Source organism: Stenotrophomonas sp. YJH_SMC_138 (assembly GCF_059369855.1).
Map to the genome: position 1 here is coordinate 218,294 of NZ_JCAFTB010000002.1, position 57,671 is coordinate 275,964.

A 57,671-nucleotide genomic window follows, 5' to 3' on the forward strand; every position below is an offset into this window, starting at 1 on the left:
CCTTCGACGGTTTCCACGCGCTGGCTGCTGAAGATCTGGCGCATGGGTTTACTCCTTGGCCGGCACGGCGGCCGCGGCAGCCTGGTCGGGAACCACGCGGATCAGGCCCTCCTGCGCGGTGCTGGCCACCAGCACACCATTGCGGGTGAAGAACTGGCCGCGGGCCAGGCCGCGCGAATCCTGCGCGCTGGGGCTGTCCAGCGAGTACAGCAGCCAGTCGTCGGCGCGGAACGGGCGGTGGAACCAGATCGCGTGGTCGAGCGAGGCCATCTGCACGTGCGGGTGGTAGTAGCTGATGCCGTGCGGGAACGTCGCCGTGCCCAGCAGGTGGAAGTCCGAGGCATAGGCCAGCAGGGCCTGGTGCAGTTCCGGAGCATCGCCGACCGGCTCGCTCAGGCGCAGCCACACCTGGTGGTAGGGCGGGCGCTTGGGCGGGTTCAGTTCGTCGCGCGGGTAGACGTGGCGGAATTCGAACGGGCCGCCGCGCGACAGCCAGCGCTGCACCTTGATCGGCAGCCGCTCCAGCACTTCGGCCGGCAGCGGCCGGTTCGGTTCGATGTCTTCCGGCTGCGGCACTTCGGGCATCTTGTGCTGGTGCTCGGCGCCGGTCTCGGCCTGCTGGAACGATGCCGCGCAGAAGAAGATCACCTTGCCGTGCTGGATCGCGGTGACCCGGCGCACCGAGAAGCTGCCGCCGTCGCGGGTACGGTCCACGTCGTAGACGATCGGGTGGTCGATGTTGCCGGCGCGCAGGAAATAGGCGTGCAGCGAGTGCACGTGGCGGCCGTTGTCGACCGTGGCCTGTGCCGCGGCCAGCGCCTGGCCCAGCACCTGCCCGCCGAACACGTACTTGGTGCCGATGTCGCGGCTCTGCCCGCGGAACAGGTTGTCCTCCAGCCGCTCCAGCGTGAGCAGGTCGATCAGCTCGGAGACGACGGGTTCGGGCGTGTCGTTCAAGGGGGCGGCCACAGCAGTGAAAGAGGGCCTGATTATACCGGTCAGGGGTCAGATCCCTTTCGCCCGGCGAAAGGGATCTGACCCCGGGCGGGGCAACCGCTATTTGCCCAGCCGGGCTACCAGGGCCTGCAGGGCGTTCTGTGCGTCCGGGGCGAACCAGGCCTCGACGAAACGGTCGAGCTGGATCAGGTCCGGCTGCAGCGCCACGTGCAGGTCGGCGCGGGCGATGGCGCGGGTCAGCAGCATCGGCTGGCGCGGCTGCCTGAGCAGGTCCTGCAGCCAGGCAATCGCGCGTGCCACCACCAGGTCCCCCTCTGCCAGCTCATCCACCAGGCCGATCTGCACCGCCTGTTCGGCCGGTACCAGCGAACCGGTGGTCAGCAGCACGCCGGCGCGGTGCACGCCCACCGCACGGCGCAGCAGGCGCTGGATGCCCTCCGGCGCGATCAGGCCCACCTGCACCTCGTTCAGGCCGATGGCATATGGCCGCGACGGATCGGCGCTGCGGGCCATCACCCGGTAGTCGCAGCACAGGGCCAGCACGCAGCCGCCCGCCGGGGCGTGGCCGGTGATCGCCGCGACCACCGGGATGCGGCTCTCGGCCAGCGTGCGTACGGCGCCAAAGAAGGCGTTCCAGGTGTCCAGCAGCTTGTGCTTGTCATCGCCATGCGAGAGCAGGTGCGGCACGTCCATGCCGCCGGTGAAGATGCGCTCGCTGCCCGACAGCACGATGCCGTGCGCGTCTTCGGCCATGGCCAGCTCGATGGCATGGATCAACTGCCGGCACAGGTCGGTGTCCAGTGCGTTGACCGGCGGCCGCGCCAGGCGCAGTTCGCGGATGGGGCCATGGTTGATCACCTCGATGAGCGTCGTCATGCTGCGGTCTCGTTGCGAAGAAGGAACCTGGGCGATGATAACCAAACCATTCGTTGGCGTACTGTGGCTTCTGTGTGCGGCCGCAGCATCGGCCTCGGCGGCGGAATCGGGCTGCGTCACGGTGGATCAGGGCTGGGCGCGGTTGCCACCGAATCCGGCAATGCCGATGACCGCTGGCTACGGCGTCATCCACAACGGCTGCGGCAAGGCGGTGGTGATCACCGGCGCGACCAGCAGCAGTTTCAATGATGTGTCGCTGCACGAAACCACGATCACGGATGGGGTCAGCCGGATGCGCGCGATCGAGCGCCTGCCGCTGGCGCCGGGTGCACGTGCCGAGCTCAAGCCCGGTGGCCTGCACCTGATGCTGATGCAGGGCAAGGGCGCGCTGAAGGAGGGGCAGGCGGTGCCGCTACGGCTGCAGCTGGAAGGCGGCGGCGAAGCGAGTGCGACGCTGGCCGTACGCAAGGCTGCGCCGTAGCGGGATGGTCGTGCCGGCCGCTGGCCGGCAGCACGGGCAATGCCGGCCAGCGGCCGGCACTACCACAGGGCCTTACGACCAGTCGTACGAGAACAGCACGGTGCGGCTTTCCGGCTCGTACAGCATCACGATCGCATCGGCGCCTGTGGCGCACCAGTTGTAGCCGGCTACGCCGGCCACGGCGAAGAACTTGTTGCCGTTGCGGGTGATGATCACCGTTTCGGCATCGTCCGCAGCGTTTGGGTCATCGGCAGCGTCGGTGAAGCCCAGTTCGAAGGCCGCGGGAATCTCCGCGGTCTCGGTCCAGTTGCCGAAGCCTATCGGTCCGCCCAGCGTATCCAGGTAGTCGCGTTCGCTGGCCTCACCCTTGCCGTAGCGCGAGTAGCAGGCGAGACGGCCGTGCGCGGCATGGTAATCGCGGGCCTTGGCGTAGCTGTCGCGCATCTGCGCGATGTGCTCCTGCGCATCCTTGTCCTGCACCGCCTCGCCGATGAAATAGCCCTCATTGCCGAGGAAGCGCATCTCGTTGCCGGCGGTCAGTTCGAAGGCGATCCAGTTGGTGCCGGTGAAATCGTTGTGGTGTTCTTCGGTGGTCTCGCCGATGCAGCCGTCGTACGGCTCGATCGGGCACAGCATCGTCGCCACCTGGCCGGCCAGTTCCGGCCGCAGCACGCCCAGGTCAATCTTCAGCAGCGGCAGCAGGTGCTGGCCGAGCCAGGCCTGGTCGGCGGGAAAGACGTCGGTGGGGAAGGGGACCATGCCGGGCAGCAGGTCGCGCAGTTCAGTCTGGTGGATCATGTCAGTCCATTGAATGGGATCGGTAGTGCCGGCCGCTGGCCGGCAACCTCATTGCAGCCAAAGCGTGCCGACCAAGGTCGGCACCTACCAGGGCGCGTCAAGTGGAGGCGCTGCGGATCGCCTCCGGCAGCGGCGCGCTCTTGCCGGTCTGCGTATCCATCCACACCACCACCACGTTGCCGTCGGAATACAGCTTCGACGCGTCGTGCTGGTCGACGATGCGGTGGCCGATGGTCACGCTGCTGTTGCCCAGGCGCTCGACGAACAGCTCGACCAGTATGTCGTTGGGCCACACGATCGGCAGCCGGTAATTGACGTTGGTCGCGGCCACCACCGGTGCGATGCGGTCGGTCATCGATACGCCGTCCACGCCCAGCATCCAGCGCACGCGCGCTTCTTCCAGGTAGGAAATGTACTTGGCGTTGTTGACGTGGCCCATGCTGTCCATGTCACGCCAGCGCACGCTGATCGGGATGCGGGCCAGGATCTTGTGTTCGCTGCTCATCAGGCGTCCTTCTTCTTCAATGTGCTCTTGCTGGCCTTGCCGGTGCTCTTGGCGGCCGCGGCCTTCTTGGCAACCTTGGCCGGCTTCTCAGGCTTCACCTTGCGTGGCGGGCGGGCGTCGGGCTTGTTGGCCACGGCAGCCGGCTGTTCCGGGCGCGCGCTGGTGGACGGCAGCATGCGCGCCAGGAACTGGCCGGTATACGACTGCGGACAGGCCGCCACGTCTTCCGGCGTGCCGGTGACCAGGATGGTGCCACCGCGGTGGCCGCCTTCCGGACCCAGGTCGACGATCCAGTCGGCGGTCTTGATCACGTCCAGGTTGTGCTCGATCACCACCACCGTGTTGCCTTCGTCGCGCAGCTTGTGCAGCACGCCCAGCAGCGCTTCGATGTCGTGGAAGTGCAGGCCGGTGGTCGGTTCGTCGAGGATGTACAGGGTGCGGCCGGTATCGCGGCGCGACAGTTCCTTGGACAGCTTCACGCGCTGCGCTTCACCACCGGACAGCGTGGTCGCGCTCTGGCCCAGCTTGATGTAGCTCAGGCCGACGTCGACCAGGGTTTCCAGCTTGCGTGCGATCGACGGCACCGGCTCGAACAGCTTCAGTGCATCCTCGACGGTCATTTCCAGCACGTCGTTGATGTTGAAGCCCTTGTAGAGGATCTCCAGCGTCTCGCGGTTGTAGCGCTTGCCATGGCAGACGTCGCAGGGCACGTACACGTCCGGCAGGAAGTGCATCTCCACCTTGATCAGGCCGTCGCCCTGGCAGGCTTCGCAGCGGCCACCGCGCACGTTGAAGCTGAAACGGCCCGGCGAATAGCCACGCGCACGCGCTTCGGGCACCTGTGCGAACAGTTCGCGCAGGGGGGTGAACAGGCCGGTGTAGGTGGCCGGGTTCGAACGCGGGGTGCGGCCGATCGGCGACTGATCGATGTCCACCACCTTGTCGAACAGGTCCAGGCCATCGATCTCCTTGTACGGGGCGATCGGGTGCGAGGAACCGTTGATCTCGTTGGCGGCCAGCGAGAACAGGGTGTCGTTGATCAGGGTGGACTTGCCGGAGCCGGACACACCGGTCACGCAGGTCAGCAGGCCCGACGGAATCGCCAGGTCCACGCCCTTGAGGTTGTTGCCGCTGGCCCCGCGCAGGTGCAGGGTCATCTTCGGGTTCGGCTTGTGCCGGCGCGCGGGGATCTCGATCGCGCGCTTGCCCGACAGGTACTGGCCGGTCAGCGAGCGCGGTGCCTCCAGGATGTCCTGCAGGGTGCCCTGGCCGACGATCTCGCCGCCATGCACGCCCGCGCCCGGGCCGATGTCCAGCACGTAGTCGGCCAGGCGGATCGCATCCTCGTCATGCTCGACCACGATCACCGTGTTGCCGAGGTCGCGCAGGCGGGTGAGGGTGCCGAGCAGGCGCTCGTTGTCGCGCTGGTGCAGGCCGATCGACGGCTCGTCGAGCACGTACATCACGCCGACCAGGCCGGCGCCGATCTGGCTGGCCAGGCGGATGCGCTGTGCCTCGCCACCGGACAGGGTGTCGGCCTTGCGTTCCAGGGTGAGGTAATCCAGGCCCACATCGACCAGGAAGCCGAGGCGCTCACCGATTTCCTTGACGATCTTCGCGGCGATCTCGCCACGCCAGCCCGGCAGGCTCAGTTCGCTGAAGAACTTCAGCGCCTCGTCGATCGGCAGCACCACCAGCTCCGGCAGCGGGCGGTCGGCCACGAACACGTTGCGTGCCGCCTTGTTCAGGCGCGCGCCATGGCATTCCGGGCACGGCTGTTCGCTGATGTACTTGGACAGCTCTTCGCGCACCGCCGGCGATTCTGTTTCCTTGTAGCGGCGCTCGAGGTTGGGAATGATGCCCTCGAAGCGGTGCTTGCGCTGGGTGCGGCCACCGGCTTCGGTGAAGTAGGTGAAGGTGATCGCCTCATCGCCGCTGCCGTACAGCACGGCCTGCTGCACGTTCTGCGGCAGCGAGTTCCATGCCGCGTCGACGTCGAACCGGTAGTGCTTGGCCAGCGAGGCGATCAGCTGGAAGTAATAGGCGTTGCGGCGGTCCCAGCCGCGCACCGCGCCGGCGGCCAGCGACAGCTCGGGATGCACCACCACGCGCGAAGGATCGAAGAATTCGGCCATGCCCAGGCCGTCGCAGCCGGGGCAGGCGCCCATCGGTGCGTTGAACGAGAACAGGCGCGGTTCCAGCTCCGGCAGCGAGTAATCGCAGACCGGGCAGGAGTACTTGGAGGAGAACAGCGTCGGCGAAGCGTCGGCACTGTCCAGGCTCTGCACCGAGGCCATGCCGTCGCCCAGCTTCAGCGCGGTTTCGAAGCTCTCGGCCAGGCGCTGCTTGATGTCCTCGCGCGGGCGGAAGCGGTCGATCACCGCCTCGATGGTGTGCTTCTGGCGCAGCGCCAGCGGCGGCACCGCATCGATTTCATGCAGCTCGCCGTCCACGCGCACGCGCACGAAACCCTGCGCGCGCAGCTGGTCGAACACCTGGGCATGCTCGCCCTTGCGGTCGCGGATGACCGGGGCCAGCAGCATGTAGCGCTGTTCCGGGTCCAGGGTCAGCACCTGGTCGACCATCTGGCTGACCGTCTGCGCCTCCAGCGGATAGCCGTGGTCCGGGCAGCGCGGGGTGCCGACGCGGGCGTACAGCAGGCGCAGGTAGTCGTAGATCTCGGTGATCGTGCCGACCGTCGAACGCGGGTTGTGCGAGGTCGACTTCTGCTCGATCGAGATCGCCGGGGACAGGCCCTCGATGTGGTCCAGGTCCGGCTTTTCCATCACGCTCAGGAACTGGCGCGCATAGGCCGACAGCGACTCGACATAGCGGCGCTGGCCTTCTGCATAGATGGTGTCGAACGCCAGCGAGGACTTGCCCGAGCCGGACAGGCCGGTGATCACGATCAGCTTGTCGCGGGGCAGGTCGAGGTCGAGGTTCTTCAGGTTGTGCGTCCGCGCGCCGCGGATGCGGATGAAATCCATCGCCATGGGGGATCCGGTTGTGGGGGCGTTGGCTGGGTGCCGGGCCAGCAGGGAACGGCAATCGGTCAGCCTACCGAGGTGACCAGATGGGGGCAATGGGCGACAATGCCAGTCCGATGTCTCATCTGGTGAGACAGGCCGTCAGGCAGGGGTCAGATCCCTTTTCACGGGGTGAAAAGGGATCTGACCCTGTTCCGGAGCCGTCCCCCCGCGGCGTTCGGGGGTTGACTTGACCCGCGCCCGCTGATCTGCGTACAATTCCGCTCCTGTCCGCCCTCGATGGCGGCAGCTCAGACCACAATAACTACAGAGGAAGGCCTGGTCATGTACGCAGTACTGGTCACCGGCGGTAAGCAATACCGCGTGGCGCAGGGCGAAAAGCTCCGCATTGAAAAGCTCGAAGTCGAAGTCGGCAGCGAGATCAAGTTTGACAACATCCTGATGCTGGGTGACAGCGACGGCGTGAAGCTGGGCGATGCGCTGAAGGGCGCTGCCGTCACCGCCAAGGTCCTGTCCCAGGGTCGTGCTGACAAGGTCCGGATCATCAAGTTCCGTCGCCGCAAGCACCACATGAAGCGTCAGGGTCACCGTCAGTACTACACCGAAATCGAGATCACCGGCATCGCCGGCTAAGCATCAGGAGAAGCAGTCATGGCACATAAAAAGGGCGTAGGCTCCTCGCGCAACGGTCGCGACTCCAACCCGAAGTACCTGGGCGTCAAGATCTTCGGCGGCCAGGCCATCGAAGCCGGCAACATCATCGTGCGTCAGCGCGGCACCCAGTTCCACCCGGGCACCGGCGTTGGCCTGGGCCGTGACCACACCCTGTTCGCCCTCGTGGACGGCAAGGTGGAGTTCTCGGTCAAGGGCGCCAAGAAGCGTCGCACCGTCAGCATCGTCTCGGCCGACGCCTGATCCAGGCATCGCCGGCACCCGTGCCGCGGCATGGCCGTGCTGGATGAAGAGCACGCTGCATGGAGAGCCCCGCTTCGGCGGGGCTTTTCGTTAGAGTTGAAGCAAGACCGGCTGGGCCGGGTTGCCGGCCCGCGGCCGGCATGACATTCAAGGTGGCGGCCAGCAGGTCGCGCCCATCGCAGGCATCGAAACAATGAAACTGGTAGACGAAGCAGAAATCGAAGTGTTCGCCGGCAACGGCGGCAACGGCTGCATTGGCTTCCGTCGCGAGAAGTTCATTCCGCTCGGCGGCCCGGACGGCGGCGACGGCGGTGCGGGCGGCAGCGTGTACATCCGCGCCGACGAAAACCTGAACACCCTGGTCGACTTCCGCCATGAGCGCATCTTCAAGGCGCAGCGCGGCGAGAACGGCATGGGCCGCCAGGCCTATGGCAAGGGCGGCGAAGACCTGACCATCACCGTGCCGGTCGGCACCGTGGTCATCAACGTTGCCACCGATGAAGTCATCGGCGACCTGACCCAGCACGGCGACCGCCTGCTGGTGGCCAAGGGCGGTCGCGGTGGCCTGGGCAACATGCACTTCAAGAGCTCGACCAACCGCTCGCCGCGCCAGGCGCTGCCGGGCGAGCCGGGCGAAGAGCGCACGCTGAAGCTGGAGCTGAAGCTGCTGGCCGATGTCGGCCTGCTGGGCTTCCCCAACGCCGGCAAGAGCACCCTGATCCGTGCCGTTTCGGCGGCAACGCCGAAGGTGGCCGATTACCCGTTCACCACGCTGTACCCGAACCTGGGCGTGGTGAAGGTGGAGAACCACCGCAGCTTCGTGATCGCCGACATTCCGGGCCTGATCGAAGGCGCTGCGGACGGCGCCGGCCTGGGTGCGCAGTTCCTGCGCCACCTGCAGCGCACCCGCCTGCTGCTGCACCTGGTGGACATCTCGCCGATGGAAGGCGGCGTGGAGGGCATTTCGCCGGTGGAGCAGGTGCGTGCGATCGAACGCGAGCTGGAGAAGCACGATCCGGAGCTGCTGAACAAGCCGCGCTGGCTGGTGCTGAACAAGGCTGACCTGATGTTCGAAGACGAGGCGCAGGCCGCGGCGGAGCAGATCGTCGCCGAGCTGGGCTGGAAGGAGCCGTGGTTCCTGGTTTCCGCGCTGGGCCGCGAAGGTACCTTCCCGATCATGAGCCGGATCATGGCCTTCTTCGATCGCCAGAAGGAAGACGAGCTGGAAGCCCGCAACGCGCAGTGATGCCGTTGTGGTTCCATGCGGAAAACCCGGCTTCGGCCGGGTTTTTCATTTGGTAGTGCCGGCCGCTGGCCGGCAATCCCGGTGAACCGCAGGCCAGCGGCCGGCACTACCGGTCGCGCGGGCCCCGTGGGATCGCCCGGATCGCAGGCAACAAAAAACCCGGCCGGGGCCGGGCTTTTGTCTGCTGCCCAACCCCGAGGGGCAGGGCGGCAACGCCGGATCAGGCGGCCTTGAGGGCCTTGATGCGGTCGTTCAGGCGGCTCTTGTGGCGAGCAGCCTTGTTCTTGTGGATCAGGCCACGCGCGCTGAAGCGATCCAGGATCGGCTGGGCAACGGCGAAGGCGGCTTCGGCGCCGGCGGCATCGTTGGCGTCCAGCGCCTTGATCACTTTCTTGACAGCGGTGCGCAGCATCGAGCGCTGAGCCACGTTGCGCGCGTTGCGCACGACGGTCTGCTTGGCGCGCTTCTTGGCGGACTTGATATTGGCCACGGTGGTGGTTTCCTGAAAAAATCGGTGTTATGGGAACAGCAAGCTAGCTAGTATGATGGCCCGAGAAATGCACGTCAAGTCGATTGTCAAGAGGGACGCTGAGTGAGTTCACCGAAGATGTTGCGGGGCCTGCTGTCGTTCAGCAGCATGACCATGGTCTCGCGGGTTCTCGGACTTGTCCGGGATCAGGTGATCACTACCACGTTCGGCACCAATGCGGTTACCGATGCGTTCTGGGTTGCCTTCAGGATACCCAATTTCCTGCGCCGGTTGTTCGCGGAGGGGTCCTTCTCCACCGCCTTCGTGCCGGTGTTCACCGAGGTGAAGGAGACCCGCAGCCACGCCGAACTGCGTGAGCTGATGTCCCGGACCGCCGGCACCCTGGGCGGGGTGCTGATGCTGGTCACCGCCCTGGCGCTGATCTTCGCGCCGCAGCTGGCGGTGGCATTCTCAAGTGGTGCTGACACCGACCCGGTCAAGCAGACCCTGCTGGTCGACCTGTTCCGCCTGACCTTCCCGTTCCTGCTGTTCGTGTCGCTGACCGCGCTGGCCGGCGGTGCGCTGAACAGCTTCCAGCGCTTCGCGATGCCGGCGCTGACCCCGGTCATCCTCAACCTGTGCATGATCGCCGGTGCGCTGTGGCTGGCGCCGCGGCTGGGCGGCACCCCGGAGAAGCAGATCCTGGCGCTGGGCTGGGCGGTGCTGGCGGCCGGTCTCCTGCAGCTGCTGTTCCAGCTGCCCTCGCTGAAGGGCATCAACCTGCTGACCCTGCCGCGCTGGGGCTGGAACCATCCGGGGGTGCGCAAGGTGCTGACGCTGATGGTGCCGACGCTGTTCGGTTCGTCGGTGGCGCAGATCAACCTGCTGCTGGATACCCTCATCGCGGCCAAGCTGACCGACGGCTCGCAGTCCTGGCTGTCGCTGGCCGATCGCTTCCTGGAGCTGCCGCTGGGTGTGTTCGGCGTGGCGCTGGGCACGGTGATCCTGCCGGCGCTGGCCCGCCACCACGTCAGCACCGACCGCGAAGGCTTCTCGCGCTCGCTGGACTGGGGCCTGCGCATGACCCTGCTGATTTCCGTGCCGGCGATGCTGGGCCTGGTGCTGCTGGCCGAGCCGCTGATCGCCACCCTGTTCCAGTACCGCCAGTTCACCGCGTTCGATACCCGCATGACCGCGCTGTCGGTGTACGGCCTGAGCTTCGGCCTGCCGGCGTTCGCCCTGCTCAAGGTGGTGTTGCCGGCCTTCTACGCCCGCCAGGACACCAAGACCCCGGTGCGCGCCGGCGTGGCCGCGCTGGTGGCCAACATGGTGTTCAACTTCGCCCTGCTGGCCGTGCTGTACCAGGTGATGGTGCCCGACGCGCTGAAGGCGCAGGGCGTGATGGCGGCGATCGGCAAGCAGCCGGGCCTGCACCTGGCACTGGGCATCGCCAGTGCGCTGTCCAGTTACCTGAACCTGGGCCTGCTCTGGTACTGGCTGGGCAAGACCGACGTCTACCAGCGGCGGCCGGGCTGGGGCGGCTATCTGGTGCGGCTGGGGGTGGCCTGCGTGGCCATGGTCGGCGTGCTGCTGGCCCTGCTGCACTGGGTCCCCGACTTCACCGGCATGGACAAATGGCACCGTATCGGTGGCCTGATGCTGCTGGTCGGCGGCGGCGGCGCGACCTACGTGGTGGCCATGCTGGCGATGGGCTTCCGCCCGCGCGACCTGCGCGGGCATTGATCGCGGTCCGTGGCGGCTATACTTCAGGGTTACACCATTGAAGCGGCGGCCCCGGTCGGGCCGGAACGAGAGTTGATGAGCAGGCTGTTCAGAAGCGTCGAGGGCGGGGAGCTGTTCCCCAACGGAAGCGTGGTCTGTATCGGTGCATTCGACGGCCTCCACCTGGGCCATCGTGCGCTGGTCCGCCACGCGGTTGCCCGCGCGCGCGCCTTGGGCGTGGCCGCAGTGGCCGTGGCATTCGAGCCGCTGCCGCGTGAATTCTTCGCCCAGGGCACGCCGCCGCCGCGGCTGACCCTGGCGCGCAGCAAGGTCGAGATCCTGCGCGAGCTCGGCGTCGATGCGATCGGCCTGCTGCGTTTCGACGCGGCGATGGCGGCGATGCCGGCCGAGACCTTCGTGCGCCGGTTGCTGGTGCACCGGCTGGGCGCCCGCGAAGTGTGGATCGGGCCCGAGTTCTGCTTCGGCAACCGCCGCCGCGGTGATCTGGCACTGCTGCAGGAGATGGGCGCCGAACTCGGCTTCACCGCGGGCGAGATCGAAGCGGTGGACCTGCATGGCGAGCGCATCTCCAGCACCCGCATCCGCCAGCTGCTGCAGGAGGGCGATTTCGCCCGCGCCAACGACCTGCTCGGCCGCCCCTACGCGATCAGCGGGCGGGTGGTGCGCGGGCGCCAGCTCGGCCGTACGCTGGGCTTCCCCACCGCCAACCTGCGCTTCCCGAAGACCCCGGCACTGTCGGGCATCTACGCGACCTGGGTGCACGGCGTGTTCGACCAGCCCTGGCCTTCGGTGTCCAGCTTCGGTACGCGGCCGACGGTGGAGGGCGTGGAGCCGCTGCTGGAAGCCCACCTGTTCGATTTCCAGGGCGACCTGTACGGCCGCCACATCGACGTGGAGTTCGTCGCCAAGCTGCGCGACGAAGAGAAATTCAATGATCTGGCGGCGCTGACCGACCAGATGCACCGCGACGCCGAACAGGCGCGCGCCATCCTTTCCGAACATAGATTGCGAGCCACTGCGTGAGCCAGGACTACAAGACCACCCTGAACCTGCCAGCCACCGAATTCCCGATGCGCGGCGACCTGCCCAAGCGCGAGCCGGGCATTCTGGCGCGGTGGGAAGAGCAGGGGCTCTACCAGCAGCTGCGCGACAACGCCGCCGGCCGCCCGCTGTTCGTGCTGCATGACGGCCCGCCATACGCCAACGGCCGCATCCACCTGGGCCACGCGGTCAACAAGATCCTGAAGGACATCATCGTCAAGTCGCGCTACCTGGCCGGCTTCGATGCGCCCTACGTGCCGGGCTGGGACTGCCATGGCCTGCCGATCGAGATCGCGGTCGAGAAGAAGTGGGGCAAGGTCGGCACCAAGCTTGACGCCGTCGAATTCCGCCAGAAGTGCCGCGAGTTCGCCGAAGAGCAGATCAACATCCAGCGCGTGGACTTCAAGCGCCTGGGCGTGACCGGTGACTGGGACAACCCGTACAAGACCCTGAGCTTCGATTTCGAAGCCAACGAGATCCGCGCGCTGGCCAAGGTCGTGGCCAACGGCCACCTGGTCCGCGGCGCCAAGCCGGTGTACTGGTGCTTCGACTGTGGCTCGGCGCTGGCCGAGGCCGAGATCGAGTACCAGGAAAAGGAATCGCCGGCGATCGACGTCGCCTACGCCGCACGCGATGCGCAGGCCATCGGCCAGGCGTTCGGCGTGAGCGTGCCGGTCGACGTCGAAGTGGCCGTACCGATCTGGACCACCACGCCGTGGACGCTGCCGGCCTCGCTGGCGGTGTCGCTGGGCGCGGAGATCAACTATGTGCTGGCCGAAGGCCCGGCCCACAACGGCAAGCGCCGCTGGCTGGTGCTGGCCGCGGCCCTGGCCGAGCGCGCGCTGCAGCGCTATGGCGTGGACGAAGTGGTGCTGCACGGTGAAACCACCGGCGCTGCGCTGGAAAACCAGCTGCTGGCGCATCCGTTCTACCCGGAGCGCGAGATCCTGGTGCTCAATGGCGACCACGTCTCCGACGAGGACGGTACCGGTGCGGTGCACACCGCCCCCGGCCACGGCCAGGAAGACTTCGTGGTCAGCCAGAAGTACGGCCTGCTGGACAAGTACAACGCTGGCCAGGTCACTCCGATCGACGGCCGCGGCGTGTACCTGGAATCGACCCCGCCGGCCGGTGACGTGGTGCTGGCGGGCCAGCACCTGTGGAAGGCGCAGGAGGCCATCGTCGGCGTGCTGCGCGACAACGGTTCGCTGCTGGCGTTCCATCCGATCCGCCACAGCTACCCGCACTGCTGGCGCCACAAGACGCCGGTGGTGTTCCGCGCCACCCCGCAGTGGTTCATCTCGATGGACAAGGCCAACCTGCGCAACGATGCGCTGGCCGCCATCGACACCGTCGGCTGGTTCCCGACCTGGGGCAAGGCGCGCATCCAGAGCATGGTCGACGGTCGCCCGGACTGGACCATCTCGCGCCAGCGCACGTGGGGCGTGCCGATCGCACTGTTCACCCACCGCCAGACCGGCGAGATCCATCCGCGTTCGGTGGAACTGATGCAGCAGGTCGCCGACCGCGTCGAAGCCGAGGGCATCGACGTGTGGTACTCGCTGGACGCCGCCGAACTGCTCGGTGCCGACGCGGCCGACTACGAGAAGGTCACCGACATCCTCGACGTCTGGTTCGATTCGGGCGTGACCCATGAAGGCGTGCTCGCCGCGCGTGGCTTCGGCAAGCCGGCCGACCTGTACCTGGAAGGGTCCGACCAGCACCGCGGCTGGTTCCAGTCCTCGCTGCTGACCGGCGTGGCGATCGACAAGCGTGCCCCGTACAAGCAGTGCCTGACCCACGGCTTCACCGTGGACGAGCACGGCCGCAAGATGTCCAAGTCGCTGGGCAACGGTATCGAGCCGCAGGACATCATGAACAAGCTGGGCGCGGACATCCTGCGCCTGTGGATCGCCTCGGCCGACTACAGCAACGAGATGTCGCTGTCGCAGGAGATCCTCAAGCGCAACGCCGACGCCTACCGCCGCCTGCGCAACACCGCGCGCTTCCTGCTCGGCAACCTGGACGGTTTCGACCCGGCGCTGCACCTGCAGCCGCTCGAGCAGATGGTCGCGCTGGACCGCTGGATCGTGCATCGCGCGTGGGAGCTGCAGGAGAAGATCAAGGCGGCCTACGACGGCTACAACATGGCCGAGATCGTGCAGCTGCTGCTGAACTTCTGCAGCGTGGACCTGGGCTCGCTGTACCTGGACGTGACCAAGGACCGGCTGTACACCATGCCGACCGATTCGCACGGTCGCCGTTCGGCCCAGAGCGCGATGTACCACATCGCCGAAGCATTCACCCGCTGGGTGGCGCCGATCCTGACCTTCACCGCCGACGAGCTGTGGGGCTACCTGCCGGGCGAACGCGCCGGCCACGTGCTGTTCACCACCTGGTATGACGGCCTGGCGCCGTTGCCGGCCGATGCCCAGCTCAATGCCGCCGACTTCGACCAGCTGCTGGCCGTGCGCGAGCAGGTGGCCAAGGTGCTCGAGCCGATGCGCGCCAACGGTGCGATCGGTGCGGCGCTGGAAGCGGAGATCACCATCGCCGCCAGCGAAGAACAGGCCGCGCGCTGGCAGCCGCTGGCCGATGAACTGCGTTTCCTGTTCATCAGTGGCGACGTGCAGGTGCGCCCGGCGACCACCGACGAGGTGTTCGTCAGCGCCCAGCCGACCACCAAGGCCAAGTGCGTGCGCTGCTGGCACCACCGCGCCGACGTCGGCAGCAACGCCGACCATCCCGAGCTGTGCGGCCGTTGCGTGAGCAACGTGACCGGCGCCGGCGAAGTGCGGAGCTGGTTCTGATGGCCGCGCCCCGTCCGCATCCGAACGCCCTGGTCTGGCTGCTGCTGTCGGTGGCCATCATCGGCCTGGACCAGTGGTCCAAGGCCTGGGTGCTGTCCAGCCTGCCGGAGTTCCAGCCGGTGGTGGTCATCGACGGCTTCTGGAACTGGTACCGCACCTACAACACCGGCGCGGCATTCAGTTTCCTGAGCGACGCCGGTGGCTGGCAGAAGTACTTCTTCACCGCGCTGGCGATCGCCATCAGCGGGCTGATGGCGTGGTGGCTGCGCGGCACCGCCCGCGGCAACTGGAAGGCCGCGGTGCCGTATGCGCTGATCATCGGCGGCGCCATCGGCAACGTGATCGACCGCCAGGTGCACGGCCACGTGGTCGACTTCATCCAGTGGTACGTGGGCAGCTACACCTGGCCCTCGTTCAACATCGCCGACTCGGCCATCGTGGTGGGTGCCATCGGCATCGCCCTGTTTGGCCTGTTCGACGGCAAGTCCGCCAAAAAGGCGGATAATGCCAACCCGAAACCGTAAGCCGGCTGCCGCCGGGAGACTGAACTGATGGATGTGCTGCTCGCCAACCCGCGTGGTTTCTGTGCCGGTGTCGATCGTGCGATCGAGATCGTCAAGCGCGCGATCGAAACGCTGGGCGCGCCCATCTATGTCCGCCATGAAGTGGTGCACAACCGCTTCGTGGTCGACGACCTGAAGCAGCGCGGCGCGATCTTCGTCGAAGAGCTCGACGAGGTTCCGGACAACAACACCGTGATCTTCAGCGCGCATGGCGTGTCCCAAGCCGTGCGCCAGGAAGCCGAGCGCCGTGGCCTGAAGGTGTTCGACGCCACCTGCCCGCTGGTGACCAAGGTCCACTTCGAGGTCGCCCGCCACTGCCGTGCCGGCCGTGACGTGGTGCTGATCGGCCACGCCGGTCACCCGGAGGTGGAAGGCACCATGGGCCAGTGGAACCGCGAAGCCGGGACCGGGCAGATCTACCTGGTCGAGGATGTCGAGCAGGTCGCGACGCTGCAGATCAACCAGCCGGAAAACTTCGCCTACACCACCCAGACCACGCTGTCGGTGGATGACACGCGCGGCATCATCGATGCGCTGCGCGAGCGGTTCCCTGCGATGCAGGGCCCGAAGAACGACGACATCTGCTACGCCACGCAGAACCGCCAGGATGCTGTGCGCGACCTGGCCAAGCGCTGCGACCTGGTGCTGGTGGTCGGTTCGCCGAACAGCTCCAACTCCAACCGTCTGAGCGAGCTGGCCCGCCGCGAAGGCGTGGAGTCGTATCTGATCGATGGTGCGCACGAGATCGACCCGGCATGGGTGGCAGGCAAGCAGCACATCGGCGTGACCGCCGGCGCCTCGGCGCCGCAGGTGCTGGTCGATGGCGTGCTGGCGCGCCTGGCCGAGCTGGGCGCCACCGGCGTGGGCGAGCTGGACGGCGAACCGGAATCGATGGTGTTCGCGCTGCCGAAGGAACTGCGCCTGCGCCTGGTCGACTGACCGGGCTGCCAGTTTGCTGGGTATTCGAGCGCAAAATCCGCTCTTGTAGTATTCAACCGCCGCTGGCCGGGATTCTGTTTGCTGGGCTCCAGGCTCAGTTGGACTGAGCCTGGACTTCAGTGCTCAGGAGACAAGATTCCAGAGTGCGTCACCACTGCTGCTCTGCATCTCCATTACATTGGCCATTCTTCGCGCATGCTTTCTTTTAGGAAGGTAGAGAGTTCCGTGGTCGCCCTTGGCCCTAAAAATTATTCCGTTGCTTTCCATGTAGCGGAGTGTTTGCTCTGCTGCGACTCTGTCCCAATAACGTTCCGTGCCTCTGAGAAGCGCCTCCTCTCGACGCCCAGCACCTGGTTGGAAAAATAGCTTCTTGATCAGGGCAAGTAGAGTCTTTTGAGGGTTGCTATGCTTAAGTTCACTTATGCGGGCACTGTTAATCGTTGCGTCGACTTTCGCGATCACGCACCCTGGGAATATGTCAGGAAGCTTGTCGATAGAACTGACTCCCTTTAGGACGTCAATGGTGCAATCTTGAATCTTTGTGCTGGAAGAGGTGAAGCTTTCTATCACCAAGTCGCCGATTTCGACTCCAATAACGGTTAAATTTTTGACTTCGGTATCTGCGAAAGAGAGGATGGAAATTTTTCCATCATTTACTTCGAATCCTTGGAAGTCACATGTATCTCCAGCTGATAATAGCTTTGACGCGATGTAATCGCATGAGACCTGGCTGTTTCCGTGGTTGGCGCAGAAGCGGGCATGCTTCTCGAAAGATTGGCTTTCCCCTGAAATCATCGAAAGCATTCGCAAGCCAAGCTCATGTAGAGGTTGTTGCCATTTTTGATGAGCGATACTCTTGTCCGATGTTTGGATCGATTTTGACAAGGCGATTCCACGCAGTCCGTCCTTGGCGTAGCTGTCGATAAACATTCTGTCAGAACCACCTGTTCCAGTTCTACCTAGATAGGGGAGTCTCTGGAGCAGGATCGACGACTCATCGATTGGCGCATATCCGGTGACACTGAAGAATGCCTGGTTTATTTCATCTGTAGATATTATTTCGTCGCTTTCAGGTAGTCTTCGGGTGTGTTGCGCGAGTTCTAGGAGAATATTCTTCAGTGTGTCCTTGACAATGGCTGGATTTATCTTCGTCTCGCGAGTGCAGATTGCATCAAATACTGCCTGGAAGAATTCAAGTTCGCCATTCGCAGCTTGCTCAAGGCGAGCAACTTCGTTTGGTGGTAGCCTTGCTAGTAATTGGCAGATTAAAGGTTTTCTTGGCATCCATTCGGGTACGGATCCCAAGGAGGTGTTGCTTTTAATGTAGTTTTGGAGTTGATGCTCTGAAAACTCCTCTGGACACTTGAGCACCAGAGCGTTGCCAAGGTCAATTCCCAGGCATTCCGCCATTTCGTCAAGCGAAGAGAAGTAATGCTCTCTTCCTGTAATCAAAATTCCTGAAGTCGGGGCGCCTAGGATCAGGTCCCTAACTCCCTCCAAGCTTCTCTTTCTTATCTCTGTCAGTCGTTTGGCATCACCAGACCAGGACTGCGACCCTATTTCATCGAAGCCATCAAGAAGGATTGAGTGGTTTCCCCGCCTAAGGCTGCGTACGAGAGTCTGGTTGAAATCTCCTAGTCCAAGGGATTCAAGGTGGTTCCCGACGATGTGATGGAACTTCTTGTAGCCCCAATTGTCCCGAAGGTTTATCGCCACGGGGGGGAATGTTGGATTGTCTTGCGAGAGGTTTCTGAACACCTCCATCAGGCACCTGGACTTCCCAGTGCCAAATTCTCCCATCAGGATAACCTTCCTGCCCTGGCTAATCGCCATTGCGACTTCACTGACAGAGTAGTTCTTCCCTGCGGTGCTGACGTAGTCAATGCTTGAATACGCATTGCCGTCAATGTCACCTGTATCCGGGTGTACTGCGCTTCCGAACGGAGATCGAGCACGCTCTTGAAGATATCTTTCCGAGCCAATGAACTTGGATGCGAAGCTATGTAGGCTGTGGACTTCAACGTTGCATGATTTTCCTGTTTCGACTAAAGATGGGTGGCTTCCACTTGTAATGAAGTAGCACTCTGAGAATGTGCCGTTGGACATAAGTGATTGGCGCATAACTGCCAACTTTGAGATGTCATCTCTCAATTTTGCCAGGTCATCCTGTTTCGATACCTCAATCAGGATCCAGAAATTGTTCTTGAATTTTACAACTGCATCGCAGTTGACGCCGGCAATTCTCTCGGGGTTGGCTGGCTGCCCCCACACCGACTCAGCGATTTTCCGGCATTCAACTTCTACTTCTTGCCATTTCATTGTTTAACTTCCCCCTGTTTCCTTGCGTCAATAACGTTCCTGCGGGTGTCAAGTCCGACTATTGTTGGCGGGGTTGACCTTGCGTTTATATTGTCGTTTGGTGCTGCGGCGCAAGCTTCATTTCTTCGATACCGCCAAATCCTGCAGCCTCCATGACCTTCGGCCATGGGGCCGCACGCCCTAGGGGCCTAGCATCCGTACCTCTACTGTTGCTGGAACCTGCCCAATGAAGACCCGAGCCCTGGCGATGTCGTTGCTGTTCGCGCTGGCGGCCACGCCTGCACTGGCGCAGACCCCGGCACAGGCGAACGCCGCAGCTCCCGGCCTGCTGCGCATCGATGTGGACGCGCGCGATCTGGCCCGGCGCATCTTCAAGGTGACCGCCACCGTGCCGGCCAAGCCCGGCCCGATGACCCTGCTGTACCCGCAGTGGATTCCCGGCAACCATTCGCCCACCGGCCCGATCGACAAGCTGGCCGGCCTGCGCGTGACCGCCAACGGCAAGCCGCTGGCCTGGCAGCGCGATCAGTACAACGTCTATGCGTTCAAGGTGAACGTGCCCGAGGGCGCCAGCGAGATCGTCGCCCACTTCGATTTCCTGTCCTCGCAGGGCGGCAGCCAGGGCCGGGTGGTGATGACCCCGGAAATGCTCAACCTGCAGTGGAACGCCAACTCGCTGTATCCGGCCGGCATCGACGCGCGCCAGCTGCAGGCGCAGGCCAGCGTTACCCTGCCCAAGGGCTGGTCGTTCGCCACTGCATTGGAGACCGCGCGCCGCGACGGTGACACCGTGGTGTTCAAGCCGATCTCCTATGACCATCTGGTCGATTCGCCCTTGTTTGCCGGCGAGCACTACCAGCGCATCGATCTCGATCCGGGCGCGAAGGTGCCGTTGCACCTCAACGTGTTTGCCGACGACGCCAAATCGCTGAAGCCGAGCGAGGCGCAGATCACGATGCACCGCGCGCTGGTGCAGCAGGCCGACAAGCTCTACGGCGCGCGGCACTACAACCACTATGAGTTCCTGCTGGCATTGACGGACCGCCTCGGCGGCATCGGCCTGGAGCATCACCGTTCCAGTGAGAACAGCGCCGACCCGGGCTACTTCACCGAGTGGGACAACAACGCGTGGATGCGCGATCTGCTGCCGCACGAGTACACCCATTCCTGGAACGGCAAGTACCGTCGCGGCGCCGATCTGGCCACCGCCAACTTCAACACGCCGATGGGCGACAGCCTGCTGTGGGTCTACGAAGGCCAGACCCAGTTCTGGGGCCAGGTGCTGGCGGCGCGTTCAGGGCTGTGGTCGACCGCGCAGGCGCGCGACATGCTGGCCAACGTGGCCGCGACCTATGACCGTGGTCGCCCGGGCCTGGCCTGGCGGCCGCTGCAGGACACCACCAATGACCCGACCATCGCGCAGCGCCGCACGCTGCCTTACCGCAACTATCAGATGAGCGAGGACTACTACTCCGGCGGCCAGATGCTGTGGCTGGAAGTGGAGGGCAAGCTGCGCGAACTGAGCGGCAACCGGCGTAGCCTGGATGACTTCGCACGTGCGTTCTTCGGCGTCGGCAACGGCGACTGGGACGTCAACCCGTACACCTTCGACGACGTGGTCGCGACCTTGAACGGCATCGCGCCGTATGACTGGGAGACGTTCCTGCGCGGGCGCCTGGACGGCCACGGCGCGTTGACCGGTGGCCTGGAGCTGGCGGGCTGGAAGCTGGCCTACCGCGATACGCCGAACGATGCCTACAAGGCGCAGGAGAAGCGCGCCAAGGCCGCATTGCTGGCGTATTCGCTGGGTGCGACGGTGCTCGACAACGGTACGGTCGGCGACGTGATCTGGGACAGCCCGGCCTTCAACGCCGGCCTGGCGCCGGGCATGAAGGTGATTGCCGTTGGCGGACGCGAGTACAGCAGCCAGCGCTTGAAGGATGCGGTAGCTGCGGCGGCTAAGGATAAGGCGCCGATCGTGCTGTTGGTGAAGCAGTTCGACCGCATCGACGCGATGAACATCGACTACCACGGTGGCCTGCAGTACCCGGTGCTGGAGCGTATCGCCGGCAGGCCTGACCGCCTTGCGGAGCTGTGGAAGGCGCGATGAAACCGCGCGCCCGCGATGGCGTGATCCTGCTGATGGCGATCCTCGCCATCCTCGGCGCGTTCCTGGACGGTGACGGGCGCTGGCTGCACTGGCTGGCCAAGCCGACCACCACGCTGCTGATCGCGGCCATCGCCTGGCGGGTGTGTGATCCCGCGCAGCCGTTCTACCGGCGCGCGGTCCTGGCTGGCATGCTGCTGTCGTGCGTGGGTGACATCGCATTGATGTTGCCGGTGGATGCGTTCGTGCCAGGGCTGGTGGCGTTCCTGCTGGCGCACCTCTGCTACATCGTCGCCTTCCGCGATGGCCTGCGTGCCGGACGTGGCCTGCTTGCCGCCAGCGTCCTGCTCGGCGCGTTCGCTGTACTGAATGTACTTGGTCTGTGGCCGCACCTGCCCGCACCGATGCGCATTCCGGTGCTGGCATACGTGCTGGTGCTGGCCTCGATGGCGGTCCTGGCGCTCGCACGCCAGTGGCGGCGACCGCACACCGATGCAATGGATGCCAGCAGCTCCCGCTGGGCGGCCGCCGGTGCGCTGCTGTTCGTCGCCAGCGACTCGCTGCTGGCCTGGGACCGCTTCGCCGGCGGCCTGCCACTGGCCAGCCTGCTGGTGCTGTCCACCTACTACGGCGCGCAGTACGCCATCGCCCGCTCCGTGAAACAGCAAAAAGGGGACGGAGGGGATTAAGTCGCAGACGGCACCAAGGCACAAACGACTTAATCCCCTCCGTCCCCTTTTCGCGTTGACTATCGGAGGGTCGCGTTGCCGGAACGGCCTTGTGCGTCGAAAGAGAGTCGTGCGGACTGGCGATCACCGGCGACCTCGTCCGGCAGCCAGACCAGAGTGCCACCCTTGCGCACGATCACATAGACGTGGCCGACTTCACCGGGAGTGCCCATCAATGCGTTGCGCTGTGCCTGCAGTGCCTGGGCCACGCGCGGCACCGCCTCGAAATCGATGTTGGCCAGCGCCGTGCTGCTGCGGCGCAGGGTGATGGTGGGCGCGAAGCGCTGCGGATTGACCGGGTCGCCCTTGCGCCACTGGCCGCGTTCGAAGTGGTAGCTGTCCACGCGTGACGGCTGCTGCGGATCCACCAGGTCCAGATTGATCCGGCCATCGTCGTAGAAGTGGATGCTGTGGAATACCGTCAGCCGGTGCCCGGCCAGCGCAGGCATCTGTTCCAGTGCCTGGCGGGCGGCCAGCAGGTAGTCCGCATCGAACAACCGGTTGTTGCGTTCGGGCACCGGCGGCAACCGCGGCTCGGTCATCGGCGCGAGCGAAGCGGGCCTCTCGCGCGCTGGCGGCATGGCGATCGGCGCGCTTGCGCTGTTGGCCTGCACCGAATGGCCCAGTGTTTCGCCCAGCGTCTGCAGGGCTCCGCCTGCCACGGCGACGCCGGCCAGCACCAGCAACACCACGGAGAACACCAGCCGGGTCGAGGGCGGTTGCTTCATACACCCTCCAGGCGAACGTTGCGGCGATCTTCCGGGTCGTACAACAGCGTGACCCGCTCGCGCGGAAGATTGGCCAGCTCGATCAACGGGATGAAGCGGCGCACGCTCACCTGCTGCACGCCACCTTCGCGGTCGATGTATTCCAGCTGGAACTCCACCTGCGGCTGCTCGTTGAGATAGGTGCCGGTCTGGCGCAGCTTCAGCACCTTCGCATCCACGCCGATGCCGCGATACTTCAGCGCGTCACCGCGGGCGTCGGCCTGCAGCAGCCGGCCGAGCAGGCGCAGGCCCAGCGCGTAGCCGCACAACACCAGCGGGCACACCAGCAGCGGATGACCGAGCGACAGGAAGGTCCAGCCCAGTCCCTCACTCTGCAGCCGATAGGCGGCCACATAGGCACTGGCCACCGCCACGATGCCGATCGCTGCGCCGACACCACGACGCCAGAGGCTGGCGACATCCAATTCAGGCTGGGCACCCTCCAGCACCACGTTGGGGAACGCGCCCGGCATCCGGCTCAGGCGTACCTCGATACGCTTGCCGGCCACGAAACGCTGCAGCTGCGGCTTGCTGTCCACCACCAGCATCTGTTCGTTGATGGGCGTGCCGGACAGGTTCTGGAAGCCCAGTTGCAGCTTCCACTGCGCGAAGCCGCGCACGTGCACGCCGGTCGGCTCGGCCTGTTCGATCAACGCGTCGCGCGGCTCACCGCCGGCCAGGATGGTGCGCACCCGATGCAGTGCGCGCGGCGGGCCCAGCAGCAGGTAGTGCAGGAAGGCGAGCAGCAGGGCCAGCCACAGGATCACCGACAGCGCGAGCAGCAGCAGGGCCAGCCATGGCGCGCTGCGGTCGGCCAGTTGCACCGGCCACGACGTGCCGACATAGAGGATGCAGGGGAAGGGCAACGCGAAGAACAGCAGGAACGCGCCCCAGAACCAGAGATAGGCCTTCATGGGGTGGTGGGGAACCGATGGAACAGGGCGCGTAGGGTACTACGCTCAGCGGATCTGCAGGGTCAGCAGGAAGTAGCGGCCGAGCGGATCGTCCAGCCCCGGCATCTGGCCACCGTTGCCGACCAGATAGTTCACCGGTTGCGTGTCGAGCACGTTGTGCACGTCCAGCGCGGCGACCACGCGCGGCCCCAGGCGTCGTGCGAGATGCAGGTTCCAGCGCAGCTGCCGGGGGTTCATGCAGTGGTTCTGCTCGCGCTGTTTCTCCGGGCATTCCGCACCGGGCAGCCAGGCGCGCGTGCGCCCCACCTGGTTGCCGCGCAGGGCGATGTCCCAGTTGCTGTTCTGCCACTGCACGTTCAGCACGGCGGCCATCGTCGGCGTGACATGGCCGCGCAGGTCCACCGTTGCATCATGGCCACGTTCGCGGCGCAGTTCCTGCTGCTTCAGCGCATCGAGCGAGAACAGCCACTGGCCGGTGTTGCCGGTATCGATGTGGTACTCCCCGCGCAGTACAAAGTTGCGCGAGGTGGTGCGGCCGATGTTGTCGAAGGACAGGCGCAGGTTGCTCAGGTGGCCGTCCTCGTCCAGCTCCCAGGTGCCGGGGTTCCACACCGCGTCGGCCGGTTGCAGGGCCAGGATCTCGTTGCGCAGTTCGACGATGTTGTGGGTGAGTGACAGCGAGAACGTATCGGTCGGCGTCCAGGTCGCGGCCAGGGAATGGCTGCGCGACCGCTCGGCCTTCAACGCATCGTTCTCCACCACGTCCACGGTGACGCTGCAGCGCCCGTTGCCGCTGCTCTGCGCGCAGTCGGGCAGGGCGCTGGAGGCCGGCAGCTCGATCGCACCGAAGTAGCCCGGGGGACGCCGCTGTTCGAACAGGCTGGGCGCACGATAGCCGCGCCCGCTGGCAAGCAGGAAGGACCACTGGGGCGTGGGGCTCCAGCGCACGCCCACGCGGGGCGAAAAGGCCTGGTAGTCGCCGTCGCGGTCCCAGCGTGCGGCCAGGTCCATGCGCAGCGTGTACGCCAGGGGCAGGCCGAGTTCGGCGTAGGCGCCGCCACTGCGGCGCGCCAGGTGGCGCTGCTCCTGCGGCAGGCCCAGCGCCAGGTCACCCTGGCTCAGCAGGGCGTCGGGATGCGAGGTCCAGCGCTCCTGGCGCAGGTCGATGCCGGTGGCCAGCTGTGCAGCACCGCCGGCCAATGGCATCAGCTCCCGCTGCATGCCCCACCAGCCCTGCCACTGCTCGGTGCGCCCGCGATTGCGGATCGACGGGAACAACTGCTCGGCCGCGCCCGCCGGCAACGAGGTGAAGCCGGGCAGGAAATCCAGTGTCTCGGCGACCCGCAGCAGGGGCTCGGCGCGCACGGTGCCCGACGTGGACAGGCTGACATCGCTGCGCTGTGCGCTGATGCCGGCATCCCAGCTGCGCCGGCCCTGGTCGCGGCCAATGCCGAAGGTGACGTCGGCGTCGGTGGCACGTACATGCGGACGCACGTTGCCAGCTTCGCGCAGCACGCTGTTGAAGGTGAACCCGTACAGGCCGATGGCAACGGCGGTTGGACCAAGGTCGAAGCGTTGCCGGTTGTGGCTGGCCCGCGCCTCGGCGTAGGCATAGCGACCTTCGCCACGTTCATGCCGGTAGCGCAGGTAGGCCGAGGCGGTATCCGAGGCCGGTTGCAGCGAGCGCGGTCGGGCGCTGTCGAACCAGCAGGCACCATCGCGCCGCGTCAATGGGCCTTCGCAGCGTTCTGCCGGCCAGTAGCGTCCATCGCGGAACGCGCCGATCAGGTACTGCGAGGTTTCCGCATGCCATTGGCGGCGATCACCGGCCACGTGGTCGATGCGGTGCAGGTCGATGCCGGCGAACCAGCGGTCCCCTCCGTCGCGCACGCCGCCGGTGGCCGCCTGCACGCGATACTGGCCAGCGTCGCCGCGCCCGCTCAGGCCGGTCTGCAGCATGGCTTCCGGGCCGTCAGCCTGGTCGCGCAGGATGATGTTGACCACGCCGGACATCGCGTCGGCGCCATAGATGGCCGAGGCGCCGCCACGTACCAGCTCGATGCGTTCGACGAAGCTGAGCGGAATTCCCCCAAGATCGGTGAGCCCACCCTGTTCCAGCGACACCATGGGATAGCGTGGCAGGCGCCGGCCATTGACCAGGAACAGGGTCGCACGCGGGCCCATGCCGTCCAGGCTGGTGGTGGTGGCCGCACCCACCGGCAGGTACTGCGAATCGCCACTGCGCGAGGTGCTCATCGCCGGGTGGCCGTTCATGCCCGGCAAGTGCCGCAGCAGGTCGAACAGGCTGCCGTAGCCGCTGCGCAGGATGTCATCGCGGTCGATGATGGTGACCGGCAGCGTGGTCTGCACGGAGGTGCGCGGCAGCCGGCTGCCGGTGACATGGATCGGCGCCAGTTCCACCTGCGGCGGCGCGTCGGCGGATTTGTGTGGCGAACGTGCTGCGGGCGTGGCGCGTGCCGCGACCGACGGTGGCGATGGTGGCGCGGGGCGGGTGCGGCGGACGACGAATCCGCCAGCAGGCGTACGCAGGATGTTCACCGGCATGCCCGCGACCAGTTCCTTCAGGGCCGCAGCCGCATCGCGGTGGCCATGGGTGCCGGCCGTGCGCAGGCCATCCAGCTCACGCGCATCGAACAGCAGGGCAATGCCGCTCTGTCGCGCCCATTGCTGCAGGGCCGGCGCCAGCGGGCCTGAGCCAACATCGACCTCCAGGGTGCCCGCTTGCTCGGCCGCAGCGGCAGACGGCAGCGCGGGGATGCCCAACGCGAGGCAGAACAGGGTGCGGAGCAGCAGCCCCCCCTGCAGCGCGCCCGGTACTGCCATCACCGCAGGCCTCCTCAGTACGTGCGGCGCAGTTCCAGCGCGCCATCCGGTCGCGTCTGGCCAGCCACCGACCAGCCCAGTTCCAGTGCCGACAGCAGTTCCTGCGCGTCGCCGGCACGGAAGGTGCCGCTTACCGCCAGGCTGGCGATCTCCGGATCGGCGATCACCAGCGGCGTGTGGCCGTAGCGGTTCATGCGTTCGACCACGATCGATAGCGGTGTGGCATCGAACACCAGCTGTCCCTGCAGCCAGCCTTCAGCGGCGGCATTGGACGACAGTGCCGGACCGGGCTGGATGCGGCCCGACGGCAGTACCTGCAGTTGCTGGCCGGGCGCCAGGGTGTGCTGGGTGCCCCCGCTGCTGACTTCCACCGCACCTTCCAGCAGTGCGACTTCGACCAGGCCATCATGCAGGCGTTCCACCTGGAAGGTGGTGCCGATGTCGCGGATGGTGCTGTCGCCGGCGCGCAGCTGCAGGGCCTTGCCCGACGGTGCGACCTGCAGCTGCAGGCGGCCACGTTCCAGCACCAGGTTGCGATGGCGCCAACCGAAACGGGCGTGCAGGGTGGTGCCCGCATCCAGCGTGGCCACGCTGCCATCGGCCAGCGTCTGCAGCCGGGGCTGGTGGGAATCGTTGGCATAGCGCAGCGGCGTGGGGTTGCCGTCGACGGCAATCATCCAGCCGATCCCGATGGCCAGGCAGACGCCTGCGGCAGCGGCCACTGCCGGCAGCCAGCGACGCGGCGCCGGCCGTGCCGCACGTGCCGCGGCGGTGCGCAGCCACGGGTCGGCGGCCAGTTCCTCGCCCTCCTGGAACAGGGTCTCGGCCTGGACCCAGGCAGTAACATGGGCCGGGTCCTCGGCCAACCAGTCCTCGAACGTCTCGCGCTCGCCCGGCGTACAGTCCGGAGCCTCCAGCCGCGCCACCCAGGCGCTGGCGCGTTCGAACAGCTGCGTATCTTCCCTGGGCCTGGCGTGACTCATCCGTTGTCCCTGTCGTTGTGCAGCGGATCCGTTCCGAGTTCCTGGCGCAGGCCCTGCAGGGCGCGGGCGATGTGTTTTTCCACGGTCTTGGCAGTAATTCCACAGTGCCGCGCGATCTGCGTGTAGCTCATGCCGGTGATCCGGTTGAGCAGGTACACCTCGCGCGCGCGCTCGGGCAGCTTGAACAGGGCCTGCCGCAGCAGGGACAGCATCTGCCCGGACTCGGCCTGGCGCAATGGATCGGGCGACGTGCTGGAAGGCTCGTTGCCGCCATCATGTTCGGCGAGGGACAGATGCGGCCGCGACTGCGACGAACGGCCGCGGTCTGCCAGGCGGTTGCGGGCGATACGATACAGCAGCAGCCGCAGCTCGTCGGCACTGTGCGCGCGATAGCGGATCAGCCGCTCCATGCAGTCCTGCGCGATGTCCTCGGCATCCTCCGGCCCGACACCGCGCGTGCGCAGGAACGCACACAACGGCGCGCGTTCCTCCCGCACGAACGCAATGAACGCGTCCGCCGGCGCGGACAGGTCCGGCGCGCGATGGATCAGAGGAGAGGGGGCGGACAGGGCTGGCCTCGGACGTCGGTGGCGGGTACGTCTTCGAGTTTTACGCGACGATGACCGGATGGGGAAGAGTGTGCGTGGCCCACGAATCCATTGTGAATGCGTTCATGTTTCGAGGGGCGCTGCACTGGGGGAGGGCGCACCGTCCGGACGTTGAACTTTCGACCCGTGCGTTGCGGGTGGAGAGAGAGAACACATGAAGCATTCGAAGTTGAGCCTGGCCCTGGCAGCGTTGCTGGGCATCACCGCCATGGCGGCGGTTGATGACGTCATGGCAATGAATTATCACGTGCAGGACGATCGCGTCTTCCTCAGCGGCGGCGTAACCGTTGCCGATGTGGTGGCGCTGCCCGCGCTGCTGGCCAAGGCGCAGGCCGAAGGACGCCCGATCCGCGAAGTCGTGCTGCGCACGTCCAACGGTGGCGCGCTGATCGCCGGCGAGTGGCTGCAGGCGGTGATCCGCACCCAGGGCCTGGACACGATTGTGTCCGGCCACTGCATTTCGTCCTGCTCGATCATGCAGTCCGGCGGCGTCAACCGTTATCTCGGCGGCGACCTGCCGCTGGTCGATTCGGTGCAGATCCATGCCGCCAGCAGTGGTGGCAGGATCACCTACGCACCGTCGCCGCGCATGACCCAGATCTACACCGGCAACTATGGCGGCGGCATGGATGCCGGCCTGCTGCACAAGGCCATGTATGAGGTGGTGCGGCCCAATGGCCTGCTGGTGTTCCGCGACCCGGCGCGCACCACGGGTACATCGGTCACCTTCGATCCGGATGGCAGCGGCAGCAAGCTGGAGTCGTTCCCGGGCCAGGACATCCGCGGCAACAACATCATCAACACGGCAGGCTATCGCGATCCGGGCGACACCCTGCATGTGACCAGCAACGTCAGCGGCGACATCAATCCGGGCTACCTGCGCACCGCGCGCCAGTTGCAGGCCTTCGTCGACGACGATTTCGCGCGCTGGAACACCGACTGGGCCAGCACCTACATCAACTACGCGGTGAGCCTGTACAACGTCTCCACGCGGGGGCCGAACGGCATCGGCACGCAGTCGCTGCAGCAGCTGCTTGCCGACCCCGACCTCCAGGATGAGCTGCGCGGCCAGTTGCGGCTGGCCGATCTGGATGCGTCCACCCTGGCAGGTTCGGCGGGCGTGATCCGTGTCAGCAATGGCGCCACCTGGCGCACCGCCGAAACCACCGGCGCCGATTTCATGCTGGTCGACAACGGCACCATCGCGCTGGAGGGCGGCGCGCTGCGTACCCCCGAGCTGCGGGTGATGCCGGGCAGCGTGGTGGTTGGCCATGGCGATATCGCATCGGTCGGCACCGACAGTGATGCGTTGCTGGATGGCACCGGCCCGTCCTGGCGCGAAGACGGCTTCAACCGACTGCGCGTGTTCGGCACGCTGATGCCGCGTGGCGGTGATCTGGTGACCCACGGCTACGTCAACATCATGCCCGGCGGGCAGGTGCTGTTCGATGTTACCGAGGCCGGGGGCACCGGCAGTGGCCGCCTGCGCGTCGGCAGCTTCTACGATGGCGGGGCCGAAGAGGGGGCGCTGGTGATCGCGCAGGGCGCACACCTGGCGTTGAACGTCGCCCAGGGCTTCTATGCCGGCGGCTACCGCCGCGATCTGGTGGAAGGGCCGATCTACCAGGGCGGTTTCCAGGATGCCGTGCGACTGGGCGACACCGGCTACAGCGCCAGCATCACCGCGGGCGAAGTATTCCGCCCGCGCCACAATTCGCTGCTCAGCTTCAACGTCAACCAGACGGCCGACGGGCTGTGGCTGACCGCCAACCCGGGCTTCGATCAGCTGGGCCTGTTTGCCAACGGCACCTCCGGCGATGGACTGGGGCGCGCGCTGGCAGCCGCATCGGATCGCCAGGACAGCGGCCTGAAGTCGCTGCTCGGCGCACTGCAGTTCGCCGACCGCGATGTGATCGCACAGCAGGCCGGCGCCCTGCGCGGTGATGCACACGCCAGCCTGCGCCTGGCCGACAATGCACTGCTGGGCAGCATCGGCAACGTGGTGCAGCAGCACCAGGCGGCGATGCGCAGTGGCGGCGATGCCGATGGCCTGGCCTCGCAGGCGGCGCAGTCGGTGTCGGCGCAGCCGGGCATGCGCCATGGCAGCCTGTTCAACCAGCTGGCCATGCATCTGGTCGAGCCGGCCGGCGAGGCTGCTGGCGACAGCCGCGCGGCGGGTGGCAGCCGTGGCCTGTGGGCGCGCGGTTTCGCCAGCCATGGCCGCATCGACGCCGACGGTGGCGTGGCCGGCCTGAGCCATAACATCGGCGGCATCGTGGTCGGTGCCGACACGCACGTGGCCGATGACCGCGTCACCCTCGGCGTCAGCGTGGCCGCCGCGGACATGTCGACCAAGGCCAGCGATGGCTCCGGTTTCAGTGGCGACGTGCGCGCGCTGGATGTGGGAGGCTACCTGGATGCGACCTATTCGCGTGGCTACCTGTCGGCGGCCGTGCGCTACACCGACCTGCGCCACGATACCCGCCGCAGCCTTTCGGCCATCGATGGCCTGCAACAGCCGCTGCGCGCCCGATACAGCAACGACGCGATCTCGGCGCGGGTCGAACACGCGTTCTCCTTCACCACCGGCAAGGGACTGGTGATCCAGCCGCTGCTGCCGGTGGTGGATTACGCGCGGACCTCGGCCACCCGCTTCAACGAAGAGCAGGGCGCTGGCGCGCTGGTGGGGCGCAGCGGCAGCCTGGAGAGCATCCGCGTGGGTGCCGGCCTGCAGCTGTTCAAGACCTTCGAGGGCAACAACGGCGAGCGCATCACCCCGCGTGCCCGCGTGGCCTGGCAGAAGGAGCTGGGCGATTCACAGGCGCGCTACAGCACCGGTTTTGCTGCGGCCCCGGACCTGGTGTTTGGTGCCAGCAGCCAGGCCGTGGGCGAGCAGGTGCTGGCCTGGAACGTGGGCGTGACCAGTCGCGCCAGCGAGCGCCTGTCGATCATGGCCGACTACGTGGGTGAGCGCCGCGACGGGCAGATCCGGAACGGCGTGATGCTGGGCTTGGGCTACCGGTTCTAAGCGGTACCCGGCCCCGGCGATATGCGTATCGCCGGGGCCATCCCATCAGGGCAGGTGCTGCGGTATGGTCGGCAGGGAACTCCCGCCAGGCCCCGTCATGCAGATCGCCGTCTTCAGTGCCCGCCCCTACGATCGTCGTTTCCTCGACGAGGCCAACCAGCGCGATGCGGCCGGGCAGGGCTTTGCATTCGTGTATTTCGATGCCGCGCTGGACGTGCATACCGCTGCGTTGGCACAGGACTGCGCCGCCGTCTGCGTGTTCGTCAATGACCGCCTCGACGCGCCGGTACTGCACGCGCTGCATGCGCTGGGCGTACGCGCCGTACTGCTGCGCTGTGCCGGCTTCAACAATGTGGACCTGGCCGCCGCGAAAGCGCTGGACCTGTTCGTCGCACGGGTGCCGGCCTATTCCCCCGAAGCCGTGGCCGAGCACGCGCTGGCGCTGGTGATGACGCTCAACCGGCAGACCCATCGCGCCTACAACCGCGTGCGCGAGGGCAACTTCATGCTCGATGGCCTGCTCGGGCGCACCCTGCATGGGCGCACGGTCGGCATCGTCGGCACCGGCAAGATCGGCCTGGCCACCGCGCGCATCTTCAAGGGCATGGGCTGCACCGTGCTGGGGCATGATCCGTATCCGTCGCCGGCCTTCGCCGGCGTGGGCGACAGGGTTGGTCTGGATGAACTGCTGGCGCGGGCCGACATCGTATCGCTGCATTGCCCGCTGACGCCCGATACCCAGCACCTGATCAACGACGCCTCGCTGGCGCGGATGAAGACCGGCGCGATGCTGGTCAACACCTCGCGCGGCGCGCTGGTGGATACCCATGCGGTGATCCGCGCGCTGAAATCGCGGCGGCTGGGTCATCTGGCCATCGACGTCTACGAGCAGGAAAGCGCGCTGTTCTTCCAGGACCTTTCCGGCGAGATCATCGACGACGAGGCCTTCCAACGCCTGATGACCTTCCCCAACGTGCTGGTGACCGGCCACCAGGGCTTCTTCACCGTGGAGGCGCTGCAGGAGATCTCGGCGATCACGTTGGGGAACCTGCGCGATTTTGCGGAGGGGCGGGTGTGTGCGAACCGGGTGGGAGCGTAGACACGCTGCGGAAGTGGGCCTCACCCAGTCCCCACCTGGGGTATTTACTTTGGGTGAATATCATATGAAGCTGTCGTGAAGGGGGGGCTTGTCCTCCCTTGAAGTACAGGGGGCGCAAGGGACGGCGCAGCTGCTTTCTGGCCGGAACATGACGCCAGCACACGTCGGTGGATTACCGATCGTCTGGTGATTGCCGACGCAATTGGACAAAGGGATGTTCCATGCGTATCTGGCAGTGGCAGGCGTTGTTGGGCGCGGCATTGGTCGTGTCATCCGGGTGGACCTGGGCGAGTAGCCCGGTCACCCCGCATACCGAGTACTACAAAAAGATCAAGAACAGCGAGGGGCTGGCACCGCTGACCTCGAGCCTGTTCGGGGATAGCATCAGCCCCAGCTCGGGGTCGACCGAATTTGTCGTTACCGACATCGACTTGCCAGGCAACAACGCGCTGCCGGTGCGATTGCAGCGTCGTCTCGCTGTGCAGTCCTTCAAGGACCGGCAGCCGTTGGGGGGATTCGGCAGCTGGGACATCGAAGTCCCCTACATGCACGCCACCTTCGACTCCATCTGGAAGTGGAACGAGTCGGGTAATGGCGCCACCCAGCGTTGCTCGCAGACCTTCTACCCCAAGACGCGTACCGGCGTGGGCACCTTCGAGATATGGACCGGCGTGCAGGTGCGTGTCCCCGACCAGGGCGAGCAGGAGATGCTGCTGATCGCCAACGCCTCCAACCCTAAACCCACCAACGGTGAAACCTATCGCTGGGGTACTCGGGGCAACATGCGCCTCAGTTGCCTGGGCTCGACGGCCAATGGCTATCCCGGTGAGGGATTCCTGGGCGTGGATGCATCGGGGAATCGCTACTTCTTCAATGTGGGTATTGAACGAACAGCCGGTTTCATGGATCTCGGCCAGGGCGTAGGTTCAAAACTGGTGCGTGTTCTGCTGATGGCCAGTCGGGTCGAAGATCGCCACGGCAACTGGGTAGCCTATGACTATTCGGGCGACAAGCTGGTTGGCATTCGCGGCAGTGATGGTCGCGCCATCTCCATTGCCTATGCCGGGGACCGTATTGCAAGTGCAACAGCCAATGGCCGTACCTGGAGCTATGAGTACAACGAGGGCTCCGGTGCAATGGGATTCGCACGCTGGCCTGCGCTGCGTGCCGTGCAGCAGCCGGATGGTGCTCGCTTCGGCTATGAGTACAGCTGGCAGGACGGCGGATTCGGGGGCCTGAACCCGGAGTATCAGAGCTGGGATGGTGAACCGAAGCTCTGCATCAAGCCCACGTTCGAGCAGTCTGGATTCACCCTGATCGCGACCCATCCATCAGGAACGCGTGGACAGTTTGAGTTCAAGTACCTGCGCCGCACCCGGCTGGGTGTAAAAAGTACCGCTTGCGCAGACATGGGCGGTGGGCGCTACGCGCAACGCGCCTCCAATGCGTTCGACCTCTTCGCGATCACCAGCAAGACGCTGACGGGGCCCGGGTTGGGCAGTTTGACCTGGACGTACGAGTCGGGCGGATATGACTCGGGCCTGGCCAACTCCGCAGTGTCGACGATTGTGGAGCCAGATGGTACGCGCCGTCACAGTGTGTTCGGACGAAAACTCGACGAGAACGAGGGGCAGTTGCTGCAGGAGGCGGTGCGTGCGCCGGACGGTCAGATCGTCCAGGTCATCACCAATACCTATATGAGTTCGGACGAGGTCCAGGCCGGACCGTTCCCGGACAGCTACGGTTCGATGACCGCGGCCGATGATCCCTTCGCCGTCAAGATTCGTCCCCTGAAGCAATCTGTGCTCAGCCAGGATGGCGTCAACTTCGTCAATACGACCGATCAGTTCGATGCGCATGTGCGGCCGGTGGTGCAGACCGAGAGTAACTCGTTGGGGCGCGCGCGAACGCTGAGAACCACCTACTTCGACGACACGGGTCGTTGGATACTCAGCCAAGTTGCGCGCAGCACACAGAGCGTTGGCGGCGTTGAGATTGAGACCGAACGCACCGAGTTCGACTCGATGGCGCGCCCGCAACGTACCTACGCCTTCGGCGCGTTGCAGCAGACGCTGGGCTATCACGCCGATGGCACGCTCGCCTCCGTGGCCGATGGCAAGGGCAATGCCATTGCGCTTGGCAGCTGGAAGCGTGGCCTGCCGCAGAGTGTCGCGTACCCGGACGGCAGCAGTGCCTCGCTGCAGGTCGATGACAATGGCTGGGTGCGCGCAGCGGTGGAGCCCAATGGTGCCAGCCGAAGCTTCGACTACGACGGGATGGGCCGAATCGTACTGGCGACCCAGGCCGCCAATGACAGCGTGGCCTGGAATCCTTCTACAACGCGATTCTTCCAGGTGGCGGGAGCGGAGATCGGGCTGGAAGCGGGACATTGGAAGCGCGAGTCCAGTACCGGCAACGCACGCGCGGTGACGTACTACGATGGGTTGTGGCGCCCAGTATTGGAAGAGTCGTTCGACGCTGCGGACCGTGGCGGTACATTGCGCCAGACGGTGACCCGTTATGACAGCAATGGGCGCCTGGTTTTTACCTCCTATCCGACGCGCGCGGCGTCCGACTTCCGCTCGGCGCTGCCCGGCACCCATACCGGCTATGACGCGCTCGGGCGCCCCAATCGCAGCGAGCAGGACAGCGAACTGGGCCGGCTTGTCACGACCACCGAGCAGATCGGCGGAGGCAGCGTAAGGGTGACCAATCCGCGCGGCATTGCCACCACCACCGACTACTTGATGTACGGCAAGCCCAGCCAGGACACGCCCATCCGGATTCTCCACGCGGAAGGGGTAGTGACGGAGATTCAGCGCGACACGCTGGGCAAACCGCTGTCGATCCTGAGGCGCAACTACGATGGCAGCGTCAGTGTACGGCGCCAGTACGTCTATGACGGCGCCCAGCGGCTGTGCAAGAGCATGGAGCCTGAGACCGGTGCGACCGGCATGGGCTATGACGCTGCAGGCAATCTGCTCTGGTCTGCCTCGGGCCTGACGTTGCTGGGCCCTCAGTGTGACAGCGACGCTGCCTATGCGTCGCCTTCGCGGGCTGACCGCAGCTACGACAGCATGAATCGCTTGCTGACCCTGCGTTTCTCTGATGGCCAGGGTGATCAGGACTGGAGTTATTGGCCGGGCGGGAAAGTCAAGCGTGTGCAGACGCGCAACAACGGCGCCGTCACCACTAACGACTACACCTACAATCTGCGTGGACTGCCCACGTCCGAGAGCGTGGCCTACGACGGTGGCGAGGCCTGGGCGCTGGGCTATGGCTACGATGCAAACGGCGCCTTGGCAACCCATGTGCAGCCGTCCGGCCTGACGATCGACTACGGCCCGAATGCGCTGGGGCAGCCGACGCGAGCCGGAGCCTTCGCCACCAACGTGCGCTATTACGCGAACGGCGGCATGAGCGGCTTCACCTATGGCAACGGCGTCGTGCATCAGATGACGCAGAACGCGCGCGGCCTGCCCGATCGCAGCACCGACAGTGGTGCAGGTGGCAAGGTCATCGATGACGGCTACGACTACGATGCCAATGGCAATGTGGCGGCCATCAGTGACGGCCTGCCGGCAGCCCCTGGAAACCGCGACATGCGTTACGACGGCCTGGATCGTCTGACCACGGTGACGGCGGCCAGCTTCGGAAACGCAAGCTATGCGTACAACGTTCTGGACAATATCGTCACCGCCAGCGTTGGTGCACGGCGGCAGTCCTTTGAGTACGACTTCAACAATCGGTTGACGAACGTGCGGGATGTCGGCAGTGGTGCGACCGTGACCGGGCTTGGCTATGACAGCCAGGGTAACCTGAAGATCCGCAATGGCGTGGCGTTCCGGTTCGACTACGGCAATCGCCTGCGCGAGGTCGATGGCAAGGAGGCCTATCAGTACGACGCGCATGGACGCCGCACCCTGGCCAGTGCGCCCAATGGCAACATTCGTTCCCTCTATGGGCAGGATGGCGTGCTGCGCTATCAGCACGATCAGCGCCAGGCGAAGGGCTTTGACTATATCCAGCTCAACGGCAGCCTTGTTGCCAAGCGTGCCGTGGATATCGCGCCTGCAGCACTGGTCGTAACGGTTCCGGGTTACAGCGCGGACGGTGCGTTTGCGGTGCAGTGGACAGCCGTTGCCGGTGCGCAGCGTTACGAGGTGCAGGAGTCGGGTGGCGGTGACTGGCAGGCTGTCTATCAAGGGCCTGCGCTGAACGTTTCGCTGGCCGGGCGAAGCTCCGGCGTCTATCGCTATCGTGGCCGTGCCTGCAATGGCACTGTCTGCGGTGCTTGGGGTGTGGAAGCCTCCATCCAGGTGGAGCTTGCTCCCACCGCTGCGCCGGTGATCACTGCACCGGCGCAAGGTATCAACGGAACCTATTTCCTGAGCTGGTCAGCGGTACAGGGTGCCGCCCGCTTTGTGCTTGAAGAGGCCGTGGGTGGCGGATGGAGCGTGGTCTTTGATGGTGCTGGCCGCACCTATCAAGTGACCAGCAAACCGGCAGGCACCTATCGCTATCGGGTCAAAGCATGCAATCCACAGGGCTGCGGCGTCTACTCGGCCGAAGCGGCGATTACCGCGCTGTATGCCCCATCCGTACCCGCACTGTCGGTACCTGCTGCGAGCTACAACGGCAGCTACGCCGTCTCTGTTTCGAGCGTGGCACAGGCCAGCAGCTATCGCATTGAAGAACAATTCAACGGAGCAGCATGGACTGAGATCAACCGGATCAGTGGGAATCAACTGGCCATCAGCGGACGAATCGCCGGCAGTTACGCCTATCGTGCCTTTGCATGCAATGACGCCGGGTGCAGTGCGTCAAGCGCCGTAGGCAGTATCGTCGTGACATTGCCACCGGTCCAAGCCACGGCGATCAATCTCGGTGGCGTGAGCTACAGTTCAACCGTGAGCATGTGGTGGGGCGCAATCCCCGCAGCGACGAGCTATCAGCTGATGGAGCAGCTCAATGGGGGTGGCTTCGGACTCGCCCAGGAAGACGGTGCGACCGCCGTGGCCCGAGGCGGCCGCTGGCCGGGACAGTGGGACTACCAGGTGCGTGGCTGCAATGTCGCCGGTTGCGGACCGTGGTCCGCGGTAGCGGGCGTGCGCGTGATTGGTCCTCCGGCGACCCCGGTTCTGCGCGTGCCGGATGGGGTGGGAATCGGCGCGGCTTACTCGATCTCCCTGCTGGAAGTGGCGGACGCGACGCGCTATGAAATCGACGAAAGTACTGACGGCGCCAACTGGTCGCTGATTGCGGGGGATCGAGCCGTTTCCCTCAGCAAGGGCGGCGGAGGCAACTTCTACTACCGTGGTCGTGCTTGCAATCCCGCAGGCTGCAGCCCCAGTTCTGCTGCTGGCCTGGTTGCGATTTCCAGTGCGCCGGCCGTACCTACGGGTGTGAGGATCGTAAAGAGCGGCCCCAACATCTGCTCGGTCATCTGGAATGCGTCGCCGGGTGCCACCTACTACAACATGCGTTCAAGCAGCGGCGGCGCGACCTATAGGGCAGAAGGCATCGGCTACGACCTCGATACGCGCTGCCAGGGTGGTTACAAGGTGCGTGCCTGCAACGCGCAGGCGTGCTCGGCCTGGTCGAACTGAGGTGGGCGCGATGAACGCAGGAATGAAGATGCTGGTGAGTCGAACCGTAGGTGGGGCCGCGCTGATTCTGGGTGGACTGTTCAATCAGGCTGCTGCGGAGACGATTACCTATATCCATACCGATGCGTTAGGGTCACCGGTCGCTGAGACTGACGCGGCTGGCAGCGTTATCCGGCGTACCACCTATGAGCCCTATGGCGCCGTGGTTGGTGGGTCCGTTGCTGATGGGCCTGGCTATGCAGGGCACGTGAGTGATGCTTCGACGGGCTTGAGTTACATGCAGCAGCGGTATATGGATCCAATCCTTGGTGTGTTCCTTAGTGTGGATCCGGTGTCGCCCCAAAGCGATTCGGTGGGAGCATTCGGACGCTACAGGTATGCCAATTCGAACCCATATCGCTACTTTGATCCCGATGGCCGGCGAGCATGTGGCAAAGACACTGACTGCCAGTTGGAGCAGGGGGCATACGGTGGTTCTTCTGCAGGTCGAGGAACGATGGGCACGGGGGCAGTGGGAAGCAGGCAGTCAACTTCGGCGTCACCAAGTTACGGTCGCTCTCCGCAATCGACTGATCCTGCTTGGACGAGAGATCCTGGGCTGAAGCGGCAGATGGAGCGAGCTTGGCAGGACTCCAACCCCGATGCGCCAACTGTATTGTGGGGGCAACCTGGATCGCTGAAGCGGGAACAAGGAGGGTGGATCGTGGCTCCGAACCTGGTTGGCGCCCCTCAATTGATTCGTGCTCAACCTGGTACTCGTGCTCAAATGGGGCAGGATGTGCTTTTCAAGCCTTCAGAGTTTCAGTGTGGTTGCCGAGTTATAGGATTCTTCCATACTCACCCGAATACTCGGGAAGAGGGTTATCGCCCTGCAGCTAACGGGTATGACTATCAGTTCCTTGAAGAAATGGGAGTGCCTGGGATGATTAGAAGTCATGAGGGTTATGAGTTCGTACCTATCATGGAGGGACGCAGATGAAACGCTCAGTCATCTTGAAAGTGGGGCTGCTGTTTTCATTGCTGATGGCAGGCGGCTGTGCAGCGAAGGAGCCCCGAGGTGAGAAGGGGTTGGAAGGGCTAGAAAGATGCGTGACGACAATCGAGACTTACGTCCAAGAGACGAGGGGATGGAAACGGGAGATGTATCGCATTGCGGAGGAGTCTTCCGGCACCGCAGATATTGGCTTCTCAGTCCAGCACGTCCATGACAGGGTTCTGCTGCCAGAAGGTGGACTGAAGTCATTTCATGTTGATCTCGACCAGCGATGTTCCAAGGTCATCCGTGAAAGCCACTATCAGTAGCTGGTAGCGGCTTGTTGGCCCATGAAGAGGGTAGATGCGCAGCCATTGACCGCATGTTGCTTGTAGTCCTACAATGTCCAGCTAGGCCGGAATAGCTCAGTTGGTAGAGCGGCGCATTCGTAATGCGTAGGTCGCAGGTTCGACTCCTGTTTCCGGCACCAGTTGTAGTGAAAAGCCCCGGCCTTTGGTCGGGGCTTTTTGTTTGCGCCCGCCGGTTATCATAGGATGGTGACCTCACTGAAGGCTGCAAGCCTTCAGCAACGTCTCGTCATCCCCGCATCCCGTGCCAGCCACCACGCGAGCTGCCGGAGATAACCACCCGCTGCTCCCGCCGATGCACCGGTCAGCAGGTGTGCGAGCACCCTGATCCCACGCGCGGCCCGCTCCCGCACCCAAGGCAGGACCGCCACCACCTGCGCACCCAGCAACAGCATCAGTACGTCCAGGCCCAGCGCATCCACCACCGGCAACAACGGCAGCAGATCCGGATTGCAGGCCAGCACGATCACCAGCGCGGCACCCAGCACGGCCATCAGGCGGCGCCCGGCGGGCAGGGTGGTCCAGTGCAGCAGTCGGTTGATCAGGTGCATGGCATTCCTTGTGTCATGTGCCGGAATCCTCATCAGGCTTGATCGGCCGCACCGGCTGCCGCAGCACGGTTTTCAACCGCGCCGCGTCGGTCCTGCGCGGGTCGCTCAGGTAGATCTCATGATGGGGGCCGGCGAAGGTGTAACCCAGTGCGGGCATCACTTCCTCATGCAGATGCGCCAGGACGGGGCCTTCGTCGTCGTAGGCGCCCACGTGCAAGGTCTGCAGGCTAGGGCCCTCGGCAAGGATTTCATGGCGGAGGCTGGGTGGCGCATCCCCCAGCTTCGCGCGCGCCTTGCTGATCACCGCTTGCCACTGCGCAGGCCGGATATCCTCAGGCGTGCGGATCATTACGGTCCAGGCCCACTCATCCTTGCGTCGCGCGATGAAGCTGGCCGGATCCTCGGCGCTCCACAGCGCCTCCAGCGGTGGCACCACGTAGTCGCGCCCTTCGGCCTTCAGCGCGAACTTCAATGCATAGCTCACCGAATACAGCCACTGCACGGCCTGCAGGTAGGCGGGGGCCGTGTTCGGGTCGCCGCGACCATCGACCATCACGTAGGGCAGGGGCGGCACATCGACCGGTACGAACCTGCCGGCGGGCGGTTGATAGAGCGCCCGGTCGCGCTTCTTGAAGTCGATCTTGTCCATCGGGGGCTTCCTCCTGTGCAGAGCATCCCACGCCAGGCACCCGCCAGTACGCTGAACCGGTTCAGGTGACTTTGCCGAACGAGGGCGAATGGCCCCACGAGCGCGCGGGGCCGGCACGCAGTCCTGGGTCATGGGCCCGTCACACCTGCGCGGTGCGACAACGTGTCGCAGCCAGAATCGGGCCTTTCCTGCGCTCGATCAATGTCAATGCCTTTCTTAAATGGTGGGTGACGGCCTAAAATTGAAAGGCTGACTCGACCCCACCTCCCTGCCTGTCTTCCGGACCGGTGGGACCGGCTTTTGGCCGGAACAGGCAGGGACGGGGAACGGCATTCCCTCGCAATTGGATCGACCGATGATTCCGTTGAAAACCCTTGGGCGCTGGTTGCGCCCGGGCCTGCTGCTGTCGTTGCTGGTGATGCTCACCGGTTGCGATGCGGTGGCCATCCTCAGTCCGAAGGGCCAGATCGGCCAGGATGAGAAGACCCTGCTGATCACGGCCACCGTGCTCATGCTGCTGGTCGTCATCCCGGTCATCATCATGACCCTGACGTTCGCGTGGAAGTATCGCGCCTCCAACACCAAGGCCCGTTACGAGCCGAAGTGGTCCCACTCGACGGCGATCGAGGTGGTGGTGTGGTCCATTCCCTGCATGATCGTGCTGGTGCTGGCGGTCCTGACCTGGCGTTCGTCGCACGCACTGGACCCGTATCGTCCGCTGGATTCGGACGTCAAGCCGGTCACCATCGAGGCGATCTCGCTGGACTGGAAGTGGCTGTTCATCTATCCGGAAGAGAAGGTGGCGGTCGTCAACGAAATCAAGTTCCCGGTCAACACGCCGCTGAACTTCAAGATCACGTCCGATTCGGTGATGAATGCGTTCTTCATCCCGCACCTGGGCAGCATGATCTACTCGATGGCTGCGATGGAGACCAAGCTCCACCTGATCGCCAACGAGACCGGCGAATTCCCGGGCATGTCCTCGCACTACAGCGGCGCGGGCTTCGCCAAGATGCACTTCACCGCCTACTCGGTCACCGATGCCGAATACCGCCAGTGGCTGGACCAGGTCCGCGCCGGTGAGCAGACCCTGGACAAGGCCTCGTTCAAGGCGCTGGGTGAAGCACGCAACGCCGAGTGGTATCCGGTCACCTACTTCGGCAAGACCGAAGAAGGCCTGTTCGACTGGGTCATCGCCAAGCACATGGGCGACAACAAGCATTACGGCATGAAGCACTCGCATGCCGGTGCCGCCGCTGCCGATGCCGCCACCCATGAAGCGCACGAGGGCCATGCCCCCAGTGATGCGCATGATTCCAAGGAATCGGGTGAAAACCTGGATGCCAACGAACACGAACACGCAGGCCATGCCGGCCACGCGGGTTCGGGAGAATGAACATGTTGGGAAAACTCTCTCTTGAGTCGATCCCCCACGATCCGATCGTCCTGACGACGTTGATCGGCGCGGTTCTTGGTGGCCTGGGCGTCGTCGCCCTGATCACCAAGTTCAAGCTGTGGGGCTATCTGTGGAAGGAGTGGTTCACCTCGGTGGATCACAAGAAGATCGGCGTGATGTACCTCATCGTCGCCTTCGTCATGCTGCTGCGCGGTTTCTCCGACGCCATCATGATGCGTACCCAGCAGGCCATCGCCGTCGGTGGCTCCGAGGGCTACCTGCCGCCGCACCACTACGACCAGATCTTCACCGCCCACGGCGTGATCATGATCTTCTTCGTGGCGATGCCGCTGATCACCGGCCTGATGAACCTGGCCGTGCCGCTGCAGATCGGTGCGCGCGACGTCGCGTTCCCGTTCGTCAACTCGCTCAGCTTCTGGCTGTTCGTGTCCGGTGCGGTGCTGATCATGCTGTCGCTGTGGATCGGTGAGTTCGCTGCCACCGGCTGGCTGGCATTCCCGCCACTGTCGGGCATCGAATACAGTCCAAGCGTCGGCATGGACTACTACATCTGGGGTCTACAGGTCGCAGGCCTGGGTACCACGCTGAGCGGTATCAACTTCTTCATCACCATCCTGAAGATGCGTACCCCCAGCATGAAGCTGATGCAGATGCCGGTGTTCACCTGGACCGCCCTGGTGACCAACGTGCTGATCGTCGCTGCCTTCCCGGTGCTGACCATCACCCTGGTGCTGCTGACCCTGGACCGTTACCTGGGTACGCACTTCTTCACCAATGACGGTGGCGGCAACGCCATGCTGTACATCAACCTGATCTGGATCTGGGGTCACCCGGAGGTGTACATCCTGGTCCTGCCGGCGTTCGGTGTGTTCTCCGAAGTCATCGCGACCTTCTCGCGCAAGGCGCTGTTCGGCTACAAGGGCATGGTCTACGCCACCGCCTGCATCGGCGTGCTGTCGTTCATCGTGTGGCTGCACCACTTCTTCACCATGGGCTCCGGTGCCAACGTCAATGCCTTCTTCGGCATCACGACGATGATCATCTCGATCCCGACCGGCGTGAAGATCTTCAACTGGCTGTTCACCATGTTCCGCGGCCGCGTGCACTTCACCACCCCGGTGCTGTGGACCATCGGCTTCATGGTCACCTTCGTCATCGGCGGCATGACCGGCGTGATGCTGGCGATCCCGGCCATCGACTTCGTGCTGCACAACAGCCTGTTCCTGATCGCCCACTTCCACAACGTCATCATCGGCGGCGTGGTGTTCGGCATGTTCGCCGGCATCACCTACTGGTGGCCGAAGATGTTCGGCTTCCGCCTCAATGAGTTCTGGGGCAAGTGCGCGTTCTGGTGCTGGTTCATCGGCTTCTACGTGACCTTCATGCCGATGTACGTGCTGGGCTTCATGGGCATGACCCGTCGCCTGCAGAGCACGGTCAACCCGGCCTATGAGCCGCTGCTGCTGATCGCCGCCGCAGGTGCCTTCATCGTTGGCGCCGGCATCCTGTGTCAGATCATCCAGGTGGCCGTCTCGATCCGCGACCGCAAGAAGACCGTCGACCTGACCGGCGACCCGTGGGATGCCCGTACGCTGGAGTGGGAAACCTCTTCGCCGCCGGCCTTCTACAACTTCGGCACGCTGCCGGAAGTCACCGAGCTGGACGATTTCTGGGAGCGCAAGCAGCGCGGTGAAGCCTGGCCGAAGCCGGCCAAGTACACCGACATCCACATGCCGCGCAACACCGGCACGGGCGTTGTCATCGGTGCCTTCAGCCTGGTGTTCGGCTTCGCGATGATCTGGCACATCTGGTGGCTGGCCATCGTCGGCTTCGTCGGCATGATCGCCACGTTCATCTACCGCACCTTCGACCAGGACGTGGACTACTGGGTCCCGGCCGCCGAGGTGGAACGCATCGAGAACGAACACCGCAAGCACCTGGAAGCCCAGGGCCTGGTGAAGTCGGAGCTGAAGGCATGAGCACCAATACCTCGACCCTGAGCCACGGGCACGCCGCGCACGCGGCGGCCCATGGCCATGACGACCACGAGCACCACGACACCGGCGGCAACACCGTCTTCGGTTTCTGGGTGTACCTGATGAGCGACTGCCTCATCTTCGCCTCGCTGTTCGCCACCTACGTGGTGCTGGCAGGCGGTACCGATGGTGGCCCGACCGCGAAGGACCTGTTCGAACTGCCGTTCGTGGCGTGGGAAACCGCGCTGCTGCTGACCTCGTCGCTGACCTTCGGCCTGGGCATGATCGCCATGCACCGCAAGCAGGTTGGCCAGATGTTCCTGTGGCTGGCGGTTACCTGGCTGCTGGGCTTCGGCTTCATGTGCATGGAAGTCTATGAGTTCCAGCACCTGATCCATCAGGGCTACGGTCCGGACCGCAGTGCCTTCCTGTCGGCGTTCTTCGCCCTGGTCGGCACCCACGGCCTGCACGTCAGCGCCGGCCTGCTGTGGCTGCTGGTGATGTTCGTGCAGCTGAAGAAGTACGGCCTGACCCCGACCAACAAGACCCGCATGGCGTGCCTGAGCCTGTTCTGGCACTTCCTGGACCTGATCTGGATCGGCGTGTTCTCCGTCGTCTACCTCAATGGAGCGCTGTAATGGCACATGACAACCACGCACACGACCACGGCACCGGCGGCGAAAGCCACGGCAGCGTGAAGTCGTACCTGATCGGCTTCGTGCTGGCGGTGGTGCTGACCGTCATCCCGTTCTGGATGGTGATGTCGGGTGATTTCTCGCGCACCGTCAACGGTGTGGTGATAGCGGTCACCGCGGTGCTGCAGATGCTGGTCCACCTGGTGTTCTTCCTGCATCTGGACCGCTCTTCGGAAAGCCGCTGGAACGTCAACGCTGCGGCCTTCACCGTTGTGGTGATCGGCATCATCGTGATCGGCACCCTGTGGGTCATGCACAACATGAACGTGCACATGATGCACTGACGTCCTCGCGACGTTGCCACGCAGAAAGGCCGCCCTCGGGCGGCCTTTCTGTTTGCTGTGGTTGCGCGTTTCGTGCACCCACCAGGCTGGTAGTGCCGGCCGCTGGCCGGCAATTACGCGAAGCCGGCCAGCGGCCGGCTCCACCAGGAGATCCACGCCATGCGTGGATGGGGTCAGAGCCCTTGCCTGTGCAAGAGATCCCACCCGGCATGGCCGGCACAGGGTGGTAGTGCCGGCCGCTGGCCGGCAATTACGCGAAGCCGGCCAGCGGCCGGCTCTACCAGGAGATCCACGCCATGCATGGATGGGGTCAGAGCCCTTGCCTGCGGCAAGGGATCCGACCCCGGACCTGGCGCTTCACCCCACCCGGCGCAGGAATTCCTCGGCGTCCATCGGTCGGCCCAGGTGGTAACCCTGCAACTGGTCACACCCCAGTTCGCTCAGGTACTCGCGCTGCGCCTGCGTCTCCACGCCCTCGGCCACCACCTGCAGCTGCAGGGTGCGGCCCAGCGCGATGATCGACGAGACGATGGCGGCGTCCTCGTCATTGCGCTCCAGGTCGTGCACGAACGCACGGTCGATCTTCAGTTCGGTGGCCGGCATGCGCTTGAGGTACAGCAGGCTGGAATAGCCGGTGCCGAAATCATCGATGGCGATGTGCACGCCCATCGCGGTCAGGTCGTTGAGAATCGCGAGGCTGGCATCGACGTCCTTCATCGCCGTGGTCTCGGTGATCTCCAGGGTCAGCCGCGCCGGTTCGATCCGGTGCCGGTGCAGCACCTCGCGCACGCTGTCCAGCAGTGCCGGCGAGGCGAACTGCAGCGGCGAGAGGTTCACCGCCATTGTCCATTCCGTATGCCCGGCCTGGTGCCATGCCCGCAGCTGCGCACAGGCGCGGTCCAATACCCAGTCACCGATCGGCAGGATCAGGCCGCTGCGCTCGGCAATGGGGATGAACACGTCCGGCGCCAGCAGTCCCAGCTCCGGGTGCTGCCAGCGCAGCAGCGCTTCGGCCCCGGTGGCCGGTGCGCCGGCGGCAGGGAACTTGGGCTGGTAATGCAGGATCAGTTCGTCGCGGGCGATGGCCTTGCGCAGGTCCTGCAGCAGGCGCAGCTGGCGGTTGGCACTGAGCTGCATCGACGGGGTGAAGAAGGTGTAGCCGTTCCGCCCGGTTTCCTTGGTGTGGTACATCGCCGCATCGGCGTGGGCCATCAGCTCGCGCTCGTTGCCGGCGTCATCCGGGTACAGGGCAATGCCCAGGCTGGCGCTGACCTGCAGTTCGGCCGCATCCAGCAGGAACGGTTCGCCGGCCGCGGCGATGATGCGCTCGGCCACCACCACCGCATCGTCGGGAATGTCGATGGCCAGCACGATCACGAACTCATCGCCGCCGAGGCGGGCCAACGTATCCTGCGGTCGCAGCTGGCCGCCGATGCGCTGTGCCACCGCCACCAGCAGGCGGTCGCCGAGCTGGTGGCCGTACGCATCATTGACCGCCTTGAAGCCGTCCAGGTCGCAGAACATCACCGCCACTGCATGGTTGCGGCGCCGCGCCTTCTCGATGGCCTGCTCGATGCGGTCCTGCAGCAGCATGCGGTTGGGCAGCTGGGTCAACGGGTCGTGCAGCGCGGCCTGGATCAGCTTGTCGTTGGCGTGCGCCAGCGAATCGGCCAGCAGCCCGGTGCGCACGCGCATCTGCCGGTCGAACAGCGAGGCGACCAGGGCGATGCCCAGCGTGGCCACGGTGGTGACGATCACCAGCACCGCCAGCCAGCGCGTGTCGATGCCGCCACTGCCGACGGCGCCACAGATGCTGCCTTCGGGGAAGCGCGCCGCCGCCATACCGGTGTAATGCATGCCGACGATGGCCAGGCCCATCACCAGCGAAGCAAGCGCGCGCAGCAGCAGGGTGTTGCGCCGCTCGGCGCGCAGGCGGAAGGCGATCCACAGTGCGGCGCCGGCGGCACCGATGGCCACCGCGATGGACGCGGCAAACCAGCCCGGGTGGTAGTCAATGCCGGGCTGCATGCGCATCGCCGCCATGCCCAGGTAATGCATGGTGGCGATGCCCAGGCCCATCAGCACGGCCCCGGCCAGCAGCCGGCGCCACGGCAGGCTGGGCCGCGACACCAGCCACAGCGCATAGGCTGAGGCGCCGATCGAGACCGCCAGCGAGTACAGGGTGATGCCAAGGTCGTAACCCACCGGAATCGGCAGGTCGAAGGCGAGCATGCCGATGAAGTGCATCGACCAGATGCCCAGGCCCATGGCCGCCGCGCCGCCGGCCAGCCACCAGCGGGCCACGCGACCCTCGGCCGTGGCCAGGCGCCCGGCCATGTCCAGCGCCGTGTACGAAGCAAGAATGGCCACCAGCAGGGAGATGATGACCAGGCTCTGACTGTAGCTGCCAGTCATGATGAATCCAGTGGGGGAGGGAGGGGCGCCCGCAAGGCGCACGCCCGCGACCCCTATCGGCGCAGGTGGGCAGGACTTGAGTGGTCGCAGCACCTGCGACCCGGCTCGGCTATCCTGCCACGCCTGTTCCCGTTGCTGGAAATCATCCGATGGCAAAAGCCCGCACCGCCTACGTCTGCAATGAATGCGGCGCCGAATTCAGCAAGTGGCAGGGCCAGTGCACCGAGTGCAACGCCTGGAACTCGCTGTCGGAAATCGTGCTGGAAAGCGCGGCGGCGGCCAAGGCGCCGGCTTCGCGCCGGGCCGGCTGGGCCGGCAAGATCGACCCGCCGAAGATCACCGCCCTGAAGGACGTGGAGCAGACCGAGCATCGCCGGGTCTCCACCGGCATCGGCGAGTTCGACCGGGTGCTGGGCGGTGGCCTGGTCGAGGGCGCGGTGGTGCTGGTCGGTGGCGATCCGGGCATCGGCAAGTCGACCCTGCTGCTGCAGGCGGTGGCGAAGATGGCGGCCGAACTGCCGGTGCTGTACGTCACCGGCGAGGAATCGCTGGCGCAGGTCGCCGGCCGCGCGCACCGCCTGGAGCTGCCGCTGGACGGGGTCAACGCACTGGCCGAGACCGGGGTCGAATCGATCCTGCAGCATGCGTCCAAGGCCGGCCCGCGGCTGATCGTGGCCGACTCCGTGCAGACCCTGTGGACCGAGAGCCTGACCGCCGCGCCCGGTTCGGTCAGCCAGGTGCGCGAGAGCGCGGCGCGGCTGGTCCGGTTTGCCAAGGAGACCGGCACGGCCGTGTTCCTGGTCGGCCATGTGACCAAGGAGGGCGGCATCGCCGGCCCGCGCGTGCTCGAGCACATGGTCGATGCAGTGCTGTATTTCGAGGGCGAGAGCGGCAGCCGCTTCCGCCTGCTGCGCGCGTTCAAGAACCGCTTCGGTGCGGTCAACGAACTGGGCGTGTTCGCGATGGGCGACAAGGGCCTGAAGGAGGTCTCCAATCCATCGGCGATCTTCCTGTCCGGCGGCAGCACCCATCAGCCGGGCAGCTGCGTGATGGTCACCCGCGAGGGCACCCGGCCGCTGCTGGTGGAGGTGCAGGCGCTGGTCGATGCGTCGCCGCTGTCGAATCCGCGCCGTGTCGCGGTCGGCCTGGAGCAGAACCGCCTGGCCATGCTGCTGGCGGTGCTGCATCGCCATGGCGGCGTACTGGTCGGCGACCAGGACGTGTTCGTCAACGTGGTCGGTGGCATCCGCGTGCAGGAGACCGCGGCCGATCTGCCGGTGCTGCTGGCGGTGTTGTCGTCGCTGCAGGACCGGCCGCTGGCGGAAAAGACGATTGCGTTCGGCGAGGTGGGCCTGTCCGGCGAGATCCGGCCGGTGCCCAATGGCGAAGACCGCCTGCGCGAGGCCGCCACCCATGGCTTCAAGCGCGCCATCGTGCCCAAGGCCAATGCGCCCAAGGGCGGATCGGTGAAAGGCATGGAAGTGATCGCGGTGGAGCGCCTGTCCGAGGCCATCGACGCGGCGTGAGGCACTGGGGGGACTGCTGCGGGGCCTGCCTCCACATACGTCATATACGGCAACGGTCAGGCTGGCTGTGCTAGTTTTTCCCGCTCGACGAAGGCGCCCTCTGGCGCCTTTCCGTGCCCAGGAGTAAACGATTACATGCAGGACACCGCGCTCACCGCCCCCAACGCCGAGATCCGTCGTGCCGGGGTCGATCTCAATGGACTGATGACGGTGCTGGGCAAGCACCTGTATTCCACCCCGGTGGTGGCGCTGCGCGAACTGGTGCAGAACGCGCACGACTCGATCATCCGCCGCCGCATCGAGCAGCCCGGCGTCCAGGTGCCTTCGCGCATTTCGGTGCAGGTCGATGCCGGTGCCGGCGTGCTGCGCATCACCGATACCGGTGCCGGCCTGACCCGCCAGGAGATCCACGACTACCTGGCCACCGTCGGCGTCGGCTATACCCGTGGCCTGCGCCAGGGCGGCGAGGATGATGAAGGCCTGATCGGCATGTTCGGCCTCGGCTTCCTGTCGGCCTTCGTGCTGGCGCGCCGGGTCAGCGTGCGTACCACCTCGTACCAGACGCCGGAGCTGGGCCATCTGTACGTGTCCAGCAATGCCGAGCAGTACACCGTCAGCGAAGTGCCGGCACGCGCGGTCGGCACCGAGGTGGAACTGGAACTGCATCCGGATTTCCTGCCACTGGCCAACGAGGCGCGCCTGCATGAGGTGCTGGGCCGCTACTGCGCGCTGCTGTCCGAACCGATCTTCATCGGTGCTGCGACCGAAGCGCTCAACCCCGAGCCGCCGCCGTGGCGGGGGCAGGGTGACGTGGCCGTGCACCCGGTGCAGGCACGCCGCCAGGCACTGCAGTTCGCCGCGCGCTTCGAACACGATTTCGAGCCGATCGTCACCGTGCCGCTGCGTGCCGACGGCAACAGCGATGCCACCGGCCTGCTGTGGGTGCAGGATGGTGCCACCTATGGCACCAGCGACAACCGCAACCTGTCGGTGTTCGTGCGCGGCATGCTGCTGGATGACGATGCCCGTGACCTGCTGCCGCCGTGGGCCGGCTTCATCGGCGGGGTGATCGAATCCTCGCGGCTGACTCCCACCGCCAGCCGCGAAGACCTGCAGCGCGATGACCAGTACCGCGCTGTGCAACATGCCTTGCTGGAGGCGCTGATCGATGGTCTGGCCGACGTTGCGCGGCAGCAGCCGGAGGCGTGGCGACGCGTATTGAGCCGCCACAACGAGGCGCTGCTGGGCGCGGCGCTGTGCGATGACCGCCTGTTCGACCTGCTGATGGAGCATGTGCGCGTGCCGACCTCGCAGGGCGACCTGCCGGCCAGTGCCCTGCCGGCGCGCGGTGCCGTGCATGTCATCCTCGACAATGGCGGTGGCTTCGAAGAGATGCTGTTCCGCGCGATGGGGGTGCCGGTCGCGCATGGCCATCGCTACGCGGTGGTGCCGTTCCTGCGGCGCTGGGCCCAGGCCAAGGGCCTGCGCCTGGTTGAACTCGGCACCGAGCAGGGCAATCGCGCACTGTTCCGCAGCGATGACAGCCTCGACGACGCGCAGCTCGCATGGCTGCGCGAACAGCTGGGTGATGGCGAGCAGCTGCTGCCGGCGCGTTTCAGCCCGGAAGCACTGCCGGTGGTGGTGGTGCCCGACCGCGAGGCCGAACTGAAGCAGCGCCTGGAAGACGACGAGAACGACAAGCGCGTTTCGATGGCGGCGCTGCGCCTGGCGCGCCAGTTCACCGCACGCATCGAATCGCGCGCACCCTCGCGGCTGTACCTCAACCTCGACAACCCGGCGGTGCAGGCGCTGCTGCGCGCCCAGCGCGAGGGCCACCCGCAGACCGAAGCGGCGGCACGCCTGCTGCGCTCGCTGAAGATCATCGTCGCTGCGCAGGGCCGTCCCTTGGCCCGGGCAACGACCGCCACGCAGGGCCCGGATCTCAACGGCGCCTTTACCGATATCGCCGGTGCTCTGCAGCAGATGCTGCGCTGAGCACCGCGCCCTCTCATCCAGCCTTCGCTAGACAGGAGTACTTACCCCATGGACATCTGGAACTGGGTCGAAAAACTGCAGGGCGACCTGCGCCAGGCCGGCCAGGCGCAGAACGCGCACCTGCTGAACCGCCTCGCCGACGAGGTCAGTGAACTGCAGATCGACCGCGTCGATGCACTGCTGCCCGAAGCACGCGCACTGGGCAAGGCGCTCGACAACCCCTGGGTCGACGTCTACGTCGGCCACTGGGCGCTGCGCAACCGCGTCGGCAACCGTGTTGAAGGCGAGAGCGCACTTGGCGAAGCCGTTTCGCTGTTCGAGCGGGCACACCGCGAAGACACCCTGGAATGCCCGCAGTCGATCTGCGTGACCCAGGACCTGGCCGCCTGCTACGGCAACATCGATGGCCCGGGCTGGGTGCCCGAGCGCATCGAGGTGTGCGACGAGACCCTCGGCCGCATCGATCCCAGCTGGGCCTGCTTCCAGTGCCTGAGCTGCGAGAAAGCCGATGCGCTGCTCGACGATGGCCGTGGCCAGGAGGCGCTGGATTACCTGCAGGCGCAGGCCGACGCCGTGGAGGCCTGTGGCAAGGAAGTGTTCGACAGCTTCCCGGAGATGCAGATCAAGATCCTGCTCGCTGTCGGCCGCGCCGACGAGGCACTGGCGCTGATCGAGAAGCGCGAAGCCGAAGTGGCCGCCTCCGGGGAGTACGAGCCGGCCAACTGCACGGTGCCGCGCCGCTTGTCCAAGGCATGGGCGTTGGCCCAGCTGGGCCGCGACGAAGAAGCGCTGCAGCAGCTGGTGCCGTGGAGCGAGCTGACCCCGAATTACTGGCGGCTGTGGGCGAACACCGCCGCAGCGCTGTGCCAGCGTGACCCTGCGCGCAATACGTGGGACCTGGGCACGCGCTTCAACACGATCATCGAGCACTTCGCCCGGGTCGGATCGCATCGCCTGCTGATCGAAGTGGCAGCGCTGAGCCTGGAGCTTGCCCTGCAGCGTGGTGCGCGCTGGGTGGCGCTGCGCCAGCTGGAACTGGCCCGCACCCATCTGGCGCAGCTGCGCCAGGACCGGGGGGCGGCAGCGCTGGTGGCCGGCCTGGCGGCACGCATCGATGCATTGCCGGATGTCGCACCGCTGCCGGTGCCGGCCGGCGAGCTGCTGGCATGGCTGGACGCGCAGGGTGAACAGAACCAGGCGCGCGACCCCGAGCGCGAGGCGCAGTGGTTGCTGCAGGCGCAGGCGCAGCTGCCCGATGACGAGGCCTTGGCCGAGATGGCCGCCTCGGCGCTGAGCGCCTGCGGCGCGCAGGCCGAGGCGCGAGCGCTGTTGTGGCGGTTCGTACGCAGCCATGCGCAGAACGATGGTCCCGCAGCCTACACGCTGATGCGCTGGCTGGCCGAGCAGGGGGACGACGACGGCCTGCGCCAGCTGGCCGAGGTCTACCGCAGCAGCGTGCCGGTGTTCGCGCACTGGTGCGACGTGCAGCGCGCACGCCGGGTGTCCGACTGGCCGGCGCTGGAGCAGGCGGCCCGATCGCTTCTGGAGCTGTCTCCGGGCTCGCACGGCGCGCGCGGCACGCTGGCGCGCATGTACATGGAAACCGGCCGCTTCAGCGAGGCCCAGGCCTGCTATGCGCAGTTGGTGGAGCTGCTGGACGAGCCGAACGCCGCGCATTGGGACCACATGAGTGCGGCCAGCGCGGCGCGCGACTGGGACGCGGTGCGCCGCTCGGCCGCGGCGATCGGCATGGAGCTGTCCAGCCAGGAAGGTGTGGTCGAGGAGCCATGGGGCTGGGTGATCATCCGCAGCGAAGAGAACGGCGAGCCGATGGAGTACTACGCCCGCCGCAGCGGCCCGGTGACCGCGCGCATCGTCGAGAATGCGCCGTCCAACCGCGCCCAGCAGGTGGGCGACTGGGTGGTGTTCGATGCCGCACTGGTGCATCCGGCACCCGAGGAGGAGGAAGCGCGCGAGCATTTCATCCCGACCTATGCGCAGGTGCATGTGCTGGAGCGCGGCGGCTTCGCCCGCAGCTGGATGATCGATGGCGCGCACCCGGGCGAAGAGGCGTGGAATGCCTTCGTCGAGGCGGCCGAAGCACAGGGTTGGAAGGTGTGGTCGCACAGCCGCCCGGACTACACTGTCACCGACCCCGACAGGGAGGAGGGCACGCTGCCCGGCCTGCTGTTCACCGTCGCCCAGCCGCAGGACCATGCGCCGCTGGCGCTGCACCGCTTCCTCCAGCAGCACACCGCGACGTGGCCGCATCCGCATTGCTGGCTGCGCCTGGCTGAAGCCTGTGACCAGGATCGCCAGCCGCATCTGGACGTGATCGAGCGTTACGGGCTGTAAGCTGCACGCTCCTGTAGAGCCGAGCCTGCGCTCGGCCCACGCGGAAAGCAGCCGAGCATGGGCTCGGCTCTACAACGGATCATCATCACCACCAGGGAATGGAATACATGCGAAAGACAGGGATGTTCGTGATCGCCGGGCTGCTGCTGGCCCCCACCGTGCAGGCCGCACCGGCCTGCCAGGAACCCATGGCCGTTGCCCGTGCCTTCTTCGAAGCCACGACCGGCAATGGTGACCTGCTGGAGCCACCGCCCGCGCTGGTCAGCCCGGCGTTCGGCAAGGCACTGCGTGGCGAGCGTGCCTGCCAGCAGCGCGAACAGGGCATCTGCACGATCGATTCCGACCCGTGGCTGGATGCGCAGGACGGCGACATTGAAACCCCGGTGCGTTACCGCTGGAAAGAGGCCTCGGCCACTGCCGGCCAGGTCGAGATGCGCTATGCGGTATGGAAGAAGGCCTACGTGACCCGCCTGCCGATGGTTCGCCAGGGCCAGGGCTGCTGGCAGGTCGATGACATCCTCACCAACAGCGGTCGCTCGGTGCGGAAGATCCTGGCGCAGTCGATTCCCTGATCGGCGGCAGCATCCGCGCATGGTGCGGTTCAGTTGCCGGCCAGCGGCCGGCACTACCCGGTGATGTTGGGGTGGGTGCCGACCGTTGGTCGGCATGCCTTTATCGCGAATGCCCGAACACCAGTTCGATCACGAACTGGCTGCCGAAGAACGCCAGCAGCAGCAACAGCATTGCCGCCAGCGTCCAGTGCACCGCCTTCATGCCGCGCCAGCCGTAGCGGCGACGGCCGATCATCAGCACGCCGAACACGATCCACGACAGCACGCTCAGCACGGTCTTGTGCACCAGCTTCTGCGCCAGCAGGTCGTCGACGAACAGCACGCCGGTGACCAGGGTCAGGGTCAGCAGCGCGAAGCCGACCGTGATCACCCGGAACAGCAGCGATTCCAGGTCGGCCAGCGGTGGCAGCGCGCGCAGCCACGGGCGGAACTCGCGGCGGCGCAGGGCGCGTTCCTGCAGCCACAGCATGATCGCCAGCAGCGCGGCGATGCTCAGCGTGGCGTAGGCCAGCAGCGCCAGCCAGGCATGGCTGGCCAGGCGCCAGCCCAGCACCTTGCTCGGCTCGTGGCCGTAGCCGTGATAGGCCAGAAGCAGTACCGCGGCCAGTGGGAACACCACCACGCCCAGCGCCGACATGCGGCCGCGCGCGCCCACCAGCGAGGTCAGCCAGGCCATGCCCAGGCCGACCAGCGACAGCGCGGCGAAGAAGTGCATGTCCGGCCCGCCGTTGGTGCGCATCGCCACCATCACGTGGTAACCGCCATGCAGCAGCATCGCTGGCAGGGCCGGCCACAGCCAGGTGGGGGAGCCGGTGCTTTCATCGCGGCCGAGCGCGCGCACCAGCAGGGCACTGGCAGCCAAGTAGAGCAGGACGGCGATGAGAACGATTGTCATCGTTGCAGTTTCGCATACCCCTGTGATGCTGGCGACGGCCCGGTGGTCGCAGTCCGGGCGGACAGCCGGACCCGTTATACTGTCTGCCTTATTGTCCCCCGCTTTCAGACAGGTTGCGCCGCATGTTCGAGTCCCTGACCCAGCGCCTTTCCGGCACCATCGAGCGCCTGCGTGGCCGCGGCCGCCTGACCGAGGAGAACATCCGCGAGGCGACCCGCGAAGTACGCATCGCGCTGCTCGAAGCCGACGTCGCGCTGCCGGTGGTGCAGGCCCTGATCGAGCGCATCAAGGTGCGCGCGGTTGGCCAGGAAGTGCTGAAGTCGCTGACCCCGGGCCAGGCCCTGATCAAGGTCGTGCGCGACGAGCTGACCGCGGTGATGGGTGCCGAGGCCAGCGACCTGAACCTCAATGTGCCCGCTCCGGCGATCATCCTGATGGCGGGCCTGCAGGGCGCCGGCAAGACCACCACGGTGGGCAAGCTGGCCAAGCACCTGAAGGAAAAGCGCAAGAAGAAGGTGATGGTGGTCTCGGCCGACGTCTACCGTCCGGCCGCGATCGAGCAGCTGAAGACCCTGGCCGAGCAGGTGGGCGTGCTGTTCTTCCCGTCCAGCGCCGACCAGAAGCCGGAAGCCATCGTCCGCGCCGCCATCGACGATGCCCGCAAGTCGTTCGTCGACGTACTGCTGGTCGATACCGCCGGCCGCCTGGCCATCGACGAAGCGATGATGGCCGAGATCAAGGCCCTGCACGCTGCCGTGAACCCGGCCGAAACCCTGTTCGTGGTCGACGCCATGACCGGCCAGGACGCGGCCAACACCGCCAAGGCCTTCGGTGATGCGCTGCCGCTGACCGGCGTGGTGCTGACCAAGACCGACGGTGACGCCCGTGGCGGTGCCGCGCTGAGCGTGCGCTACATCACCGGCAAGCCGATCAAGTTCGTCGGTGTCAGCGAAAAGCCGGAAGGCCTGGACGTGTTCCATCCGGACCGCATCGCCAGCCGCATCCTCGACATGGGCGACGTGCTGTCGCTGGTCGAGCAGGTGGAGCAGCAGGTCGACAAGGACAAGGCCGCCAAGCTGGCCGAGAAGGTCGCGAAGGGAAAGAAGTTCGACCTGAACGACATGCGCGACCAGCTGGAGCAGATGCAGAACATGGGCGGCATCGGCGGCCTGATGGACAAGCTGCCGGGCCTGGGCAACATCCCCGACCACCTGAAGCAGCAGGTCAGCCAGGGCAAGGAAGTGCCGCGCATGATCGCCATCATCAGCTCGATGACCAAGAAGGAACGGCGCAACCCGAACCTGCTCAACGGCTCGCGCCGCGCGCGCATCGCCAAGGGTTCGGGCGTGACCCCGGCCGACGTCAACAAGCTGATGAAGCAGTACATGCAGATGGAAAAGATGATGAGCAAGATGGCCGGCGGTGGCATGAAGGGCATGTTGCGCAGCATGAAGGGCATGATGGGCGCCATGGGCGGCCGCGGCATGCCGTTCCGTTGATGACGGCCCCGGTCGCAGTGTGATGTAGCGCCCGAGCCTTCGCTCGGGCGGCGGCGCGCAGCAGCAGGCTCGACTCTTCCCCTGTCCCGCGCGCACCATGGGGGCCTGTACGAAACGATGGGCCGTCATGCAGAGTTCCGCTGTAACTTCCCGCGTCGAGGCGTTCTGCCGGCGCTTTGGCATTTCCGTTCCGATCCTGCTGGCACCGATGGCCGGTGCCTGCCCCGTACCGTTGTCCGCCGCGCTGGCCAATGCCGGCAGCATGGGGGCGATGGGCGCGGTGCTGTCGTCGTCGGCCGATATCGGTCGCTGGATGGAGGACTTCCGCGCGACCTCCACCGGCCCGGCGCAGGTGAACCTGTGGCTGCCGGACCCCGCACCGAGCCGTAATGTCGCTGCCGAGGCCGCCAGCCGCGCTTTCCTCGCGCAGTGGGGCCCGGACGTGCCGGCCAGCGCCGCCGACGCCACGCCTGCCGATTTCGAAGAACAGTTCGCTGCGTTGCTTGCGGCACGCCCGGCGGTGGCGTCGACCATCATGGGTGTGCTGCTGCCGCGCCACGTGCAGCAGCTGAAGGACGCCGGCATTGCCTGGATCGCCTGCGCGACCACCTTGTCCGAAGCGCGTGCCGCACAGGACGCCGGTGCCGACGCCGTGGTGGCGCAGGGCATGGAGGCCGGTGGCCATCGCGGTGCGTTTGATCCGGCAATGGCCGAACGCCAGCTGGTCGGGCTGTTCGCGCTGTTGCCGCGCCTGGCCGATCACCTGCAGATTCCGGTGATCGCTGCCGGTGGCATCGCCGATGGCCGTGGCATTGCTGCCGCACTCACCCTGGGGGCCAGCGCCGTCCAGATCGGCACCGCCTTCCTGCGCACGCCCGAGGCGGCGATCGCATCGGCGTGGGCCGATGGGCTGGCCGCCAGCGAACCGGAAGATACCTGGCCGACGCGCGCGTTCAGCGGCCGCCTTGGCCGTGGCCTGGCGACCGCGTATGTGCGCGCCGCTGCTGCCGAAGGCGCCCCTGCGCCGCGCCCGTACCCGGTGCAGCGTGGCCTGACCGCGCCGATGCGCAAGCAGGCCGTGCAGGAAAATCGCCTGGCGGCGATGCAGGCCTGGGCCGGGCAGTCGGCGTGGATGGCGCCTGCACAGCCGGCCGCCGATGTGCTGCGCGGCATGTGGGAACAGGCGCAGGCGCTGCTGCGATGAGGGTCACCTGCAATGGCCAGCCGGCGCAGGTGGCGGACCTGCTGCCGGCGCTGGTGAACTACGGCCACTTCACCTCGCTGCAGGTGCGTGGTGGTGCAGTGCAGGGGCTGGACCTGCATCTGGCGCGGCTGTCGCAGGCCACGCGCGAACTGTTCGGCAGCGAACTGGACACGGTGCAGGTGCGGGCGTGGATGTCGCAGGCGCTGCGGCAGGCCGGCCTGGCCGATGCCTCGCTGCGGGTGACGGTGTACTCGCGCCGCTTCGATTTCCGCAATCCGCTGGCGGCCGTGCCGGTGGACGTGCTGGTGGCAGTTTCAGCGCCGGTGGCCCTGGCCGCGCCCAAGCGCGTGCGCAGCGTGGCCTGGCAGCGCGAAATGCCGCAGATCAAGCATGTGGGCACGTTTGGCCTGTTTGCCGAGCGGCGCGCGGCGATGGCGCAAGGATTCGACGATGTGCTGTTCGTGACCGCCGATGGCGACGTGAGTGAAGGGAGCACCTGGAACCTGGCCGTGCACGATGGTGAGCGGCTGCTCTGGCCACAGGCGCCTGCCCTGCGCGGGACGGCCGAAGCGCTGCTGAAGCGGCATTGGCCGGGGCCTCAGGTCACTCAGCCGCTGCCGCTGGCCGATCTGGCCGGCGTGAAGGCGGCTTTTGCCTGCAACGCCAGCGGCCTGTGGGCGCTGGAGGCCATTGACGGGCATGTCCTGCCCGGCTCGCAGGCGCTGGCTGAACAGGGCAGGGCGGTGCTGGCGGCGGTGGCCTGGCAGCCGCTTTCCTGAACGAGGCGCGTGGTTGCCGATCGCTGGACATAGCCGGACGCTACCTTGAAGCGTTGCAGCCGGTAGCGCCGGGCCATGCCCGGCGGATGCGTCCGCAGCGAACAACACTCAGGAGTTTCAATCAGATATGGGTATGGTCACCGAGCAGCATCGCGCGGTAGCGATGCACGCAATCAAGGTCA

General features: G+C 65.8%; 45 protein-coding genes and 1 tRNA gene (2 of these 46 running past the window's edge). 29 read left to right on the plus strand and 17 right to left on the minus strand.

Going from position 1 to position 57,671, the window contains the following annotated elements:
• From AC5P7I_RS06170 to AC5P7I_RS06180, 3 genes are all read right to left on the minus strand, one after another.
• Positions 1-44, minus strand: partial view of a pathogenicity-like protein gene (locus tag AC5P7I_RS06170; RefSeq protein ID WP_053494920.1) — the 5' end (the start) only. The gene continues 466 nt to the left of window position 1, outside the view; 44 of the gene's 510 nt are visible here — the first part of the coding sequence; its start codon is at positions 42-44; the stop codon falls past the left edge of the window.
• 4 nt (positions 45-48) lie between these two features.
• Positions 49-969, minus strand: coding sequence for an acyl-CoA thioesterase II (gene tesB / locus AC5P7I_RS06175; protein ID WP_005408551.1), 921 nt, complete (start codon positions 967-969; stop codon positions 49-51).
• Between the two features lie 87 nt (positions 970-1,056).
• Positions 1,057-1,833, minus strand: a complete 777-nt coding sequence (locus AC5P7I_RS06180; RefSeq protein ID WP_014646368.1) for an enoyl-CoA hydratase/isomerase family protein — start codon at positions 1,831-1,833, stop codon at positions 1,057-1,059.
• 34 nt (positions 1,834-1,867) lie between these two features.
• On the opposite strand from AC5P7I_RS06180, the gene AC5P7I_RS06185 reads away from it, so the two are divergent.
• Positions 1,868-2,314 (plus strand): copper chaperone PCu(A)C, encoded by a 447-nt coding sequence (locus tag AC5P7I_RS06185; RefSeq protein WP_041863160.1) that lies wholly within the window; start codon positions 1,868-1,870, stop codon positions 2,312-2,314.
• Between the two features lie 72 nt (positions 2,315-2,386).
• Here the strand turns inward: AC5P7I_RS06185 and AC5P7I_RS06190 are convergent, their stop codons facing one another.
• From AC5P7I_RS06190 to uvrA, 3 genes are all read right to left on the minus strand, one after another.
• Positions 2,387-3,112, minus strand: coding sequence for a hypothetical protein (locus AC5P7I_RS06190; protein ID WP_014646370.1), 726 nt, complete (start codon positions 3,110-3,112; stop codon positions 2,387-2,389).
• A 97-nt stretch (positions 3,113-3,209) separates the two neighbouring features.
• Entirely contained in the window at positions 3,210-3,617 is a 408-nt protein-coding gene (locus tag AC5P7I_RS06195) for an acyl-CoA thioesterase (RefSeq protein ID WP_014646371.1), read from the minus strand.
• Positions 3,617-6,610: an excinuclease ABC subunit UvrA gene (gene uvrA, locus AC5P7I_RS06200; RefSeq protein ID WP_241886602.1), complete on the minus strand. Its 2,994-nt coding sequence runs from the start codon at positions 6,608-6,610 to the stop codon at positions 3,617-3,619. The genes AC5P7I_RS06195 and uvrA overlap by 1 nt, the downstream gene beginning before the upstream one ends.
• 318 nt (positions 6,611-6,928) lie before the next feature.
• Here uvrA and rplU point away from each other — a divergent pair, with 318 nt between their 5' ends.
• The 3 genes from rplU (at position 6,929) to cgtA (ending at position 8,765) form a co-directional block, all read left to right on the plus strand.
• Positions 6,929-7,237, plus strand: a complete 309-nt coding sequence (gene rplU, locus AC5P7I_RS06205; protein ID WP_005408557.1) for a 50S ribosomal protein L21 — start codon at positions 6,929-6,931, stop codon at positions 7,235-7,237.
• Between the two features lie 18 nt (positions 7,238-7,255).
• Positions 7,256-7,519 (plus strand): 50S ribosomal protein L27, encoded by a 264-nt coding sequence (gene rpmA, locus AC5P7I_RS06210; protein WP_005408558.1) that lies wholly within the window; start codon positions 7,256-7,258, stop codon positions 7,517-7,519.
• Positions 7,520-7,712: 193 nt separating this feature from the next.
• A complete protein-coding gene (cgtA, locus tag AC5P7I_RS06215; protein ID WP_014646373.1) occupies positions 7,713-8,765 on the plus strand; it encodes an Obg family GTPase CgtA in 1,053 nt (350 codons plus the stop codon).
• Positions 8,766-8,985: 220 nt separating this feature from the next.
• Here cgtA and rpsT read toward each other — a convergent pair whose 3' ends face one another.
• Entirely contained in the window at positions 8,986-9,255 is a 270-nt protein-coding gene (gene rpsT, locus AC5P7I_RS06220; protein ID WP_005408560.1) for a 30S ribosomal protein S20, read from the minus strand.
• Positions 9,256-9,372: 117 nt separating this feature from the next.
• Here rpsT and murJ point away from each other — a divergent pair, with 117 nt between their 5' ends.
• The 5 genes from murJ to ispH all read left to right on the plus strand — a co-directional run bounded on the left by murJ (position 9,373) and on the right by ispH (position 16,330).
• Positions 9,373-10,977 carry a murein biosynthesis integral membrane protein MurJ gene (gene murJ, locus AC5P7I_RS06225; RefSeq protein ID WP_014646374.1) on the plus strand — a complete coding sequence of 535 codons (1,605 nt, stop codon included), beginning with the start codon at positions 9,373-9,375 and terminating at the stop codon, positions 10,975-10,977.
• Positions 10,978-11,052: 75 nt separating this feature from the next.
• The gene (locus AC5P7I_RS06230) at positions 11,053-12,000 is read left to right on the plus strand and encodes a bifunctional riboflavin kinase/FAD synthetase (RefSeq protein WP_014646375.1); all 948 of its coding nucleotides are present in this window, start codon (positions 11,053-11,055) and stop codon (positions 11,998-12,000) included.
• Positions 11,997-14,828 carry an isoleucine--tRNA ligase gene (gene ileS / locus AC5P7I_RS06235; protein WP_134808625.1) on the plus strand — a complete coding sequence of 944 codons (2,832 nt, stop codon included), beginning with the start codon at positions 11,997-11,999 and terminating at the stop codon, positions 14,826-14,828. Before AC5P7I_RS06230 ends, ileS begins: the two co-directional genes overlap by 4 nt.
• Entirely contained in the window at positions 14,828-15,352 is a 525-nt protein-coding gene (gene lspA / locus AC5P7I_RS06240; protein ID WP_014646377.1) for a signal peptidase II, read from the plus strand. The genes ileS and lspA overlap by 1 nt, the downstream gene beginning before the upstream one ends.
• A 27-nt stretch (positions 15,353-15,379) precedes the next feature.
• Positions 15,380-16,330 (plus strand): 4-hydroxy-3-methylbut-2-enyl diphosphate reductase, encoded by a 951-nt coding sequence (gene ispH, locus AC5P7I_RS06245; RefSeq protein WP_005408565.1) that lies wholly within the window; start codon positions 15,380-15,382, stop codon positions 16,328-16,330.
• A gap of 123 nt (positions 16,331-16,453) precedes the next feature.
• Here ispH and AC5P7I_RS06250 read toward each other — a convergent pair whose 3' ends face one another.
• Complete coding sequence (locus AC5P7I_RS06250; protein WP_197639631.1) at positions 16,454-18,649, minus strand: ATP-binding protein; 2,196 nt, start codon at positions 18,647-18,649, stop codon at positions 16,454-16,456.
• 226 nt (positions 18,650-18,875) lie between these two features.
• Here AC5P7I_RS06250 and AC5P7I_RS06255 point away from each other — a divergent pair, with 226 nt between their 5' ends.
• Positions 18,876-20,759, plus strand: coding sequence for a M61 family metallopeptidase (locus tag AC5P7I_RS06255; protein ID WP_262088379.1), 1,884 nt, complete (start codon positions 18,876-18,878; stop codon positions 20,757-20,759).
• Positions 20,756-21,445 (plus strand): lysoplasmalogenase family protein, encoded by a 690-nt coding sequence (locus AC5P7I_RS06260; protein WP_164077120.1) that lies wholly within the window; start codon positions 20,756-20,758, stop codon positions 21,443-21,445. Before AC5P7I_RS06255 ends, AC5P7I_RS06260 begins: the two co-directional genes overlap by 4 nt.
• Positions 21,446-21,504: 59 nt before the next feature.
• On the opposite strand, the gene AC5P7I_RS06265 is transcribed toward AC5P7I_RS06260, so the two are convergent.
• From AC5P7I_RS06265 to AC5P7I_RS06285, 5 genes are read right to left on the minus strand one after another with little or no spacing between them, the layout of a single operon-like run.
• Positions 21,505-22,212: a hypothetical protein gene (locus AC5P7I_RS06265; protein ID WP_049441217.1), complete on the minus strand. Its 708-nt coding sequence runs from the start codon at positions 22,210-22,212 to the stop codon at positions 21,505-21,507.
• The gene (locus AC5P7I_RS06270) at positions 22,209-23,165 is read right to left on the minus strand and encodes a hypothetical protein (protein ID WP_111206922.1); all 957 of its coding nucleotides are present in this window, start codon (positions 23,163-23,165) and stop codon (positions 22,209-22,211) included. The genes AC5P7I_RS06265 and AC5P7I_RS06270 overlap by 4 nt, the downstream gene beginning before the upstream one ends.
• A 45-nt stretch (positions 23,166-23,210) precedes the next feature.
• The gene (locus AC5P7I_RS06275) at positions 23,211-26,009 is read right to left on the minus strand and encodes a TonB-dependent receptor plug domain-containing protein (protein ID WP_262088380.1); all 2,799 of its coding nucleotides are present in this window, start codon (positions 26,007-26,009) and stop codon (positions 23,211-23,213) included.
• Positions 26,010-26,023: 14 nt separating this feature from the next.
• Positions 26,024-26,992 (minus strand): DUF4880 domain-containing protein, encoded by a 969-nt coding sequence (locus AC5P7I_RS06280; protein ID WP_164077119.1) that lies wholly within the window; start codon positions 26,990-26,992, stop codon positions 26,024-26,026.
• The gene (locus AC5P7I_RS06285) at positions 26,989-27,522 is read right to left on the minus strand and encodes an RNA polymerase sigma factor (protein WP_075076110.1); all 534 of its coding nucleotides are present in this window, start codon (positions 27,520-27,522) and stop codon (positions 26,989-26,991) included. Before AC5P7I_RS06285 ends, AC5P7I_RS06280 begins: the two co-directional genes overlap by 4 nt.
• Positions 27,523-27,754: 232 nt before the next feature.
• Between AC5P7I_RS06285 and AC5P7I_RS06290 the strand changes: the two genes are divergently transcribed.
• The 6 genes from AC5P7I_RS06290 (at position 27,755) to AC5P7I_RS06315 (ending at position 38,799) form a co-directional block, all read left to right on the plus strand.
• On the plus strand, positions 27,755-30,628 hold the full coding sequence (locus AC5P7I_RS06290) for an autotransporter domain-containing protein (RefSeq protein ID WP_142234420.1): 2,874 nt from the start codon (positions 27,755-27,757) through the stop codon (positions 30,626-30,628).
• A 97-nt stretch (positions 30,629-30,725) separates the two neighbouring features.
• Positions 30,726-31,727, plus strand: a complete 1,002-nt coding sequence (locus AC5P7I_RS06295) for a 2-hydroxyacid dehydrogenase (RefSeq protein WP_049404415.1) — start codon at positions 30,726-30,728, stop codon at positions 31,725-31,727.
• A 221-nt stretch (positions 31,728-31,948) separates the two neighbouring features.
• Positions 31,949-37,336, plus strand: coding sequence for an RHS repeat domain-containing protein (locus tag AC5P7I_RS06300; protein WP_142234421.1), 5,388 nt, complete (start codon positions 31,949-31,951; stop codon positions 37,334-37,336).
• A gap of 28 nt (positions 37,337-37,364) precedes the next feature.
• On the plus strand, positions 37,365-38,315 hold the full coding sequence (locus AC5P7I_RS06305; RefSeq protein WP_227863666.1) for an RHS repeat domain-containing protein: 951 nt from the start codon (positions 37,365-37,367) through the stop codon (positions 38,313-38,315).
• The gene (locus AC5P7I_RS06310) at positions 38,312-38,638 is read left to right on the plus strand and encodes a hypothetical protein (protein ID WP_041863164.1); all 327 of its coding nucleotides are present in this window, start codon (positions 38,312-38,314) and stop codon (positions 38,636-38,638) included. The genes AC5P7I_RS06305 and AC5P7I_RS06310 overlap by 4 nt, the downstream gene beginning before the upstream one ends.
• A gap of 85 nt (positions 38,639-38,723) precedes the next feature.
• A tRNA-Thr gene (locus AC5P7I_RS06315) sits at positions 38,724-38,799 on the plus strand.
• A gap of 93 nt (positions 38,800-38,892) precedes the next feature.
• On the opposite strand, the gene AC5P7I_RS06320 is transcribed toward AC5P7I_RS06315, so the two are convergent.
• Positions 38,893-39,228, minus strand: coding sequence for a hypothetical protein (locus AC5P7I_RS06320; RefSeq protein WP_164077118.1), 336 nt, complete (start codon positions 39,226-39,228; stop codon positions 38,893-38,895).
• Between the two features lie 13 nt (positions 39,229-39,241).
• The gene (locus AC5P7I_RS06325; RefSeq protein WP_164077117.1) at positions 39,242-39,877 is read right to left on the minus strand and encodes a GyrI-like domain-containing protein; all 636 of its coding nucleotides are present in this window, start codon (positions 39,875-39,877) and stop codon (positions 39,242-39,244) included.
• A 355-nt stretch (positions 39,878-40,232) separates the two neighbouring features.
• On the opposite strand from AC5P7I_RS06325, the gene cyoA reads away from it, so the two are divergent.
• The 4 genes from cyoA to cyoD are packed head-to-tail and all read left to right on the plus strand — an operon-like array spanning position 40,233 to position 44,249.
• Positions 40,233-41,273 (plus strand): ubiquinol oxidase subunit II, encoded by a 1,041-nt coding sequence (cyoA, locus tag AC5P7I_RS06330; protein ID WP_014646391.1) that lies wholly within the window; start codon positions 40,233-40,235, stop codon positions 41,271-41,273.
• A gap of 2 nt (positions 41,274-41,275) precedes the next feature.
• Positions 41,276-43,273 carry a cytochrome o ubiquinol oxidase subunit I gene (gene cyoB, locus AC5P7I_RS06335; protein ID WP_032956371.1) on the plus strand — a complete coding sequence of 666 codons (1,998 nt, stop codon included), beginning with the start codon at positions 41,276-41,278 and terminating at the stop codon, positions 43,271-43,273.
• A complete protein-coding gene (gene cyoC / locus AC5P7I_RS06340; RefSeq protein WP_014646393.1) occupies positions 43,270-43,908 on the plus strand; it encodes a cytochrome o ubiquinol oxidase subunit III in 639 nt (212 codons plus the stop codon). Before cyoB ends, cyoC begins: the two co-directional genes overlap by 4 nt.
• Positions 43,908-44,249 (plus strand): cytochrome o ubiquinol oxidase subunit IV, encoded by a 342-nt coding sequence (cyoD, locus tag AC5P7I_RS06345; protein WP_005415725.1) that lies wholly within the window; start codon positions 43,908-43,910, stop codon positions 44,247-44,249. Before cyoC ends, cyoD begins: the two co-directional genes overlap by 1 nt.
• Before the next feature lie 357 nt (positions 44,250-44,606).
• Here the strand turns inward: cyoD and AC5P7I_RS06350 are convergent, their stop codons facing one another.
• Positions 44,607-46,664 carry a putative bifunctional diguanylate cyclase/phosphodiesterase gene (locus AC5P7I_RS06350; protein WP_049404407.1) on the minus strand — a complete coding sequence of 686 codons (2,058 nt, stop codon included), beginning with the start codon at positions 46,662-46,664 and terminating at the stop codon, positions 44,607-44,609.
• 149 nt (positions 46,665-46,813) lie between these two features.
• On the opposite strand from AC5P7I_RS06350, the gene radA reads away from it, so the two are divergent.
• From radA to AC5P7I_RS06370, 4 genes are all read left to right on the plus strand, one after another.
• Complete coding sequence (gene radA, locus AC5P7I_RS06355; RefSeq protein WP_014646395.1) at positions 46,814-48,190, plus strand: DNA repair protein RadA; 1,377 nt, start codon at positions 46,814-46,816, stop codon at positions 48,188-48,190.
• A gap of 135 nt (positions 48,191-48,325) precedes the next feature.
• Positions 48,326-50,185 (plus strand): ATP-binding protein, encoded by a 1,860-nt coding sequence (locus AC5P7I_RS06360; RefSeq protein WP_164077116.1) that lies wholly within the window; start codon positions 48,326-48,328, stop codon positions 50,183-50,185.
• Between the two features lie 48 nt (positions 50,186-50,233).
• Positions 50,234-52,540, plus strand: a complete 2,307-nt coding sequence (locus AC5P7I_RS06365; RefSeq protein ID WP_046429547.1) for a tetratricopeptide repeat protein — start codon at positions 50,234-50,236, stop codon at positions 52,538-52,540.
• A 107-nt stretch (positions 52,541-52,647) separates the two neighbouring features.
• A complete protein-coding gene (locus AC5P7I_RS06370; RefSeq protein ID WP_164077115.1) occupies positions 52,648-53,112 on the plus strand; it encodes a YqhG/Tai3 family protein in 465 nt (154 codons plus the stop codon).
• 100 nt (positions 53,113-53,212) lie between these two features.
• Here the strand turns inward: AC5P7I_RS06370 and AC5P7I_RS06375 are convergent, their stop codons facing one another.
• Positions 53,213-54,007 carry a cytochrome C assembly family protein gene (locus AC5P7I_RS06375; protein WP_014646399.1) on the minus strand — a complete coding sequence of 265 codons (795 nt, stop codon included), beginning with the start codon at positions 54,005-54,007 and terminating at the stop codon, positions 53,213-53,215.
• 122 nt (positions 54,008-54,129) lie between these two features.
• On the opposite strand from AC5P7I_RS06375, the gene ffh reads away from it, so the two are divergent.
• The 4 genes from ffh to AC5P7I_RS06395 form a co-directional block, all read left to right on the plus strand.
• Positions 54,130-55,506 (plus strand): signal recognition particle protein, encoded by a 1,377-nt coding sequence (ffh, locus tag AC5P7I_RS06380; protein ID WP_005408591.1) that lies wholly within the window; start codon positions 54,130-54,132, stop codon positions 55,504-55,506.
• 127 nt (positions 55,507-55,633) lie between these two features.
• Positions 55,634-56,710, plus strand: coding sequence for an NAD(P)H-dependent flavin oxidoreductase (locus AC5P7I_RS06385; protein WP_262088381.1), 1,077 nt, complete (start codon positions 55,634-55,636; stop codon positions 56,708-56,710).
• A complete protein-coding gene (locus tag AC5P7I_RS06390; RefSeq protein WP_164077113.1) occupies positions 56,707-57,489 on the plus strand; it encodes an aminotransferase class IV family protein in 783 nt (260 codons plus the stop codon). The genes AC5P7I_RS06385 and AC5P7I_RS06390 overlap by 4 nt, the downstream gene beginning before the upstream one ends.
• Positions 57,490-57,616: 127 nt before the next feature.
• On the plus strand, positions 57,617-57,671 hold the 5' portion of the coding sequence (locus tag AC5P7I_RS06395) for a suppressor of fused domain protein (RefSeq protein WP_049441482.1). The gene runs 548 nt beyond the window's last position; only the first 55 of its 603 coding nucleotides appear in the window; its start codon is at positions 57,617-57,619; its stop codon lies off the right edge, out of view.

Bases quoted from the DNA above. Each gene is read 5' to 3' on its own strand.
- AC5P7I_RS06180 (WP_014646368.1), bottom strand. From the start codon at position 1,833: ATGACGACGCTCATCGAGGTGATCAACCATGGCCCCATCCGCGAACTG.
- AC5P7I_RS06185 (WP_041863160.1), top strand. From the start codon at position 1,868: ATGATAACCAAACCATTCGTTGGCGTACTGTGGCTTCTGTGTGCGGCC.
- AC5P7I_RS06190 (WP_014646370.1), bottom strand. From the start codon at position 3,112: ATGATCCACCAGACTGAACTGCGCGACCTGCTGCCCGGCATGGTCCCC.
- AC5P7I_RS06195 (WP_014646371.1), bottom strand. From the start codon at position 3,617: ATGAGCAGCGAACACAAGATCCTGGCCCGCATCCCGATCAGCGTGCGC.
- uvrA (WP_241886602.1), bottom strand. From the start codon at position 6,610: ATGGCGATGGATTTCATCCGCATCCGCGGCGCGCGGACGCACAACCTG.
- rplU (WP_005408557.1), top strand. From the start codon at position 6,929: ATGTACGCAGTACTGGTCACCGGCGGTAAGCAATACCGCGTGGCGCAG.
- rpmA (WP_005408558.1), top strand. From the start codon at position 7,256: ATGGCACATAAAAAGGGCGTAGGCTCCTCGCGCAACGGTCGCGACTCC.
- cgtA (WP_014646373.1), top strand. From the start codon at position 7,713: ATGAAACTGGTAGACGAAGCAGAAATCGAAGTGTTCGCCGGCAACGGC.
- murJ (WP_014646374.1), top strand. From the start codon at position 9,373: ATGTTGCGGGGCCTGCTGTCGTTCAGCAGCATGACCATGGTCTCGCGG.
- AC5P7I_RS06230 (WP_014646375.1), top strand. From the start codon at position 11,053: ATGAGCAGGCTGTTCAGAAGCGTCGAGGGCGGGGAGCTGTTCCCCAAC.
- lspA (WP_014646377.1), top strand. From the start codon at position 14,828: ATGGCCGCGCCCCGTCCGCATCCGAACGCCCTGGTCTGGCTGCTGCTG.
- ispH (WP_005408565.1), top strand. From the start codon at position 15,380: ATGGATGTGCTGCTCGCCAACCCGCGTGGTTTCTGTGCCGGTGTCGAT.
- AC5P7I_RS06250 (WP_197639631.1), bottom strand. From the start codon at position 18,649: ATGAAATGGCAAGAAGTAGAAGTTGAATGCCGGAAAATCGCTGAGTCG.
- AC5P7I_RS06255 (WP_262088379.1), top strand. From the start codon at position 18,876: ATGAAGACCCGAGCCCTGGCGATGTCGTTGCTGTTCGCGCTGGCGGCC.
- AC5P7I_RS06260 (WP_164077120.1), top strand. From the start codon at position 20,756: ATGAAACCGCGCGCCCGCGATGGCGTGATCCTGCTGATGGCGATCCTC.
- AC5P7I_RS06265 (WP_049441217.1), bottom strand. From the start codon at position 22,212: ATGAAGCAACCGCCCTCGACCCGGCTGGTGTTCTCCGTGGTGTTGCTG.
- AC5P7I_RS06270 (WP_111206922.1), bottom strand. From the start codon at position 23,165: ATGAAGGCCTATCTCTGGTTCTGGGGCGCGTTCCTGCTGTTCTTCGCG.
- AC5P7I_RS06275 (WP_262088380.1), bottom strand. From the start codon at position 26,009: ATGGCAGTACCGGGCGCGCTGCAGGGGGGGCTGCTGCTCCGCACCCTG.
- AC5P7I_RS06280 (WP_164077119.1), bottom strand. From the start codon at position 26,992: ATGAGTCACGCCAGGCCCAGGGAAGATACGCAGCTGTTCGAACGCGCC.
- AC5P7I_RS06290 (WP_142234420.1), top strand. From the start codon at position 27,755: ATGAAGCATTCGAAGTTGAGCCTGGCCCTGGCAGCGTTGCTGGGCATC.
- AC5P7I_RS06295 (WP_049404415.1), top strand. From the start codon at position 30,726: ATGCAGATCGCCGTCTTCAGTGCCCGCCCCTACGATCGTCGTTTCCTC.
- AC5P7I_RS06300 (WP_142234421.1), top strand. From the start codon at position 31,949: ATGCGTATCTGGCAGTGGCAGGCGTTGTTGGGCGCGGCATTGGTCGTG.
- AC5P7I_RS06305 (WP_227863666.1), top strand. From the start codon at position 37,365: ATGCTGGTGAGTCGAACCGTAGGTGGGGCCGCGCTGATTCTGGGTGGA.
- AC5P7I_RS06310 (WP_041863164.1), top strand. From the start codon at position 38,312: ATGAAACGCTCAGTCATCTTGAAAGTGGGGCTGCTGTTTTCATTGCTG.
- AC5P7I_RS06320 (WP_164077118.1), bottom strand. From the start codon at position 39,228: ATGCACCTGATCAACCGACTGCTGCACTGGACCACCCTGCCCGCCGGG.
- AC5P7I_RS06325 (WP_164077117.1), bottom strand. From the start codon at position 39,877: ATGGACAAGATCGACTTCAAGAAGCGCGACCGGGCGCTCTATCAACCG.
- cyoA (WP_014646391.1), top strand. From the start codon at position 40,233: ATGATTCCGTTGAAAACCCTTGGGCGCTGGTTGCGCCCGGGCCTGCTG.
- cyoB (WP_032956371.1), top strand. From the start codon at position 41,276: ATGTTGGGAAAACTCTCTCTTGAGTCGATCCCCCACGATCCGATCGTC.
- cyoC (WP_014646393.1), top strand. From the start codon at position 43,270: ATGAGCACCAATACCTCGACCCTGAGCCACGGGCACGCCGCGCACGCG.
- cyoD (WP_005415725.1), top strand. From the start codon at position 43,908: ATGGCACATGACAACCACGCACACGACCACGGCACCGGCGGCGAAAGC.
- AC5P7I_RS06350 (WP_049404407.1), bottom strand. From the start codon at position 46,664: ATGACTGGCAGCTACAGTCAGAGCCTGGTCATCATCTCCCTGCTGGTG.
- radA (WP_014646395.1), top strand. From the start codon at position 46,814: ATGGCAAAAGCCCGCACCGCCTACGTCTGCAATGAATGCGGCGCCGAA.
- AC5P7I_RS06360 (WP_164077116.1), top strand. From the start codon at position 48,326: ATGCAGGACACCGCGCTCACCGCCCCCAACGCCGAGATCCGTCGTGCC.
- AC5P7I_RS06365 (WP_046429547.1), top strand. From the start codon at position 50,234: ATGGACATCTGGAACTGGGTCGAAAAACTGCAGGGCGACCTGCGCCAG.
- AC5P7I_RS06370 (WP_164077115.1), top strand. From the start codon at position 52,648: ATGCGAAAGACAGGGATGTTCGTGATCGCCGGGCTGCTGCTGGCCCCC.
- AC5P7I_RS06375 (WP_014646399.1), bottom strand. From the start codon at position 54,007: ATGACAATCGTTCTCATCGCCGTCCTGCTCTACTTGGCTGCCAGTGCC.
- ffh (WP_005408591.1), top strand. From the start codon at position 54,130: ATGTTCGAGTCCCTGACCCAGCGCCTTTCCGGCACCATCGAGCGCCTG.
- AC5P7I_RS06385 (WP_262088381.1), top strand. From the start codon at position 55,634: ATGCAGAGTTCCGCTGTAACTTCCCGCGTCGAGGCGTTCTGCCGGCGC.
- AC5P7I_RS06390 (WP_164077113.1), top strand. From the start codon at position 56,707: ATGAGGGTCACCTGCAATGGCCAGCCGGCGCAGGTGGCGGACCTGCTG.